Annotated in this window: 37 protein-coding genes and 1 pseudogene; 20 read left to right on the top strand and 18 right to left on the bottom strand. The window is 70.2% G+C overall.

Annotation, left to right across the window (positions count from 1 at the left end):
- The 4 genes and pseudogenes from AB0M95_RS34970 to holA all read left to right on the top strand — a co-directional run.
- Window positions 1-227: pseudogene (locus tag AB0M95_RS34970) on the top strand (hypothetical protein); the annotation flags it as partial.
- A gap of 172 nt (window positions 228-399) precedes the next feature.
- Entirely contained in the window at window positions 400-1,251 is an 852-nt protein-coding gene (locus AB0M95_RS34965; protein ID WP_363774163.1) for a permease-like cell division protein FtsX, read from the top strand.
- Between the two features lie 248 nt (window positions 1,252-1,499).
- Window positions 1,500-1,658 carry a hypothetical protein gene (locus AB0M95_RS34960; protein WP_358517584.1) on the top strand — a complete coding sequence of 53 codons (159 nt, stop codon included), beginning with the start codon at window positions 1,500-1,502 and terminating at the stop codon, window positions 1,656-1,658.
- Window positions 1,659-2,234: 576 nt separating this feature from the next.
- Entirely contained in the window at window positions 2,235-3,203 is a 969-nt protein-coding gene (gene holA / locus AB0M95_RS34955) for a DNA polymerase III subunit delta (protein ID WP_363774160.1), read from the top strand.
- A 68-nt stretch (window positions 3,204-3,271) separates the two neighbouring features.
- Here holA and AB0M95_RS34950 read toward each other — a convergent pair whose 3' ends face one another.
- The 7 genes from AB0M95_RS34950 to AB0M95_RS34920 form a co-directional block, all read right to left on the bottom strand.
- Window positions 3,272-4,204, bottom strand: a complete 933-nt coding sequence (locus AB0M95_RS34950; protein ID WP_363774157.1) for an ABC transporter ATP-binding protein — start codon at window positions 4,202-4,204, stop codon at window positions 3,272-3,274.
- Entirely contained in the window at window positions 4,201-5,148 is a 948-nt protein-coding gene (locus AB0M95_RS34945; protein ID WP_363774154.1) for an ABC transporter ATP-binding protein, read from the bottom strand. Before AB0M95_RS34945 ends, AB0M95_RS34950 begins: the two co-directional genes overlap by 4 nt.
- Window positions 5,149-5,167: 19 nt before the next feature.
- Window positions 5,168-7,894 carry an FtsX-like permease family protein gene (locus AB0M95_RS34940; protein ID WP_363774151.1) on the bottom strand — a complete coding sequence of 909 codons (2,727 nt, stop codon included), beginning with the start codon at window positions 7,892-7,894 and terminating at the stop codon, window positions 5,168-5,170.
- The gene (locus tag AB0M95_RS34935) at window positions 7,891-11,217 is read right to left on the bottom strand and encodes an FtsX-like permease family protein (protein WP_363774148.1); all 3,327 of its coding nucleotides are present in this window, start codon (window positions 11,215-11,217) and stop codon (window positions 7,891-7,893) included. The genes AB0M95_RS34940 and AB0M95_RS34935 overlap by 4 nt, the downstream gene beginning before the upstream one ends.
- A 693-nt stretch (window positions 11,218-11,910) precedes the next feature.
- A complete protein-coding gene (locus tag AB0M95_RS34930; RefSeq protein WP_363774146.1) occupies window positions 11,911-12,282 on the bottom strand; it encodes a DUF6247 family protein in 372 nt (123 codons plus the stop codon).
- Between the two features lie 151 nt (window positions 12,283-12,433).
- The gene (locus AB0M95_RS34925; RefSeq protein WP_363774143.1) at window positions 12,434-12,841 is read right to left on the bottom strand and encodes a hypothetical protein; all 408 of its coding nucleotides are present in this window, start codon (window positions 12,839-12,841) and stop codon (window positions 12,434-12,436) included.
- A gap of 240 nt (window positions 12,842-13,081) precedes the next feature.
- Entirely contained in the window at window positions 13,082-13,597 is a 516-nt protein-coding gene (locus tag AB0M95_RS34920) for a hypothetical protein (RefSeq protein ID WP_363774140.1), read from the bottom strand.
- Window positions 13,598-13,723: 126 nt separating this feature from the next.
- On the opposite strand from AB0M95_RS34920, the gene AB0M95_RS34915 reads away from it, so the two are divergent.
- Genes AB0M95_RS34915 through AB0M95_RS34905 form a run of 3 tightly spaced genes read left to right on the top strand, consistent with a single transcriptional unit; the run spans window position 13,724 to window position 14,954 of the window.
- A complete protein-coding gene (locus tag AB0M95_RS34915) occupies window positions 13,724-14,563 on the top strand; it encodes a helix-turn-helix transcriptional regulator (RefSeq protein ID WP_363774137.1) in 840 nt (279 codons plus the stop codon).
- Complete coding sequence (locus tag AB0M95_RS34910) at window positions 14,551-14,754, top strand: DUF397 domain-containing protein (RefSeq protein WP_363774134.1); 204 nt, start codon at window positions 14,551-14,553, stop codon at window positions 14,752-14,754. The genes AB0M95_RS34915 and AB0M95_RS34910 overlap by 13 nt, the downstream gene beginning before the upstream one ends.
- A 14-nt stretch (window positions 14,755-14,768) precedes the next feature.
- Entirely contained in the window at window positions 14,769-14,954 is a 186-nt protein-coding gene (locus AB0M95_RS34905) for a DUF397 domain-containing protein (protein WP_363774131.1), read from the top strand.
- A 67-nt stretch (window positions 14,955-15,021) separates the two neighbouring features.
- Here the strand turns inward: AB0M95_RS34905 and AB0M95_RS34900 are convergent, their stop codons facing one another.
- The 4 genes from AB0M95_RS34900 to AB0M95_RS34885 all read right to left on the bottom strand — a co-directional run bounded on the left by AB0M95_RS34900 (window position 15,022) and on the right by AB0M95_RS34885 (window position 19,651).
- Window positions 15,022-16,305: an MFS transporter gene (locus AB0M95_RS34900; RefSeq protein ID WP_363774128.1), complete on the bottom strand. Its 1,284-nt coding sequence runs from the start codon at window positions 16,303-16,305 to the stop codon at window positions 15,022-15,024.
- On the bottom strand, window positions 16,302-17,108 hold the full coding sequence (locus AB0M95_RS34895) for a transporter substrate-binding domain-containing protein (protein ID WP_363774125.1): 807 nt from the start codon (window positions 17,106-17,108) through the stop codon (window positions 16,302-16,304). The genes AB0M95_RS34900 and AB0M95_RS34895 overlap by 4 nt, the downstream gene beginning before the upstream one ends.
- Window positions 17,109-17,120: 12 nt before the next feature.
- Complete coding sequence (locus tag AB0M95_RS34890) at window positions 17,121-18,524, bottom strand: hypothetical protein (protein ID WP_363774122.1); 1,404 nt, start codon at window positions 18,522-18,524, stop codon at window positions 17,121-17,123.
- An 896-nt stretch (window positions 18,525-19,420) separates the two neighbouring features.
- Window positions 19,421-19,651 carry a sigma factor-like helix-turn-helix DNA-binding protein gene (locus tag AB0M95_RS34885; protein ID WP_363774119.1) on the bottom strand — a complete coding sequence of 77 codons (231 nt, stop codon included), beginning with the start codon at window positions 19,649-19,651 and terminating at the stop codon, window positions 19,421-19,423.
- Between the two features lie 210 nt (window positions 19,652-19,861).
- On the opposite strand from AB0M95_RS34885, the gene AB0M95_RS34880 reads away from it, so the two are divergent.
- Window positions 19,862-20,413 (top strand): hypothetical protein, encoded by a 552-nt coding sequence (locus AB0M95_RS34880; protein WP_363774116.1) that lies wholly within the window; start codon window positions 19,862-19,864, stop codon window positions 20,411-20,413.
- 171 nt (window positions 20,414-20,584) lie between these two features.
- Here AB0M95_RS34880 and AB0M95_RS34875 read toward each other — a convergent pair whose 3' ends face one another.
- Window positions 20,585-21,118 (bottom strand): 3'-5' exonuclease, encoded by a 534-nt coding sequence (locus tag AB0M95_RS34875; RefSeq protein ID WP_363774113.1) that lies wholly within the window; start codon window positions 21,116-21,118, stop codon window positions 20,585-20,587.
- Window positions 21,119-21,283: 165 nt separating this feature from the next.
- On the opposite strand from AB0M95_RS34875, the gene AB0M95_RS34870 reads away from it, so the two are divergent.
- From AB0M95_RS34870 to AB0M95_RS34860, 3 genes are all read left to right on the top strand, one after another.
- Complete coding sequence (locus AB0M95_RS34870; RefSeq protein ID WP_363774110.1) at window positions 21,284-21,952, top strand: endonuclease V; 669 nt, start codon at window positions 21,284-21,286, stop codon at window positions 21,950-21,952.
- Window positions 21,953-22,314: 362 nt separating this feature from the next.
- Window positions 22,315-23,784 (top strand): serine hydroxymethyltransferase, encoded by a 1,470-nt coding sequence (locus tag AB0M95_RS34865; protein ID WP_363774107.1) that lies wholly within the window; start codon window positions 22,315-22,317, stop codon window positions 23,782-23,784.
- Window positions 23,781-27,683 carry an amino acid adenylation domain-containing protein gene (locus AB0M95_RS34860; RefSeq protein WP_363774105.1) on the top strand — a complete coding sequence of 1,301 codons (3,903 nt, stop codon included), beginning with the start codon at window positions 23,781-23,783 and terminating at the stop codon, window positions 27,681-27,683. The genes AB0M95_RS34865 and AB0M95_RS34860 overlap by 4 nt, the downstream gene beginning before the upstream one ends.
- Window positions 27,684-27,854: 171 nt before the next feature.
- On the opposite strand, the gene rpsT is transcribed toward AB0M95_RS34860, so the two are convergent.
- Window positions 27,855-28,127, bottom strand: coding sequence for a 30S ribosomal protein S20 (gene rpsT / locus AB0M95_RS34855; protein WP_358517657.1), 273 nt, complete (start codon window positions 28,125-28,127; stop codon window positions 27,855-27,857).
- A 371-nt stretch (window positions 28,128-28,498) separates the two neighbouring features.
- On the opposite strand from rpsT, the gene lepA reads away from it, so the two are divergent.
- Complete coding sequence (gene lepA, locus AB0M95_RS34850) at window positions 28,499-30,328, top strand: translation elongation factor 4 (protein ID WP_363774101.1); 1,830 nt, start codon at window positions 28,499-28,501, stop codon at window positions 30,326-30,328.
- A gap of 68 nt (window positions 30,329-30,396) precedes the next feature.
- Window positions 30,397-31,614 (top strand): radical SAM family heme chaperone HemW, encoded by a 1,218-nt coding sequence (hemW, locus tag AB0M95_RS34845; protein ID WP_363774098.1) that lies wholly within the window; start codon window positions 30,397-30,399, stop codon window positions 31,612-31,614.
- Between the two features lie 77 nt (window positions 31,615-31,691).
- Here the strand turns inward: hemW and AB0M95_RS34840 are convergent, their stop codons facing one another.
- The 3 genes from AB0M95_RS34840 to AB0M95_RS34830 are packed head-to-tail and all read right to left on the bottom strand — an operon-like array spanning window position 31,692 to window position 33,802.
- Window positions 31,692-32,003: a DUF4870 domain-containing protein gene (locus tag AB0M95_RS34840; RefSeq protein WP_363774095.1), complete on the bottom strand. Its 312-nt coding sequence runs from the start codon at window positions 32,001-32,003 to the stop codon at window positions 31,692-31,694.
- A complete protein-coding gene (locus tag AB0M95_RS34835; protein ID WP_363774092.1) occupies window positions 32,000-32,821 on the bottom strand; it encodes a DUF3097 domain-containing protein in 822 nt (273 codons plus the stop codon). The genes AB0M95_RS34840 and AB0M95_RS34835 overlap by 4 nt, the downstream gene beginning before the upstream one ends.
- A 21-nt stretch (window positions 32,822-32,842) precedes the next feature.
- Window positions 32,843-33,802 carry a hypothetical protein gene (locus tag AB0M95_RS34830; RefSeq protein ID WP_363774089.1) on the bottom strand — a complete coding sequence of 320 codons (960 nt, stop codon included), beginning with the start codon at window positions 33,800-33,802 and terminating at the stop codon, window positions 32,843-32,845.
- Between the two features lie 184 nt (window positions 33,803-33,986).
- On the opposite strand from AB0M95_RS34830, the gene hrcA reads away from it, so the two are divergent.
- The 3 genes from hrcA to AB0M95_RS34815 all read left to right on the top strand — a co-directional run bounded on the left by hrcA (window position 33,987) and on the right by AB0M95_RS34815 (window position 36,971).
- The gene (gene hrcA, locus AB0M95_RS34825; RefSeq protein WP_363774086.1) at window positions 33,987-34,997 is read left to right on the top strand and encodes a heat-inducible transcriptional repressor HrcA; all 1,011 of its coding nucleotides are present in this window, start codon (window positions 33,987-33,989) and stop codon (window positions 34,995-34,997) included.
- Window positions 34,998-36,137 (top strand): molecular chaperone DnaJ, encoded by a 1,140-nt coding sequence (gene dnaJ, locus AB0M95_RS34820; protein WP_363774083.1) that lies wholly within the window; start codon window positions 34,998-35,000, stop codon window positions 36,135-36,137.
- Between the two features lie 87 nt (window positions 36,138-36,224).
- Complete coding sequence (locus AB0M95_RS34815; protein WP_363774080.1) at window positions 36,225-36,971, top strand: 16S rRNA (uracil(1498)-N(3))-methyltransferase; 747 nt, start codon at window positions 36,225-36,227, stop codon at window positions 36,969-36,971.
- Window positions 36,972-37,124: 153 nt separating this feature from the next.
- Here the strand turns inward: AB0M95_RS34815 and AB0M95_RS34810 are convergent, their stop codons facing one another.
- On the bottom strand, window positions 37,125-37,871 hold the full coding sequence (locus tag AB0M95_RS34810; protein WP_363774077.1) for a hypothetical protein: 747 nt from the start codon (window positions 37,869-37,871) through the stop codon (window positions 37,125-37,127).
- Window positions 37,868-38,347: a SigE family RNA polymerase sigma factor gene (locus tag AB0M95_RS34805; RefSeq protein WP_358518039.1), complete on the bottom strand. Its 480-nt coding sequence runs from the start codon at window positions 38,345-38,347 to the stop codon at window positions 37,868-37,870. Before AB0M95_RS34805 ends, AB0M95_RS34810 begins: the two co-directional genes overlap by 4 nt.
- Window positions 38,348-38,620: 273 nt before the next feature.
- Between AB0M95_RS34805 and AB0M95_RS34800 the strand changes: the two genes are divergently transcribed.
- The 4 genes from AB0M95_RS34800 (at window position 38,621) to AB0M95_RS34785 (ending at window position 42,047) form a co-directional block, all read left to right on the top strand.
- Entirely contained in the window at window positions 38,621-38,965 is a 345-nt protein-coding gene (locus AB0M95_RS34800) for a histidine triad nucleotide-binding protein (protein WP_358517675.1), read from the top strand.
- 320 nt (window positions 38,966-39,285) lie between these two features.
- Window positions 39,286-40,242 (top strand): PhoH family protein, encoded by a 957-nt coding sequence (locus tag AB0M95_RS34795; RefSeq protein ID WP_363774166.1) that lies wholly within the window; start codon window positions 39,286-39,288, stop codon window positions 40,240-40,242.
- A gap of 6 nt (window positions 40,243-40,248) precedes the next feature.
- The gene (gene ybeY / locus AB0M95_RS34790) at window positions 40,249-40,728 is read left to right on the top strand and encodes an rRNA maturation RNase YbeY (RefSeq protein WP_358517676.1); all 480 of its coding nucleotides are present in this window, start codon (window positions 40,249-40,251) and stop codon (window positions 40,726-40,728) included.
- Window positions 40,725-42,047 carry a hemolysin family protein gene (locus AB0M95_RS34785; protein ID WP_363774073.1) on the top strand — a complete coding sequence of 441 codons (1,323 nt, stop codon included), beginning with the start codon at window positions 40,725-40,727 and terminating at the stop codon, window positions 42,045-42,047. The genes ybeY and AB0M95_RS34785 overlap by 4 nt, the downstream gene beginning before the upstream one ends.
- Window positions 42,048-42,385 lie beyond the last annotated feature (338 nt).

Genomic DNA, 42,385 nt, shown 5'->3' with positions numbered 1-42,385 from the left:
TCGGCGACCCGCCCTCCCCGGCGGCGGAGGAGCTGTCCGCACAGATCCGCAGGGCGTGGACGGCGTTCGCCGCTCACGGCGACCCGGGCTGGCCTGCGTACGACGCCGACCACCGCCTCGCACAGCTCTTCGACACGCCGTCGATGGTCACCGCCTACCCGGAAGAGACCTCGCGGCTGCTGTGGCAGGACCACACCTTCCGGGCGCTCCCGCTGCTCGCGCGGTAGCGGCGCACGGCGGACAGCACTACGTCGGCGAGCCTTTCGGCCGCGTCGATCCGTCGCGTGCCGTTTCTGCACCTACCAGGTGGAGTTGCGCGCGACCGAGCGGCGTGGCCCACTGTCACGCCGGTCCTTGGCGAGTTTGACCTTGCGCTGTTCGCCGGGGCACAGTTTGCGCGTGTCCCACGAAGAAGTCCTGGAGCAGCCCGGTGCGCGCTGGAGTCCCTGGGTCGTGGTGGTCATCGTGGTGGTGCTGCTCGGCGCGCTCGGTGTGGGGGTGTGGGTGCTGCGCCGCCCGCCAGCCGGGCCTCTGCCGCCGCCCGACGGTCCTTGGCCGAGGACGGGGGAGGCGATCGTGTTCCTGTGTCAGAGAGACAGCACGCCGGGAAACTGCGGCGACGGTGAGGTCACGGCCGCGCAGCGGCTGACCATCGAACGTGCCCTCCGGGGCCAGCCCGAGGTGTCCGGCCTGCGGTTGAAGTCCCGCGCGGAGGCGCTCAGGGACTTCAAGGCGAACCAGAACCTGAGCGCCGCGCTCCGCAGTGCGGTCCGCGAATCCGATATGCCGGAATCATTCGTGGCGGGCCTGGCCTCGATGGGAGATTTCCGGCGAAAAGCGGAGGCGCTGCCGGGAGTCTGGAGCGTCTTCCTGCACGGGACGAGCTTCTGGGCCGGCAAGACCGATGTGGTCATCCGGCTTTGTCCGCCGGATCCTCAGGAACCGGAGTCTTCGGATAGGGACTCGCGGTGCAGAGGGCGCGGCGCGGCGAGCGCGGACGAGAAGGCCGCCGTCCACCAGGTTGTCCGGGCGCTGGACGGTATCGGCGCGATCTACCTGGAGGATCGCGGGCACGCCATCAAGGACGCCTTCTGGGTGGCGTTCGCCACGCCACCGGACGGCAGGAAGCCTGTCGGGTACATCCCGGAGAGCTTCCATCTGGTTCTCGACGCTCCCGACGCCGACGCGCGTGTCAGGCGCGTGGTCGGCGAGCTCCCCGGTGTGAACACCGTCGACAAGGAGCTCTCCTGACAGGAGGCCGCGGACGGTGTCGGCGCGATCTACCTGGAGGATCGCGGGCACGCCATCAAGGACGCCTATTGGGTGGCGTTGGCCACGTCGCCGGATGCCATGACGAAACCTAAATACTCATTAACCCCGTTTCGCACAGCAGTCACAGGAGGTTACTGGAAGTCAGATTGCAAGTAACCGGCAATCCAACTGCAGGTATGCTCTGGGAGTCTAGAGCCACGAGAACGAAACAGGAGGTGAAACCCACTATGACGACCAACCCGCGGCGCCACGACTGCCCTCGCTGCGGGGCGACCCTCGACGACGGCCCCGTCCTCTTCCGCTGCGCCGAGTGCTGCCGTTCCGTCTACGCCGCCGACCTGGACACCGAGTTCCACGCCCGGCGCCCCGTCACCGCCACGCGCTGACGCCGATCGACACCTCTTGCGCCGCCCTGAACACCTAGACGGTTCGGGCAGAGACGCCGCTCACCGGTCAGACGGTTCGGACGGACGCACCGCTCACCGATTGGACGGTTCGAGCGGACATCACCCATCGCTCACCGAACGCGAGCCGCCGCCCATGGCAAAGCGGGCGCGCCCATCGCCGCTGAGCGGACGTACAGCACCTTGTCGTCCGGCCGACGCGCACCGCCACGGATCCGCAGGTACCCAGCACCCGGCACTGAGCGGGCACGCGCCCTCAGTCGAGCGGCCGGCGCACGCCTTCCGTCGCCCAGCGGCCGTACGTCCTCGTCGCTCGGCGAGTGCCACGGTCCACCGCCGGCAGGGGTCCATCACGTCCTGCTCCGCAGCCAACGCGTCGTCGCCCCCGCAGGCGGACCTGTTCGATCCGCCCGCTGAGCGTCCGCGAAAAGTCCACCGCTTTGTGTGTTGTCGGTCAGTGTGGTCCGAGGGCTCGCGAGCAGGGTGGGGTTGGGGGAGCGCGGCGGGGCCTTCGGGGTGGGTTGTCGTTTGGGGGCGCAGGCGTGGCATGCTGCTCGCATGGCGACCGACCCAGCCCCTGTGACGCTTGTGATCGGTGATGAGGAACTGCTGGCCGATCGCGCGGTGAGTGAGGTGATCGCGGCGGCGCGCGCGTCCGATCCGGAGACCAGCGTGCACGACCTGTTCGGCGCCAAAGTGGAGCCGGGCGAGCTGACCCGTCTGACGTCGCCGTCGCTGTTCGGTGATCGCGCGGTCGTGGTGTTCCGCTCCGCGCAGGATCTCGGCAAGGACGTCGTGGCCGAGCTGGTCGCCTATACCAAGACGCCGTCGGAGGACGCCGTCGTGGTCCTGGTGCACCCCGGCGGGGTCAAGGGGAAGGCGCTGGTGGACGGCGTCAAGAAGGCCGGGGCCGCGGTCGTGACGGTCGCCAAGCTGACCAAGATGGGCGAGCGCCTGGACTTCATCAAGCGCGAGATGCGGGCCCATGGGCGATCGATCGGCGGGGACGCCGCGCAGGCTCTGCTGGACGCCGTGGGCAACGATCTTCGTGAACTTGCCGCGGCGTGCGGCCAGCTCGCGTTCGACACCCCGGGCAAGGCGGTCGACGAGGCCGCGGTCGCCCGCTACTACCGGGGGCGCGCGGAGGTCAACGGTTTCGCGGTCGCCGACAGCGCGGTGGAGGGGCGGCTCGCCGAGGCGCTGGAGCAGCTGCGATGGGCACTGTCGACGGGCGTCGCGCCCGTGCTGATCGTCAGCGCGCTCGCGGGCGGCGTCCGGTCGCTGGCCAAGGTCGGCAGCGCGCCCCGCGGCCTGCGCGGCGGCCGTCTGGCGAGCCATGTCGGCATGCCCCCGTGGAAGGTCGACCGCGTGTCGCGCCAGCTCAACGGCTGGGGGCCCGAGGGCATCGCCCGTGCCATGCAGGCCGTCGCGGTGGCCGACGAGCAGGTCAAGGGCGGCGGCACCGACCCCGCGTACGCCTTGGAGCGCACGGTCCAACTGATCGTCGCGAACCGCACCGGCCGCTGAGCCCCGTTTTAGGCGAGGTGGGCCGCTGGGGTCTTTGTGGGGCCGGGTGTTCGGGTGACCGAAAGAGGTTATGCGGCCGTCGGGGTTGGCTGCGTGGTCGTGGTGGTCAGGGTGCCGTCGTGGAGTTCTAGGACGGTGTCGGCCAGGGAGATCAGGTTGGGGTCGTGGGTGGCGACCAGCGCGGTGACGCCTTCGCTGCGGACGACCGCGCGGATCAGTTCCATGATCTGCCGTCCGGTGCCCGAGTCGAGCTGCCCGGTCGGTTCGTCGGCGATCAGCAGCCGGGGCCGGTTGGCGAGGGCCCGGGCCACCGCGACGCGCTGCTGCTGACCTCCCGACAGCTCGTAAGGGCGCTGATTGACGTGCTTCTCCAGCCCGACCATGGCCAGGAGCATGTGGATGCGCTCCTCGCGCTCGCCTGCGGGGGTACGGGTGAGTCGCATGGGAACGCCGACGTTCTCGGCCGCCGAGAGCACGGGGATGAGGCCGAACGACTGGAAGATGAACCCGATGACGTCCCGCCGCAGCTCCAGCAGCCCGGCCTCCGCCAGTTCGGTCACCACGTGGCCGTCCACGAGCACCCGCCCGGCATCCGGACGGTCCAGGCCGCCGATCTGGTTGAGCAGGGTGGTCTTGCCGGACCCCGAGCGTCCCCTGATCGCGACCAGTTGCCCGGGGTAGGCCTCGAAGGAGACGTCGCGCAGGGCCACGACCTCCTTGGGCCCGGTGCGGTACACCTTCCGAAGCCCTTCGACCACGACCAGCGGCTGGCCCGTGAAGGCGGCGCCGGTGGTGGCTACCGGCTCGCCGGTGAAGGCGACCGCATCCGCCTCCCTGGCGCCGGGCCGGTCCGGCACGTGACGCTCGTCGCGTCCCTCCGAACGCGCCCGGGAGTCGCGCTCGTACGACGCGGAGCGGGGACCGTCCTCATGCCGCGTGTCGCGGGGTTCATGCGTGTCGCGCGCGTCCAGGGGGGCTTTGCCGGTTTCGTGGTTGTTCACTCCGTGTCCTCCGACGAGCGTGGCTTGTCTGGCCATACGCCGATATGGTCGCGCTCCAGCTCCAGCCGGACGCGCCGTTCCATGTTGAGCGCGCTGGTGAAGTCCCGGGGAAGCTGCAGGCGGCCCACGCGGTCGAGGACGGCGTACTCTTCGGCGATGATCCCGCCGTCGGTGCCCTCGCGGCGCAGCGTCTCGCTGCTCGTACGCCCGTCGCGGATCCCGATCGTCCGGTCCACCTGCTCCGACACCAGCGGGTCGTGCGTGACGACCACGGCCGTGACGCCGAGCTCGCGGTTGGCGCGGCGCAGCGCGGCGAAGACCTGCTCGGAGTTCTCGCTGTCCAGCTCACCGGTCGGCTCGTCGGCGAGGACGACCTCCGGGGAGTTGGCGAGCGCGACGGCGATGGCGACGCGCTGCTGCTCACCGCCGGACATCTGGTCGGGCCTGCGGTCGGCGCAGTAGGCCACGCCGAGCAGCTCCAGCAGTTCGTCGGCGCCGGCCGCCTTGTCGCGGTTGCCGGCGAGCTTGACGGGCAGCCGGACGTTCTCGCGGGCGGTGAGGTACGGCAGCAGGTTGCGCGCGGTCTGCTGCCAGATGAACCCGACGACCTCCCGCCGGTAGCGCAGCCGGTCTTTGGCGGTCATGGACAGCAGGTCGGTGCCGGCCACGCGGGCGAGCCCGGCGGTCGGCACGTCCAGCCCCGACAGCACGTTGAGCAGCGTGGATTTGCCCGACCCCGAGGCGCCGACGATGGCGATCAGCTCGCCCTTGTCGATCAGCAGGTCGAGCCCCTGGAGGGCGACGACCTCGACGCCCTCGGTCTTGTAGATGCGAACGAGGTTGTCGCACAGGATGTGCGCGTGCTCGCCGAAGACGGGCTGGCCCTTGCCGGCGCGCGCCTCCAGTTCCGAGAGCGTCGGTGTGTTCACTGTCGGCGTGTTCACGTGGTCACCCACTCGTTCACTAGTCACCCACTCGCAGGATCGAGCCGAGGGATCGGCGGCGGCCGGACACGGCATGGACGAACGCGCCGGCCAGGGCCACGGCGGCGAGGCCGGCGGCCAGCAGGATCGGCGTGGTCGGGTCGAGGTGGTACTCGCCGATGGCGATGTCACCGGCGTACGCGCGCAGGTCGATGCCGGGGCCGAGGGCCGAGGGGAGGGCGAGGCCGAGGACGAGCCCGGCGCACGCGGTGATCAGGATCAGGGGGGCGATCTCCAGGACGGTCAGGTTGGCGGCCTGGCGTTCGGACAGGCCGAGCGTGCGCAGGTAGGACAGCGCCCGGGTGCGCTCGGTGGCGCCGACGACCAGCGCGATGACCACGGTGAGCAGCGCGTACACGGCCATCGCGATCGTGACGACCAGGAAGCTGGTCTTGATCGTGCCGGTCAGCGGGGTCTTGGTGACGTGGTCCAGGGCCCGTTCGAACGTCTCGACGAAGATCTCCGGGACGTTCCCCGTCGCGTTGAGCAGCGCGGTCGCGTCGATCCCGCCGCCTGGTTCGTCCGCGCCGAGCAGCAGCATGTTCGTATAGGTACGCGCCCCGGCCCGCTTCGAGGCGTCGTACGGGACGATGATCACGTTGCGCTCGGCGAAGCTGATGCCGGGCAGCCCTCCGGTGATCACTCCCTTCTTGACGATCTTCATCCGGACGTGCCAGCCGATCTCGAACGTGCTCAGGTTGGCGAGGTCGGGGGAGACCAGCGCGGGGATGGGCGCCCCGGCCCCGCCCGCGCCGTCGTCGTCCAGGTGGGGCACGGTGAGCGGGCTGTCCGTGACGATCTCGCGGTAGGCGTCGAGGTCCACGGCGACGACGGTCGCGGTCCGCCCGCCGAACCCGATCTGCGCCATGCCCTTGTCGGCCGGCACCACGGCCCGCACGCCCGGGGTGCGGCGCACCTGCTCGATCACCTTGGCGGGCAGCTCGGCCGCGCTCTCGACCCGGGCGTCCGCGCCCGAGGACCGCCAGGCGGCGAGCCGCTGCGTGGTGTCCAGCGTCCCGCCGACCACGGCCCCGTACACCGACACGGCGAGCGCGGGCAGCAGGATCACGACGGGCAGCGCGGTCACCGACCGGGCGCGGGCCGCCAGGGTGAGCCCGACGAACGGGACGGCGGGCCGCGCCCGGGCCGCCAGCCACACCACCGCGCGCAGCGGGTACGGGTAGCAGCGCAACGTCAGGAGCGCCGCGGCGAGGGTGAGCGCGGCGGGTACCAGCATCAGGAACGGGTCGGCCCCGAGCGCGTTCAGCTCGGTGGTCAGGCCGCGGGTGCGCAGCAGGTAGGCCCCCACCAGCGCGAGGACCACGATCAGCAGTTCGAGCATCGTCCTGCGCGGCGACCGGCGGCGGGCGACGATGTCCTCGCGGCGCTCCCGCAGCGGCGTGCGGTGGGCGAGGGCGACGCGGACCGCCGCGAACCCGACGGCGAAGGAGCCGATGAGCAGCGGGCCGAGGTGGACGATCGGCGTCACCGGGCCCGGCAGCAGGTACGACAGCCCGTAGCCGGCGATGATCGCCGGGAAGGTGGCGAGCGCGACCGTCCCCGCCGCCGTCCGCATGACCTGCCCGAGCGAGGCGCCGCGGGCCCGCATGAGGGACAGGGAGGTGCCCATGCGCTCGGTCAGCAATTGGACGGACAGCGCCATGACCCCGGCCGCGACGACCAGCAGCCCGCCCATGACGAGGAACATCAGCGTCTGCGCGGTGGCGAGCCGCCGGAGGTAGTCGCGCAGCAGCTCGCGCAGCCCGGTGTCGAGCTGGAACGGCGCGAACCCGGCGACCTGCGCGTAGCTGTTGATGGACCGGCCGACCAGGCCGCGGATGGCCTGCTCGTACTCGTCCGCGCCCGTGATCAGCTCCGGCGCGTTGCGGGCGTTGAGGGCGGAGGGGGACAGGCCGATGATCCAGTTGTACCGCAGGTCGCGGTCGCTGCTGCTGAGCCGTTCCACCGAGCTGATGTCGACGAGCGCGGTGATGTGGTGTTCCTCGACGTCCGACCCGGCCACGCGTCGTACGGTGACCTGCACCGCGTCGAGGTTGTGGTCCCAGTACCGGTCGGTCGGCACCACCGGCTCGAACAGCGCCGTGACGCGGGCGAGCGAGGGATGGCTGTTGCCCAGGATCAGCGTGGTGCCCACGGGGATGCGCATCATCGTGGACGCGCGCTTGGCCAGGGCGATGTCGAACCGCGGGACGTCGACCAGGTCGGGGTGGCCGGGGACGGACGCGATCGTCTGCGGCGGGCCGGGCGGCGTGCCCTCGACGTACCGGATGCGACGGTCGGCGCCGGACACCCAGCCCAGGTCGACGAACTGCAGCGGAATCGGGTCGGACCCGATGCGACCGGCGACCGGCGTCCCGACCGTCTTCGCCGAGTAGTGGCTGTCGTTGCCGGGGCTCGTGTCGAGGACGGGCGCGAGCGACGGGGGGATGATCGCGCGCCACTGCGCGTCCCTGCCGCGGAAGTCGCTCTCGCGCGCGAGGTCCTGGCTGTGCATGCGCGGCATCAGTCGGATGGCGAGGTCGGTCTGGTTCGCGGAGGCGTCGTCGACGACGAGGTGCAGCGCGTCGTCGTAGGCCAGCTCGAACCCGCGCGGCAGACCCGCGACGAGGAGCGCGGTGCCCAGGGACAGCAGCGCCAGCACGGCCGCCGCGCCCCGGTAGACCCTGAGCGGGAGCAGTGGGCTCATCGATCCTCCCCGATGCGTAGGGCGCGGCCGAGGCCCTGGCGGCGCAGCGACCGGGCGAGGCCGGCGACGATCCCGAACAGGACGGCGCCGAGCGCGACCAGCATCGCCAGCGTCGCCGGCCAGGGGATGTCGAGCAGAACGCCCGGGGTGACCGCCGCCGCCTGGCCGGTCAGCACGATGTGCGGGACGACCAGCGCCGCGACGCCGGCGGCCAGCAGCGTGCCGCCGACCAGCGACAACCCGATGAGGAACGCCTGCTCGACGGCCAGCAGGCCGAAGATCTGCCGGAAGCTCAGGCCGAGCGCCCGCAGGATGGCGAACTCGGAGATCCGCTCCCGCGCCGCCACGGCCGCGTTCACCAGGAAGCCGAGCGCGGCGAAGATCAGCGCGGCGACGAAGCCCAGGATCAGCGCGCCCTGGAGCCCGCTGGCGAGCGGATCGTCCCGGAACCGCCTGGTCAGTGAGTCCAGGTCCACGATGGTCTGGTCCCACTCCGGGTGGCGGGAGAGCCGGCTCACGGCCGCCGACGGGTCGCCGTCGCGGGCCGACATCCACCACTCGCCGGGGGTGCGGGGCTCGCGCGCCGAGGCGAGGTCGCGGGCGAGCAGACTGGGCAGGTCGGCGAGGACGGCCGGCGCGCCGGGCGCGGTTCCGGGCATGGCCTGGATGATCGCGGCGACGGCCACCGTGACGGGCTGCCCGTCCAGCGTCAGCACCCCGGTCTTGCCCGCGGCCAGTTTCTCTTTGGCGGCGATGTCGGCGGTGACCACCACCGGCAGCGGCTTGAGGACGGACGCGGCGTGCGCGGGGGACGGTTCGTCCGTGGCGGTGACCGGCTGGAACAGGTCACGGTTGGCGACCCCCGCCGGCGCCGCGACCAGGGCCATGAACTTCTGGTCCACCGCGGGGGCCTGGGCCGGGGGTTTCGGCACCGTCAGCGTGAAGAGCGTGGCGCCGCCCGTGGTGACCTGTTCGCCCGTGGCGTCCTCGCCGCGCACGGTGTGGCCCCACTGGACGCCGCCGGGCATCGCCACCCGCGCGCCGGTGTCGGTGACCGGCGGCGCGACGGCGAGCGTGAAGCCGTCCTGGACGGCCAGCGGCACGCGCAGCACGAAGCCCCGGATCGCCAGCGGGTGGCTCAGCTTGCCGGACCGGCCCGCGAGCGCGCTCAGGTCCGCGGTGACCGGGTGCGGGCGCCCGTCCGGGACGAGCGGCGCCAGCGTCACCTGGCGCTGAGCGCCGAGCGCGTCCGACACGACCATGCCGAGGTGGAACTCGTCCCCCGGCTGGAGGGTCGTGCCGCCGCCGAGGCTCAGCGTCGCGTCCATGGTCAGCTTCGCCGGGGTGCCGGGCAGCGGGACGGCGCGCACGTCCGGGCGGCTGGCCGCCACCCGACCCGCCAGCGTGGCCAGCGGATCGGTGGTCAGATCAGGACGGAGCATGAGCAGCGTGGACAGTTTGCTCGCGTCGGCGGCCAGCAGTGTGCCCGTGCCGCCCGAGAACGTCGCCGAGCCGCGGTACACGGGGCTGATCGCGGTGATCCCCGGCAGGGCGGCGTACGTCGCGCCCCGGCCGAGCGGGCCCAGTTCGCCGGACTCCACCGGCCCGGACACCCGCAGGTCGGCCGCCGCCTGGTGGCGGGCCTGGTCGAGCTGGGACGCGCGCCACGTCGCCGCCGTGGCCATCGAGACCACGCCGATGGCCACCGCCATCGTGAGCAGCAGGGCGGGCCCGGAGTAGCGCATCGGACGGCGGCTGACCTGCCAGGCTCCGAGCGCGGGGGCGAGGCCGGGCCTGCGCGAGGTGAACCGTTCGGCGATGCGCGAGACGCGCGGCACCAGCCGCAGGCCGAGCATGCCGCCGCACAGCAGTGCCAGCGCCGGGCCGGTGACGATGAGCGGATCGATGCCGAGGTCGCCGCCCGCAGTGGCGGTCACCGGGGCGCCGTAGTGCTGGAGCTGCCAGATCGCCAGCGCCGCCACCACCAGCAGCCCGACGTCGCCGCCCGCCCGTTGCAGTAGGCCCTGCTTCTCGCCCCGGCCGCGCGCCGACTGTTCTTCGACGTACGTCCTGCGCCCGCCGCGCAGCGCCGGGAGCGCCAGCAGCACGGCGCAGGCCAGCGCCACCGCACCGGACACGGCGAAGGTCGTGAGGCCGGGCTCGGGCGCGATGCGGACCCCGGCGGCCTGGATCCAGGGCAGCGCGTTGATCAGCGACAGCAGGGGAGGGGCCAGGAACGGCGCGACCAGCGCGCACGGCACGGCCACCAGCAGCGCCTCGGCCGCCGTCAGCAACGCCAGCCGCAGGCTGCCCGCGCCGCGCGAGCGCAGCAGCGCGACCTCCATGCGGCGGTGGTCGGCCAGCAGGCGCGCGGTGAGGATCAGCGCGTACGCGGCGAGCAGCAGCAGTTGCAGCACCGGGACCAGCATGGTCGACCGGGCGACCAGCGCCGCCTGGTCGAGCTGGGTCAGCATGTCCGGCAGGCGGCTGAACGTGCCGCAGGACGGGCAGTCGCGCTTCAGATCGTCCCCGAGGGCGGCCACCGACGCGGCGAACGGGCGCAGGCCCTCCTGCCGCAGGTCGCGAAGATCGGGGACGGACGTCCAGCTCACCGTGACGCTCGACGACGCGAAGCGGGCGAGGAACGTCTCCTTCGGCACCATCAGCGGGCCGTAGGTCGTGTAGTCGCCGCGCTCCACGCCCCGGCGCAGCAGCTCTTCGCCCTCCCAGCGGTCGGCGTACGGGTCGTCGAGCTGGAAGACCCCGGTGAGGACGGCCTGGACGGGCTTGTGGTCGAGGCGCCCGATCATGGTGAACGGCCGGTCCGTGGTGAGGCCCATCGTCTGCGCGACGGCCTGGGACGCGGCGAACTCCACCGTCCCTGTCGTCGCCGCCTGGGGCCACCGGCCGGTGACGAGATGCGCCTGGCCGTCCAGCCCCTCGTAGGCGCCGAAGCGGGTCAGCTCGGGATGGCCCAGCCGCTCCTGCCCGGGCAGCGCGTAGGAGTCCGAACGGGCGCTCAGCGTCACCGTGTTCGGCACGACCTGGCCGCCGCTCTTCCCGAGCGCGTCGAGCCTGGTCAGGACCGCCTTCTCGATGCCGCCGAAGGTGTCCTTCTGGACGGGGACGGTGATCTTCGTGGCGGTGGTCGAGGTGGGCGCGGTCTCCATCGCCCGCCGCACGCCGACGTCCGCGACCGAGGACGCGTACATCGTGAGCGCGACGAGCGTGGTGGTCGCGAGGAGGATGGACCCGAGCGCGGCGAGCAGCAGAAGCGGCTCATTGAACGCGCGCCGCAGCACCAGAGGTGTCCGCCCCCGCATGGATCGCCTCCCCGCCGCCGCATTCCCGTTTCGGCCACCTTAGTTATCGGCACCGACAAAAGAAGGGCCCGGGAATCACGGTGATACAGCCGATACGCAGCGGAAACTGCCGTGTGATATCGAAATCGTGACATTTCAGCTATGTGTGAACCGGCGTTACGGGTTGTCACGAGCGGTTAGTGGTCCCCCGCCGCGCCGCACTACCGCGAGTGGCGTGCGCGACGGCAGTCCTCCGTCACCCCCGGCCTGGTCACCGGCCTTCTCTCAGGGGACCATCGGCCGTCCGATAACGGGCGCGGTTGCCGCCCGCGCCCTTCCGATACGCGAGGGGCCAGGCCCAGTGGCGGCCGTGGCGGGTGGCGACGCGTAGGAGAGAAGCCGGTGCAACACGAATATCGCCTGTCGCCGAACCATTTCGCCGGAAACCGGGTGACGGCGGTCAGCTGTACCACGCCACCTGAATGATTTCCACCTGACGCCGGTACTCCACGATCAGATATGTGACCATCCCCGCTCCAGCATCGCCGAAGGTACGTGTGCGCATGGGAGCATCGGGGCGTTCACGCACGAAAGGGTGGCCGTTCCACGGGGGACCTGAAGAAACACCGTTACTTCATGGAACGCCACGAGCGCCTCCGCTGGGAGAGCCGCGATCTGGTCTTCTACCTGCTTGCCATGGCCGACCGTGTACATTTACCGGTTCAGCCTCACGCCGAGTTCGGCCGCGCGCTCGGCGATGACCTCCTGCAATGGCCTACCCGGTATGTACTCGCCGCACTCGATCTGGTCCTGGAGACGGGCCGCCTGCTCCAAGAGGTCTTCATACTCCCCACTCGCCTTCATTCTGGCCATATGCCACCAGTGGGCGAGTAGCTCGTTGACAGGACCAAGGTCCAGCTCTTCGGTGGCCTTGGCCATGGCCTGCCTGAAGTCCTTGTCGAAGTAGGTCCGATCAGCATGGGGCAGGCACGCGCGGATGTTGCGCGGGCTTCGATCCCTGTCCAGGGACTTCACAATCTGCTCGGGCGTCCGCGTGACGGAGGATTCGTAGTGCTCGGCGTTCATCTGTCACCTCCTTGGTCGGCGGTCAGCCTTCGGCTGCCGGGGGTAGGGCAGAGGTACATCATCACCCGAGCTTAGCGGTCTGGCATGCGCCTATCCGAGCGCACGCGGCTCCTACGGGGACGGGCGTCGGCGATCGGGGTGGGACGCCACATCATCCGGACTCGAGAGAGGTGGCGTCGTAGGCGTTGGGGCCGGCCTGCTGACTCGGCTCGGATTCTCCCCGAGTCAGCAGGCCGAGCCAGTGGATCACCTCGGAGATCTGGCCGATCGGGAACTGGAAGATCGGGCGGTCGTCGGACGGGGTGACCAGGAAGGCCGTGCCCCAGAACCTGACCCGCACGGTGACCTTGGCCCGGCCCTTCCCGTCCGCGTCGTACACGATCAGCTCGGTGGGGGAGTACGCGCGGCTGGGCGGGATGGTCTGGGTGCCGATGGCCAGCCGCATCCGCTTGTAGATGCGGCTGCGGACGCCGTCGCCCGCCAGGTGACGGTGCAGGACGGCGAGCAGCTTGGCGTCCTCGTCGGCGCGCTTCTCCGAGACGGCGTCATGGGTGTTCATCGATGTCGGCCCATTCTTGGTCGGTGAGAGGGGATAGTCCGAGCGCCTCGGCCGTTTCACTGAGTTCCCGGCGGCCGATCCCTTTGGCGCGCATCGCGCGTGCGGCTCGTCTCCACGCCTGCTCGAATTCCGCGGACGGGTGTGCTTCGGGAGACGCGGCTCGGTCGCGAATGGCGGGTTCCCGGGACGGACGGCGTACGGTCCGGCGGAAAGGCGTGGAAGGCGTGGTGCAAAGGCGCATCACGCGGGTCCGGCGACGCCCTGATTCCAGGGAACGGTCGCGCTCGGGGGAACGGCCGTGCTCGGGTGAGCGAACGCGTTCGGGGGAACGGAGCTGCTCAGTCGTGGCGGAAACTGCCAGCCGTCCCGGACCGTGGAAAGCAGGTGGATGATCGCCGCCGAGAGCGGGTGGTCGTGGAAGGTCTCGGCGAATCGGCAGGCCACCCGACGTGCCACGGACACCGGATCCAGCACCAGGCCCCAGGCGTAGAGCTTGCGTCCAGGGGAGGAGTACCGCCCGGACCACCACCAGTACCCGAGTTCGCCGTCCGTCCATACGATCAGGTCGGCCCACACCGATATCAGCGCGACGCCCTTCCCCGCATTGATGTCCGTGGAGATATGAAAGAAGGCCAGCTTCCGCTGAAGCGTTTCCGCCGCTTCAAAAGCGATATCGACGCTTTCGGTGGGATGTCCGGATTTTCGGGCTTGCGTGATGGTCTTGGATGCGATTACCTGTGGCATGCGGGACACCATTTCCTTGCCGGTTCTTGATTCGCCTCTCCAAGAGTGCTCCCAGGCCCTACTGTCCGTAAGCGAAAAGCGACGACGTCGGCATCATGGCGAGGTTGCCGCAGATTGTTTTCCGTTGCATTCCGTTGCGTGGAGGAGCAGGTGGCGCGACCGCAGATGACCAACCCCGAGAGCTCGCCGGCCGCCCGTTTCGGCTACGAGCTGCGCAGACTCCGCATGGAGGTGCGCATGACCCAGTCCCAGCTCGGCCGCAAACTCGGCTACACGGGAGCCGCGATGGGCGCGATAGAAAGGGGGCTACGGCTACCGCAGCAACGAGAACTCGTAGAACAATGCGACGAGGCCCTCGGCGTCAACGGCACCCTGATCCAGGTCTGGGAACAGTGCCGCATGGACGGTAACCAGCGCTGGTTCTACCCATGGCTGGAGGTGGAGCAGCAAGCAGTGACCCTGCGCGCATGGCAGCCGACACTCGTGCTGGGCCTCCTTCAGACGGAAGACTACGCGCGGGCGGTGTTTCGCGGAGAGCCGGGAAGCACGAACGACCAGATCGATAAGAGCGTCGCGGCTCGACTTGAGCGACAAACTCTCCTCGAAGGCGAGAGCCCACCTATGCTGTGGGCCGTACTGGACGAGGGGGTTCTGCAGCGACCTGTCGGTGGTCCAACCGTCATGCGAGGGCAATTGGCGCACCTCCTGGATCTGGCTGAACGTCCGCGTATCACGATCCAGATAGTTCCGGTAACGGCAGCCTGCACCGCAGGATTGGGAGGAGGCTTCTTCCTCGCGCAACTACGTGACGGTCGCGAGGTCGCCTATCTCGAATCCGCCGGTAGAGGTCAAGTGGTCGCTCAGACCAAGGAAGTACGAGGAATCCAAGCCCGGTACGAAGCCGTTCGAGCCAGCGCACTTCCACGCGAGGGCTCGCTAAAAATGATCAAGGAGGGGATGGAAAGATGGACGACCTGACGAAGGTCAAGTGGATCAAGTCCTCATACTCGACCGGTAATGGCGGTGAGTGTGTGGAACTGGCCGTGCTGCATGACGATGGCATGGCGATCCGCGACAGCAAGCGCCCGCACGGCGCCGTGCTGCGCGTCCCCGCTACCGAGTGGGTGGCGTTCCGCACCAGCCTCAAGTCCGGTGATCTGGGCGCCTGAGAGCACATGCGGAGATGAACGAACTGACCAGCGTCCAATGGGTCAAGTCCTCATACAGCGGATCCACTGGTGATTGCCTGGAGGTTGCCGCTTTGTCTGACAGCGGCATGGCGGTTCGGGACAGCAAGCGCCCACATGGCCTGGCGCTACGTCTCCGCTACCGAATGGGCCGCATTCCGCGACAGCCTCAAGTCCGGTGAGCTGAGCGCCTGAGCTTGGAAGACGAGTGGGACCCGCGCCCCCGGTTCGGGTCCCGCCGTACGCGGCTCACTGTCGTCGTGGAGCCAGTTCGGCGGTCCAGGCGACCGGCTTGGGGGCTATCGCCAACCCCAGGGCAGTGATCGCGAGCGAGGCCAGCAGGTAGAGGGAGATGGCGGTGGTGGTGCTGAACCGGTCGAGCAGGACGATGGCGATGATCGGGGCCAGCGCCCCTCCGGCCACCCCGGCGGGCTGGTAGCCGAGGGACGAGCCGCTGTAGCGGAGCCGGGTCGAGAAGAGTTCCGCGATGAACGCGGCCTGCGGACCGTACATCGCCGCGTGCGCGACCAACGCGACGCCGACGGCGAGCATGATCACGGGAAAAGTTCCGCCGTCGAGCAGCGGGAAGAAGGCGAAGGCCCAGACCGACGCGCCGATCACGCCCGCCAGGTACACGCGACGGCGCCCGATCCGGTCGGAGAGCGCGCCGAAGAACGGAATGAGCAGGATCTGGGCGGCGGAGGCGATGAAGACCGCGTTCAGACCGGTGTCCCGGGACACGCCGACCTTGTCGACGAGGTAGGTGAGCACGTACAGGGTGAAGACGTAGAAGGCGACGTCCACTCCGATCCGGGCGCAGAACGTGGCCACCAGGGCACGCGGATGGGTACGGACCACTTCCGCGAGCGGCAGGCGTGACCGGGTGGAGACCTGGGTGAAGAGCGGCGATTCGGCGATGTTGGCCTGGATCCAGAGCCCGGCGAGTGCGAGCAGGCTGGAAAGAAGGAAGGGGAGCCGCCAGCCCCAGGTCAGGAAGGCGTCGTCGGGTAGCACCACGTTGACCAGCCCGAGCGTTCCGGCGGCCAGCAGGTTGCCCGCGGGCACGCCGACCTGCGGCCAACTGGCGTACAGCCCGCGCCGGGCGGGATGGCCGTGCTCCACCGACAGGAGCACCGCACCGCTCCACTGGCCGCCGAGGCTGAGCCCCTGCACGAAGCGCAGAAAGACCAGCAGGACCGGTGCCGCGACGCCGATGGTGGCGTAGGTCGGGAGCAGACCGATGAGAAAGGTGGCCAGCCCCATCACGAGCAGCGTGACCGCGAGGACGTTTCTGCGGCCCACCCGGTCGCCGAAGTGCCCGAACAGCACACCGCCGATCGGCCGGGCGAGGAACCCGACCCCGTAGGTCGCGAAGGCCAGCAGAGTGCCGGTCAGCGGGTCGGCCTCGGGAAAGAACAGCCTCCCGAAGACGAGCGCCGCCGCGGTGCCGTAGAGGAAGAAGTCGTACCACTCCAGCGAAGTGCCGATCAGGCAGGCGAGGATGACTTCACGCGACCGGGTGCCCGCCATCATTCACAGCCTTCGAATCGGGGGACGTGGACAGAGGTGAGGTCCAGGCCGGTGCCGCCGAACCACTTGGTCATGAGCTTGGCCGCCGTGCCGTCCTGGTACAGGTCGGTGATCGCGCGGTTGAGCACCTCGCAGCCCTCCACGTCTCCCTTCCTGATGCCGACGCCGGTGCGCTGCTCGTTGAACCGCGCGTTGACGAGCCGCAGGCCGGCCTTTTCGCGTTTGGCCAGCCCGGCGAGGATCACGTCGTTGGTGGTGATCGCGTCAACGGCGCCTTCCTTGAGCAGGGTGAGGCACTGGTCGTAGTCCTTGGCGGGGACGAGCCTGGCGGCGACCCCGCGCTCCTCGACCACGCGCTCGGCCGCGTTCGACCCTTCAACCGCGCAGATGGCTCGCCCCGCGAGGTCTCGTACGTTGCCGATGCCCTTCTGATCGGACCGCACCATGATGTCCTGGTAGGAGACGTGATACGGCCCGGCGAAGGAGATCCGTTTCTTCCGTTCCTGAGTGATGCTGAAGGTGGCGAGGACCAGGTCGGCCCGCCCGTCCAGCAGGACCGCCTCGCGGTCGGCGGCGAGGACGGCGACGAACTTCACGCCCGCGCCGAGTCGTCCGGCCAGGTAGGTGGCGACGTCGACGTCGAATCCCTCGAAGGATCCGTCCGGCCGCCGCAGGCCGAGTCCGGGCAGGTCGGGCCGTACTCCGACCACCACGGTCTTCTTTCCGACGATCGAGTCGGGTGCGGACCCGCCGCACGCCCCCACGAGCAGGACGGCCAGCGCGATCGCCACCGGCAAGGCACGCATGGACTTCCCTTCTCAGCGGTACTCGCCGAGTCTCGGCAGGATCCCGGCCACGACCAGGACGGCGATGGAGACCATCGCTGCGGGCAGGAGGAACCACAGATCGGCGAGGGCGTCCTCGCCGTCGGTGACGGCCCTCTCGAAGACGGCGCGGTGCCGCTCGGACAGGTCGAGGAGCTTGGCGTCGTAGGCGTCGAACTTCTCGCTCAGCGGTCCCAGCCGCACGGCGACGGCCTCGGCTCGTCGTCCTCCCGTCCCGAGGAGTCGCAGGTCGGCGTCGGCGCGCTGGAAGCCGTCGTAGTCGGTGAGCGTGACACTCACGAGCTCGCCGTCCTGCTTGGCGAGCGCGGCGCCGAGGAATCCGGGGAAGCCCTGCCGTCGCGGAGACACGTCGAGCGCCGCCGACACCTGATCGTGGTAGGTCTTCACGTTGCCGGCCTCGACGTAGAGCACCGACTGGGCCGCGTCCAGGTAGGTGTGCTCGTAGGTGTCGGCGCGCTGCGGATCGAGCAGATAGCGGGTCTGGTCGCCGTGCATTCCGTTGCTGATCGCCCGGGCCCTGGCCAGTGAGAGCACCGAGTCGAAGCCGTCCCGCTTCGCGGTCAGCAGCGTGCCGGCCTCACGATCGAGGACGGTGAACCCGGTGTAGACGTACATCGCGGCTATGGCCGAGGCGACGAGCAGTGCCGGGGCGATCACCCGGCGGAACCGCCGTGCCAGGAAGACCTGGAGCCATACCAGGCAGCCCAGCGCGAGCACGCCTGCCCCCACCACGACGAGGCGCCCGGCGCTCAGGGACGAGCGCGTCTCGTCGTGGACGCGCCGCACGATCGTGCCGCTCTCCAAGGTCAGGTTGTACGCCTGCGGCAGCAGTTCCTCCCGCATGAGGTCGGTGGCTTCGCGGTAGGTGTCCAGGACCTGCCGCGGAGGTGGCCCGGGGGCGTGCCGCGCCTGCTCGTCCAGCAGCAGGGCCTGGCCGGCCAGCCGCTCGTAGCGGCCCAGCCCGTCGAACACAGCCTGGATCGTCCGCCTCTTCCTGGGGTCGTTCCCCGCCAGCGCCGAGGCCTGCATCAGCGTGCGGCCCGCCTCGTTACGGCGCCGCTCGTACTGCTGGAGTGCCTCGGCGCGCCGCTGGCCGTGCGCTTTGCCCATCAGCAGCACGAGAGCGATCTGTCCGTCCATATCGCTCAGCGCGAAGTACAGCCCGGCGGTGGCCACTACCTGGGGTCCCGCGTCGTGCCCGATGACCCGCAGACCCGTTCTGGCGATCTGTGTGGTGCCCGCGAGCGTCACGAACAGCAGGGCGAGCGCGATCACGGTGATGCCGGAGATGAGGCGGATGCGTCGGGGGACGGTGCTGCCCGGCCAAGTCTTTCCGGCACGGGTGCGCGCCCGCACCACGGCGGAGGTGATCGTCAAGCTGCTTCGGCCTCCCTTGCGGGGTTTGCCGGATGGGACCCGGTCTCCCTGGACCGGCCATGTCATCTTTTATGGGCCTACCTTAGACGGTGTCAAGGATCTTCGCCCGGACGTCGCCCGTATCGGGGCTCTATGTCCAGAAATGGCCGCATCGGACCCCACCGTCACCACCCTGATCACGCCGCCTGGGCCGCATATTCTACGCATTGAGAGGCCGAAATGCGGGCCTGAATAGTGATGGGGGCCGCTCCCAGGACAACGGAGAAATAACGCGAACCCCCACTCTCACGAAGAACGACCTGAAGTCCCAGGGCCGTATCAATTCCAAGGGTCTTATTCAAAAGGTCTACGTGTAGGTTCTGAAGAAATATAGACCGACTATGGCTGCGAGCATGCTCTCGTATTTCGGCAAGGGGCAGCGGAATCGGCATTATGTCACCCGCGCGGTTCGGTGTGTTGGTCCCCTGTTAAGCCGGAACGGGCCTTTGAATAAGCCCTCAAGCTCGAAAATCTACTGAGCGGCATTCCGGCGCTCGCGATGGCATCCGCCGATCTCGCCCGGCAAGGCTCGATGAACCGGCCGGGGAATCCCAGGTGAATCCGGATCCGGGATGTGCGGCATAGGGGAACAGTCCGTCGCCTTCGGGGGCAGCGTGGTCCTTGTCGTCATGGTCGCCGAGTGCTCCGATCCCATCCGCAAACCGAAACCCGCCCAGACGCCGCGACGACGAGAAACGTGAGGCTGAAACCAGCCGTGGCCGCCATCTGTGTACGTCGGCGCCTCCGGACCATCGTGGAGATTCGCCCCATGGACTCCGGGGGCGTGGTCACCTGGTCCGCGAGCTGACGCAGTCGCCCGCGCAGCCGCGAAATCTCGTCGTCATCCATCCGATTCCTCACTCGAGTACGTCGGTAATGAGTGATCTCAGCCGGCCGAGTGCCTTGTGACTCTGGCTCTTCACCGTTCCGATGCTGCAACCGAGAATGGTGGCGCTGTCGCTCTCCGAGAGATCGAGGTGGTAACGCAATACGATCACCGCGCGCTGCCGGGGAGGCAGTGTGGCGAGGTCACGCTTGAGATCGTCGGCGACGAGTGCCCGGTCGTAGGGGTCATTGGCCGCGGCCACGTCGTGCCAGGAATGCGTACACGGGGTGTGAACCATGACCGTGCTGGGCGACCGAAATTAGAGCACGAGGAAATCCCTTTTGTGCCATGATCCTGGCGTGGCCGTGGAGGTTCGACCGCGAAACAAATTGTTTACAAGCGGTAGTGCTATTTCTATGCTGATGGAGTTGATGCCCAGACCAGGCGCCCGTCTCTACAGGAGAGGCAGCCCGTGCGTATCGTTCATCACAGCCGTCGTCTCAGGGCCGTACTACTCGCCGCAGGCTTCGCGCTCTGCCTCATCGTCTCCACGCTGGTGGCGAGTCCCGCGTTGGCCGAGCCGGCCATGCGGGCCGCCGTCGATCCCCTGTGCTACGCGGGTGGATTCAGTCAACCGCCAGGCCTCGGGCGGCCGTACGCCCTGACCTGGTGGCGCGTGGGAAGTGTTCCTTCGGGTCGGCACACGTACAACTACTGGATGGTGGAGGAGAATCGCCCGATCGGGCTGGTCTATCTGGAGAGTCGGGCGGCCATGTGCCTCGGCGACTCGCTGGTCTCCACCACTGGGCTCACCCCGTCCCAGGGGTCCGGCCCGGCTTGCAACAGCGACACCTACTACCCCGATTCCGGGATCAGAGAGGTGTTCGCCGGTGAGCGCGCTTCGTACTACACGAGTTCGCTGCCGCTCAGGCACACATACCGATACTGGCAGCGGCAGAGGTGGGTGGACTGGGTCGTCCCCGCGCAATGGAACATCCTTTCCAGCAGCGTGGTGTGGTGTTAGCCGCCCGAACACGCGTCGACTAATGCTGGTAAACCGGCAGGCTACCTGTGCCCTCGGCGGCCGGGTGGGATTCCACACCCGTGATATTCGGGGTACTCCGGAATCAGTGGGGACGTGGTGCCGTCGTCTGCTATGGCGACGGCCAGCGGCCGGCGTGAATGAGGCGCAGTATCAGGGCCGCGATGTTCCAGGCGTCGTCGGTGCCTGAATGGTGGCGGCCGTCCAGGGGAGGTCGCTCATGGTCAGGGCGCGGGTCATTCCGACGCCTCGGGGCAGGCCGTTGGCCTCGGCGAACACCTTCTTCGCGTTGGTGTGGTCCGGATGGAACGGATAGGGCGTTCCCTCGGCCGCGCATTGGCGTTCGAACTGCCTGCGGTCGTAGTCGCCCCAGCTCGCCCACGGGCGCGTCTGGGAGTCGTGGACGTCCATGAGGGCGTGGCAGGCGTCGGCGAAGGGGATGCCGGCGTCCACGGTCTCCTGGGTGTGGCCGGTCAGCTCCGTGCAGAACCGGCTGACCTTCGAGCGGGCCGGGCGGACGATGACGTTGTGCTTCGTCACCTGCCGCCGGAGCGTGAGGTCGACGACGCACAGCCCGATCTCGATGATCTCCGAGACCTGGCCGCGCGGCGGCTTGCCCTTCCAGCACGTCGCCTCGACGTCCACGACGTTGAGGTAACGCCGCTCGAGTTCACCGTTCGAAAGCATGATCCGACCTCAGGTCACGAAGATCTACCTCCGCGAGGCTAGGGGCCGCCTCTCGGGGAGTTCAACGCGATTTCCGCTCCGTCCAGGGGCGCGTGCGTCCTGAGCCTGGCCTGCGGTGGTGTCCTGAGTCCGGCTCATGGGCGGGAGGGTCGTTATGCTCCACGGGTGCGAGTGCGGCGGCTTCATGACTGGCCCGCGACGGTTCCGGAGGCCCGGGCCTTGCAGGAGGAGTTGCGGGGGCTGGTGGATCTCTCCGGGCCGGGGCCGGAGGAGCCGGAGCTCGTGGCGGGGGTGGACGTCGGGTACTCGCCCGAGGACGACCGGCTCGTCGCGGCCGTGGTGGTGCTGCGGGCCGGGACGCTGGAGGGTGTGGAGGAGGTCGCCGTCTCCGGGCGGGTGCGGTTCCCGTACGTACCGGGGCTTTTCGCGTTCCGGGAGCTTCCCACGCTCGTGGAGGCCCTGGAGCGGCTCACAGTGACTCCGGACCTGCTCGTCTGCGACGGATACGGGCTCGCGCACCCGTACAGGTTCGGGCTCGCCTGCCATCTCGGGGTGCTGACCGATCTGCCGACGATCGGTGTCGGGAAGACGGCGTTCGTCGGCGCCTGCGAGCCGCCCGGGCCCGAGCGGGGCGCGTGGTCCGCCATTACCGACGGCGGCGAAACAATAGGAAGAGCCCTGAGAACGCGGCGGGACACCAAGCCGGTCTACGTCTCCCAGGGGCATCGAATCAGCCTTTCCAATGCCTGCCGTCAAGTCCTGGAACTGGCTCCTCGCTACCGAATCCCTGAGCCGATCCGGCAGGCCGACAGGCTCTCCCGCCGCGATATTTGAGAGGCGGGCGACGGGGGTCGGCCGTACAGAGTCGCGGCGAACCCGTGGCGACCGCCCGGAGCCCTGTCGCCCTCTGGCCCGGCGAGTGCCCCGTGCCGGGGTCAGGGAAAACCGCACGTCAGACGGCTGTCTGTGGCCGGGGTCACGCTTCGGGAGCGTGGCCGCGCGGTGGCGCGCCCGCGCCGGGAACCAAAGGCGACCGGCGTATTCCAGAAAACAACGCATTCTGTCCGCCCATTCTCGTATCCGCCGCGTAGTCTTTTCTCATGGCCGTGGGCCGAAAGTCATTTCGTTTCCACCGCCGACGCTGCCAATGCAAGAAACGATTAATTGTCAGTGCGAGGAATGATGAGGTGCAGGAGATGGCCGGTCAGTTGAACACCGCCGCCGTGGAAACGGCGCGTACACGTGCCGTTTCCGCCGCCGCGGTGGACGGGGGGGACGCGCCGGACGTGTTACCCGGGTCGGTGAGCGAGCAGGCGGAACTGCTGCGGATCGGCATGGACTCCTTGCGCCACGAAGACCCCGCGCTCGCCGTGCTGCTGGACGCCGAGGTGGGCCAGCAGGCGACCACCCTCGCCATGATCGCCTCGGCGAGCGTCGCGGACCTGTCGGTCCTGGCCGCCGGAGGGGCGGTGCTGTCGAACCTGACCGTCGAGGGATATCCGGGCGCGCGTTACCACCCTGGTTCCTCCCAGTTCGACCAGGTCGAGACGCTGGCGATCGAGCGGGCCAAGGAGCTGTTCGGCGCGCGGTACGCCAACGTGCAGCCGCACTCCTGCTCGTCGGCCAACCTCGCCGTCCTCGCCGCGCTGCTCCCGCCGGGCGGCACGCTGCTCGCCCTCGACCTCGACTCCGGAGGCCACCTCACCCACGGCTCCCGCGCCTCGGTGACCGGACGACACTACAACGCCGTCCACTACGGCCTGGACGACTCCGGGCGCGTCGACTACGACCAGGTCACGGAGCTGGCCCGCCGGCACCGGCCGACCGTCCTGATCGCGGGGGCCAGTGCCTACCCGCGCACGCTGGACTACGCGCGGTTCCGCGAGATCGCCGACTCCGTCGGGGCGTACCTGCTCGCGGACATCTCGCACATCGCGGGGCTGGTGGTCACTGGGGAGCACCCGAGCCCGATCGACGTCGCCCACGTCACGACGACGAGCACGTACAAGCAGCTCGCGGGCCCGCGTGGCGGCCTGATCCTCAGCGGCCGGGACGCCGACTCCCCGGGACCCGACGGCCGCACGCCGCTGGCCCGGCTCCTGCAGCGGGCGGTCTTCCCGCAGTCGCAGGGCACGCCCAGCCCGGCGACGATCGCCGCCATGGCCCGGGCCTTCGCCCTCGCCTCCGGCCCCGAGTTCCGGCGGACGGCGCGGCTGATCGTCCAGGACGCCCAGGCGCTCGCCGCCGAGCTGTCCAGGCTCGGCTACCGGGTCCTGACCGGCGGCACCGACAACCACATGGTCGTGATCGACGTCGCGGAGCGCGGGCTGACCGGGGTGATCGCCGAGCGCGCCCTGGAGGAGTGCGGCATCCTCGCCAACCGCAACCGCATCCCCGGCGACGTCAAGCCGCCGCTGGTCACGAGCGGCCTGCGGCTCGGCACCAACATCCTCGCCCAGCGCGGCATGGGCCCGGACGAGATGCGCGAATGCGCCCGCCTGCTGCACGCCGTGCTGACGGCGACCATCGCCCTGTCCGACAGCGCGTACCGCATCGACCCCGCGCGGGCCGCCGAGGTGGGCGCGGAGGTCAGGAGGCTGTGCGTCCGATACCCGCTGCCCTTCGACGGCCGCGCCGATGTCTACACCCCAGGAGCCGTCCAATGAGCCTTGACTTCCAGCATGATCTTCAGCAGGGCATCCAACGGGATTTCCAGCCGGACACGGCCTCCTCGGACTGGCCGCCCGTGCTGGTGCCGGCGGACCGGCCGCGCCGCCCGGGGGCGCGGTCGCGCCGCACGGCCGTGGAGCACGCAGACCTCGGCGTACGGACGCCCTCCGGTGAGGCCGTCCCCGGGGACGTGCTGGTCTCCGGGTTCGCGGCCCTCCTGTACCGCTACACGGGCCAGGACCGGGTGAGCCTGGACCGCGCCGGCGCCGATCGGGTGCGTGGCGCCGAGCGCCTGCGGTTCCGGGTCTCCGGTGAGTCCACGCTCAGGGACCTGGCGGACAGCGGCGAGACCGTCCCCGCCCCCGAAGCCGTCCCGGACCCTGAGGCCGCCCCGGACGCCGAGGCCGTCGCGCACGTCGAGGCCGTGCCGGACCTCGCGGGTGCCCCCGGTCTCGTGGCCGTCCGTTTCGCGCTCGCCGCGGAGCCGTCCGCCCACGAGTCCGCCGGCGAGTCCCCGTACGAACTGCAGCTCGTCGTACGTCCCGGCGCGGACGGCGCCGCCGCCCTGGAGCTGCACTACGACACCGCCCTCTTCGACCAGGCCACGGCCGCGCGGCTGCTCGGCCACTACCGGACGCTCGTCCAGGACGCCACCGCGTCCCCGGACCGCCCCGTCGCGCGGCTGCGGCTGCTGACCGACGCCGAGTTGCGGCGCACGCTCGTGGAGTGGAACGCCACGCGGACCGAGCTGCCGTACGACGTCTGCCTGCACGAGGCGTTCGAGGCCCGGGCGGCGGAGGCTCCGAACGCCGTCGCGGTCGTGAACGGCGCGGAGCGGTGGACGTACGCGCGGGTCAACGCCGCCGCCAACCGCCTGGCGCACCACCTGCGCGCGCTCGGCGTCGGCCCGGACGTGCGGGTCGGCCTGTGCCTGGACCGCTCGCCCGGCCTGCTGGTCGCGGTGCTCGGCATCCTGAAGGCGGGCGGCGCGTACGTGCCGATCGACCCCGACTACCCGGCGCTGCGCATCGCCACCATGGTCTCCGGGACGTCGTGCGCCCTGATGATCAGCCGCGAGGCCCTGACCGCGAACCTCCCCGGCGCAGGCGAGGGCGCGCCGCTGGTGCTGCTCGACCGGGACGCCGAGCTGCTGGCCGCGCTGCCCGAGCACGACCCGGAGCCCGTCGTCGGGCCGGAGAACCTCTGCTACATCATCCACACGTCCGGATCCACCGGCGAGCCCAAGCCGATCGCGCTGCGCCATCGCGGCGTGATGAACAACATCGCCGACCTCAACACCCGCTTCGAGGTAGGCCCCGGGGACTCGGTGCTGGCCCTGTCCTCGCCGAGCTTCGACATGTCCGTGTATGAGTTCGTCGGCCTCACCACCGCCGGCGGCACGATCGTGATCCCGGACCCGGCACGGACCAAGGACCCCGCGCACTGGGCCGAACTGCTCGCCTCCGAGAACGTCACGATCTGGAACTCCGCCCCGGCCCTGCTGGGCCTGCTGGCCGACCAGATGGAGCAGACCGGCGCCCCGCCGCTGCCGTCCCTGCGCCTGGCGCTGCTCGGCGGCGACTGGGTGCCCGTGCCGCTGTTCGACCGGGTTCGCGCCTTCGCGCCCGCGTTGCGCTTCATCGTGATGGGCGGGGCCACCGAGGCGTCCATCCACTCGACGATCTACGAGGTGGAGGCGGCCGACCCGGACTGGACGAGCATCCCGTACGGGCGGCCGATGGCCAACCAGCGCACGTACATCCTCGACGACGCCTTGCAGCCGGTGCCGCCGGGAGTGCCCGGAGAGCTGTACCTGGCCGGGATCGGTCTCGCCCGCGGGTACCTGGACCAGCCGGAGCGCACCGCCGAGCGGTTCACCGAGTGGTCGTACGGCGAGGTGACCGGCGAGCGTCTCTACCGCACCGGCGACCTGGCGAGGTTCGGCGCGGACGGGCTCATCGAGCTGCTCGGCCGGGTGGACTTCCAGGTCAAGATCAACGGGCTGCGCGTGGAGCTCGGCGAGATCGAGGCCGTCCTGCGCTCCCACCCGTGGGTACGGCAGACCGCGGTGGCCGCTCGCGAGGGACGGCTGGTCGCCTACATCGTGCCCGAGGACGAGGCCCCGAGCGCGGACGAACTACGCGAACTCGTAGCGGAACGCCTGCCGGACTACATGGTCCCCACGGCGTTCGTGACGATGGAGCGCCTGCCGCTCACGCCCAACGGCAAGCTGGACCGCAAGGGACTGCCCGAGCCCGAGGTCACCGGCGCCGCGTACCGGGAGCCGCGCACGCCCGAGGAGAAGACCCTGGCCGGCGTGTACGCGGAGGTCCTCGGCCTGGACCGGGTCGGCCTCGACGACGACTTCGTCGCGATGGGCGGCGACAGCATCCGCTCCATCCAGGTCGTGACGCGCGCCCGGGCCCTCGGCGTCGAGGTCAGCGCCCGGCAGGTCCTCCAGGCCCGGACCGTCGCCGAACTCGCCCTCGCCGCGACCGGCGCGGAGCCCACCGCCGTCGAGGACACCTCGCAGCCGCTCATCGCGGTCAGCGAGGATGACATGGAGTACTGGAGCCAGGACCACCCGCACATCTCGGACGTGTGGCCACTGACCCCGCTGCAGACCGGCATGCTGTTCGAGTCGACGCTGAACGACACCGGCCACGACGCCTACCTGCTCCAGTCGATCTACCACCTCTCCAGCCCGGTCGACGCGACCAGGTTGCGGGCGGCGGGGCAGGCCCTGCTGGAGCGGCACCCCAACCTGCGCGCGGCCTTCGTCGCCGACGAGATGGGCGACACCGTGCAGATCATCGTGGACGGGGTGGAACTGCCCTGGCGAGAGATCGACCTCGGCCACCTGGGGGAGGGCGAGCGGGACGAGGCGTTCCGGCGGTTCCTCGCCGAGGACCAGACCGTGCGCTTCGACCCGGAGACCCCGCCGCTGCTGCGCATGACCCTGGTCACGTTCGACCCCGGGTGCGCGGAGCTGGTCCTCACCATCCACCACGTGCTCATCGACGGTTGGTCGGAGCAGGTGGTGGGACGTGACCTGCTCCGCCTCTACGCCGCCGCCGGCGACGCCTCCGCGCTGCCACCGGCTCGCGGGTACCGGGACTTCCTCGCGTGGCTGTCACGCCAGGACCGCCAGGCGAGCGCCCAGGTCTGGGCGGGCGAACTCGCGGGCGTGGACGGGCCCACGATCCTGGTCCCGGCGGAGGCGTCCCCCGGCGGGAGCGAGGGCATCGGGGAGGTCTTCCTGGCGCTGTCACCGGAGGAGTCCAAGCTCCTGGCCGGGTGCTGCGCCGAGCTGGGCGTCACGGCCAACACCGTGGTGCAGGGGGCGTGGGCCGTCCTGCTCTCGGCGCTCACCGGCCGCGAGGATGTCGTGTTCGGCGCCGTCGTCTCCGGCAGGCCGGGCGCGCTGGCGGGCGTGGAGTCCATGGTCGGGCTGTTCATCAACACCATCCCGGTACGGGTGCGCCTCGCCCCGGACGGGACGGTCGCCGGGCTGCTGACCGCGCTGCGGGACCGGCAGACGGCGCTCCTCGACCATCACCACCACAGCCTGAGCGAGATCTACCAGGCCGCCCGCGTCGAGACGCTGTTCGACACCCTGGTGGCCTTCCAGTCCTACCTGTGGAACCGCGACACCGAGGCGACCGCGGCGGCCGGGATCGAGCTCACCGGCCCCGAATCGGTCGGCGGCAACAGCTACCCGGTCACCCTGGTCGTCGAGGCGGACCGGGTGATCCTCCAGTACCAGCGGCACCTGCTCGACCAGCCCACGGCCGAGCACATCGCCGCCGGCTTCCACGCGGTCCTGGGCCGGATGATCTCCGGCCCTGGCGCAAGCGTCGGCGCAGTAGCCGATCACGCAAGAGGGAAGGCGTAGGAATCGTGGTCCTGTGAGCCGTCACGGCGCCCCGGGGCGCCGGGCGGCTCACCCAAGGTGGCGCGGGCCGACTCCGTGGCCCGTGTCATATCCTCCGCTGCAGCCGGCCGAGGCTGGCCGGGCATGGCAAAACGCCGCGTCCTTGGAGGGCGCGGCGTTTGTGCGGTTGGACTACTTGGCGGTAGCGAGAGCGGCGGCGCGCTTGGCGATGGCCGACTTGCGGTTGGCCGCCTGGTTCTTGTGGATGACGCCCTTGCTGACGGCCTTGTCGAGCTGGCGCGAGGCGGCGCGCATGAGCGCGGTGGCCTCTTCCACGTTGCCCTGGTCGGCGGCCTCGCGGAACTTACGGACCGCCGTCTTCAGGGTCGACTTGACGGCCTTGTTGCGCAGCCGGGCCTTCTCGTTCTGCCGGTTGCGCTTGATCTGGGACTTGATGTTCGCCACGAAGAAGCCTCGGTGAATGTCGGTCGGATGGTGGGCGCGCGGGCAGAGAGGGCGCGCCACACGCAGAGGAACAGGCTACCAACATGCCGAGTGCACCCTCAAATCAACGACCTGAAGGACCACGGCACACGCCTGCGCCATTATCTTAACCCCAGCGACGAGCTTGTCGCTCTTGATGGCCGGTAAACTGGGGAGGAAGCGCGGTCCGTACGAGCACGCCGTCGGGGCGAGGTCGCCCACGTGGTGTGCGTCCGCGCTGCTCTGCTGTCCGGGGTGACGCTCCCAGGGTGAACCACCTGGGCGTGTCGCGACGGACATCGGCTGGCCCGCCAGCCGCCTGATCATCGTCAACCCTGCCGAAACGGACACCGGTGCGCACCCAGCCTGGCCAGACCGACCCCGCGTTGATCCGCAACTTCTGCATCATCGCGCACATCGACCACGGCAAGTCCACGCTTGCCGATCGGATGTTGCAGCTCACCGGTGTGGTCGACGCCCGGCAGATGCGCGCGCAGTACCTCGACCGCATGGACATCGAGCGTGAGCGCGGCATCACCATCAAGTCCCAGGCCGTGCGGCTGCCCTGGGACGGCCATGTCCTCAACATGATCGACACGCCCGGCCACGTCGACTTCACCTACGAGGTCTCCCGGTCGCTGGAGGCGTGCGAGGGGGCCGTCCTGCTGGTGGACGCGGCGCAGGGCATCGAGGCGCAGACCCTGGCGAACCTGTACCTCGCCATGAACGCCGACCTGACCGTCATCCCGGTGCTCAACAAGATCGACCTGCCCGCCGCCCAGCCGGACAAGTACGCCGAGGAGCTCGCCCACCTGATCGGCTGCGAGCCCTCCGACGTGCTGCGCGTGTCGGGCAAGACCGGTGAGGGCGTCGGCGCTCTGCTCGACCAGGTCGTCCAGCAGATCCCGGCCCCCGTGGGCAACGCCGACGCCCCCGCGCGGGCGCTGATCTTCGACTCGGTCTACGACACCTACCGCGGCGTGGTCACCTACGTCCGCGTGGTGGACGGGCAGCTCTCCAAGCGCGAGCGCACGATCATGATGTCCACCGGCGCCGCGCACGAGACGCTGGAGATCGGCGTCATCTCGCCCGAGCCGGTGCCGTCCCTCTCGCTCGGCGTCGGCGAGGTTGGTTACCTGATCACCGGCGTGAAGGACGTCCGCCAGGCCCGCGTCGGCGACACCGTCACCTCCGTCGTGCGCCCCGCCGACGAGGCCCTCGGCGGCTACGAGCACCCCAAGCCGATGGTGTACTCCGGCCTGTATCCCATCGACGGCGACGACTACACCGAGCTGCGCGAGGCCCTGGACAAGCTGCGCCTCAACGACGCGGCCCTCGTGTACGAGCCGGAGACCTCGGCGGCGCTCGGCTTCGGCTTCCGCTGTGGCTTCCTCGGCCTGCTGCACATGGAGATCGTCCGCGAGCGGCTGGAGCGCGAGTTCAACCTGTCGCTCATCTCCACCGCGCCCAACGTCATCTACCGGGTCGTCATGGAGGACGGCAAGGAGCTCATCGTCACCAACCCCTCTGAGTTCCCGGCCGGCAAGATCGCCGAGATCCACGAGCCGGTGGTGAAGGCGACGCTGCTGTCCCCGTCCGACCACATCGGCGCGATCATGGAGTTGTGCCAGGGCCGGCGCGGTTCCCTGCTCGGCATGGACTACCTCTCGGAGGACCGGGTCGAGATCCGCTACACCCTGCCCCTCGCCGAGATCATCTTCGACTTCTTCGACCAGCTCAAGTCGCGCACCCGCGGGTACGCCTCGCTGGACTACGAGCCCTCGGGCGAGCAGGAGGCCGACCTGGTCAAGGTCGACATCCTGCTCCAGGGCGAGGCCGTGGACGCGTTCAGCGCGATCGTCCACCGCGAGAAGGCGTACGCCTACGGCGTCGAGATGGCCAAGAAGCTCAAGGAGCTGATTCCGCGGCAGCAGTTCGAGGTGCCGATCCAGGCGGCCATCGGCGCGCGGGTCATCGCCCGCGAGAACATCCGCGCCATGCGCAAGGACGTCCTCGCCAAATGCTACGGCGGTGACATCAGCCGTAAGCGCAAGCTGCTGGAGAAGCAGAAGGAAGGCAAGAAGCGCATGAAGATGGTGGGACGGGTGGAGGTCCCGCAGGAAGCCTTCGTCGCCGCCCTGTCCACCGAGAACTCCAGCGCCGACAAGCCCGCCAAGAAGTAGCCGTTCCTACGGCCGCTCTCTCCGTTCGCGGGGCGTGAGGACCGTCATCGGTACTAGAAACTGGACATATGCCATCCGTAGTTCTTGACGGCGATCCCGTTCCCGCTTCAGGGGAACTGCCCGCGAGCGCTCTTGAGGGGCTCGGGGCGCGGGCGTTCGGGTTCTACGTGCATGTGCCGTTCTGTGCCACGCGGTGTGGGTACTGCGACTTCAACACCTACACCGCCGCCGAGCTCGGCCCCGGCGCCTCGCGTGCCGACTACGCGCGTACGGCGATCGAGGAGGTACGGCTGGCGCGCCGCGTGCTCGGGGACGTCGAACTGCCCGTCCAGACCGTCTTCTTCGGCGGGGGCACGCCCACCCTGCTGGCGGCCGGCGACCTGGTGGGCGTCCTGCGCGCCGTGGACTCCGAGTTCGGGCTGGCCCCGGGCGCCGAGGTCACCACCGAGGCCAACCCCGAGTCCGTCGACCCGGCCTCCCTCGAACGGCTGCGCGCCGGGGGTTTCACCCGCGTCAGCTTCGGCATGCAAAGCGCCAGCGAGCACGTCCTGGCCGTCCTGGACCGCCGCCACACCCCCGGCCGCCCCGCCGAGGCCGTACGAGAGGCCCGCGCGGCCGGGTTCGGCCACGTCAACCTGGACCTGATCTACAGCACGCCGGGGGAGACCGACGACGACTGGCGTGCCTCGCTGGCGGCGGCGATCGACGCGGGCCCCGACCACGTGTCGGCCTACTCGCTCATCGTCGAGGACGGCACCCGCCTGGCCGCGCGGATCCGCAGGGGCGAGCTTCCCATGCCGGACGACGACGTGGCCGCCGACCGCTATCTCATCGCCGACGCCATGCTGGCCGAGGCCGGGTTCTCCTGGTACGAGGTCTCGAACTGGGCGGCCTCCGAGGACGCCCGATGCCGCCACAACCTGCTGTACTGGACCGGCGGCGACTGGTGGGGCATCGGGCCCGGCGCGCACGGCCACGTCGGCGGCACCCGCTGGTGGAACGTCAAGCACCCCGCCGCGTACGCCGCGCGCCTGGCCGAGGGCGCCTCGCCCGCCCACGCGCGCGAGGTGCTGACCGCGGAGGACCGGCACGTCGAGTGGCTGATGCTGGAGTTGCGGCTCGACACGGGCTTCCCGCTGGCAGAGATCCGCCCGGAGGCCCGCCCGGCCGTGGCCCGCGCCCTGGCCGACGGTCTGCTCGACCCCGGCCCGTTCCGGGCGGGCCGGGCCGTGCTCACCCTCAAGGGGCGCCTGCTGGCCGACGCGCTGATCCGCGACCTGACCTGACCAGCGCTGACCCCTGACGTGACCGACGCCGATCCGCGACCTGACCTGGTCACGGGCCGGACGGGCCTGGCCGGGGGTCAGCTGACGAAACGGATGTTCAGGGCGTAGCGGAAGTTGGACCCACGGTTGGCGGCGACCGCGCCCACGATCGTCATGATGAGCGAGCCGATCCACAGCAGCGGCATCAGCAGGAACCCGATCATCACGATGACCAGCACCGCGCACACGACGTAAGCGATGATCAGCGTGAGCTGGAAGTTCAGCTGGCCGTATTGACCGGACTGCTGCGGCCCCTGTCCCTGCCTTTGGTCGCCGGAAGAGCCCGGAGACCCTGGAGACCCCGGAGCGCCGGGAGCGCCGTAGGGACGGTCGTACGGAGACTCGGTCATGGGAGCTCCTCGGTGGTCACGAAGTCGATGAGTTCCTCGACGCGCCCGAGGAGCTCGGGTTCGAGGTCGGTGTAACTGTGAACGGAGCCGAGGATGCGCCGCCACGCCTCCGACGGCTCCACGCGCCAGCCGAGGGCGTCGATCACGCCCTCCTTCCACGGGACGCCGCGCGGCACCGACGGCCAGGCCGGGATGCCCACGGCCGACGGCTTCACCGCCTGCCAGACGTCCACGAAGGGGTGCCCGACGACGAGCACGTTCGGCGAGGTCACCTGTGCGGCGATGCGGCTCTCTTTGGACCCGGCCACCAGGTGGTCGACCAGCACGCCGAGCCGCCGGCCCGGGCCGGGCCCGAACTCGTCCACGATCGCGGGCAGGTCGTCGACGCCCTCCAGGTACTCGACGACGACCCCTTCCACGCGCAGGTCGTGGCCCCAGATCTTCTCGACGAGGGCCGCGTCGTGGACGCCCTCGACGTAGATGCGGCTCTCTTTGGCGACCCGCGCCCTCAGCCCGGCGACGGCGATCGACCCGGACGCGCTGCGCGTGGGGCCCTTCGCGGCGGCGGGGGCCGGGCGCACCAGCGTGATCGTCTTGCCCTCCAGCAGGAAGGCGGCAGGGGCGAGCGGGAACACCCGGCGCCGCCCGAAGCGGTCCTCCAGCGTCACGGCCTCCTTGTCACAGGCCACCACCGCGCCGCAGAAACCCTCGTCGGCGTCCTCGACCACGAGCCCGGGGTCGGCGGGGATCTGAGGGATCTTCCCGCGCAGGGGCCTGCGCCAGTCTCCGGCGAGCACGTCGCGTCCGTAGTCCCGCATACCTGGGCACGCTAGCAAAGTTCACGCGCCGTACGGCGTCCCCTGCGACCACGCGCCGCCGGGGGAGGCCGCCGCGAGACGCCTGCGCGCCCCTCGCCGCCGCACGATCACCACGATCGTGACGACGAACGCGAGCAGGAAGCCCGCGGTCGGGATGAGGAAGGCCGCCGCCGCGCCCCCGGCGACCGTGCCGACGGCCGCGGTGAGGGTCTTGCCGACGCCGAAGACGACCTGGCCGCCCTCCGACCGGCAGCTGATCTCGTAAGTTCCCGGCGCAGGGACGGCGATGTCGAACATGCCCTCCCACGTGCGCCCGTTGACGGTGACGGTCTGGTGGAGGCTCACGTTGGTGAGCTTCACCGGGTTCCCGGCGGAGTCCTGGGCGAGGCAGGTCACGTTGGCCGGCCCGGACGAGGAGGCGTACAGGATGGGCTTGTCGGCCGGGTCGAGCGGGGCGGAGACCTTGCCGCCGCTCGGGAAGACGTGCGTCGGCGCGGCCTGGTCGATGGTCTTGGTCACCGTGCCGAAGCCGATGACGATGCCCGCGACGAGGCTCGCGATCGCGACCAGCCAGGCGGCCAGGATCCAGCGGCGGCGCGGGCGGATGTCCGCGGCCGGGGGCCTGTACGCCGGACCGCCCGGCGGTGTGCCCTGGCGGGGACCGCCCGGGTACGGACCGTACCCGGGACCGTGTGGTGGCGCGCCGAGGCCGGGACCGCCGGGCGGAGGGCCGTACGCGGGTCCGCCGGGGGGAGGTCCGTACCCGGGGCCGTTCTGCGGCGGGCCGCCGTACCCGGGTCCGCCGTACCCGGGTCCGCCGTGCCTGGGTGTGCCGTGCCCGGGTGCGCCCGGAGGGGGGCTTCCCGGTGGCGGGCCGTACCCGCCGGGCGGAGGGCCAGGGGGTGGCCCCGGTCGCTCTGGGGTGCCCTGGCGTGGGATCCAGGGGTTCGGCTCGTTCGGACGGGGGTCGTTCTGGCTCATGATCCCAGTGTGGACGAAGGTGCTTGTCATCAGATAGCAAGTGGCTTGTCGCTGACCGGGTGAGGTCGTGCCTCCGAGTTATCGCACGCCGACGACATGAGCCGTACACTTGGCACTCAGGAACACAGAGTGCCAGCCGACCCCCCTTCGCGGGGGCACACTCGCGAGGCAGGAGGTGAGCACGTTGCTCGATGACCGTAAGCTGGCCGTCCTGCGCGCCGTTGTCGAGGACTACGTGTCCACCAACGAGCCGGTCGGGTCGAAGGCGTTGGCCGAGCGCCACAATCTGGGCGTCTCCCCGGCCACCGTCCGCAACGACATGGCCGTGCTCGAAGAGCAGGGGTACATCACGCAGCCGCACACCAGCGCGGGCCGCGTGCCGACCGACAAGGGCTACCGGCTGTTCGTCGACCGGCTGTCCCAGATCAAACCGCTGTCGGCCGCCGAGCGGCGGGCGATCGAGACGTTCCTCGCGGGCGCCGTCGACCTGGACGACGTCGTGACCCGCACGGTGCGCCTGCTGGCCCAGCTCACGCGCCAGGTCGCCGTGGTGCAATATCCCTCGCTCACGCGCTCGACGGTCCGCCACGTCGAGCTGGTGCCGCTCGCCGAGCGGCGCATCATGCTGGTCCTGATCACCAATACCGGCCGGGTGGAGCAGAGGGTCGTCGAGCTTCCCGAGATCGTGGCCGACGACCAGGTCGCACACCTGCGGGCGCTTCTCAACGCCTCGCTGGACGGGTGCGGGCTCGGCCGCGTGCCGGAGACGATCGCCGATCTTCCTGATCGCCTTCCCGAGGAAGACCGACCGGTGGCGGCCACTATCCTGTCGGTGTTGCTGGAGACTCTGGTCGACCGCCACGACGAGAAGGTCATCTTCGCCGGGGCCGCCAACCTCGCGGGCGACTTCAGTGTCGGCCTGCGTGAGGTGCTGGAGGCCCTGGAGGAGCAGGTCGTGCTCATGCGCCTGCTCGGCGAGGCGGGGGACCACTCCGCGCTGATGGTGCGCATCGGCTCGGAGAACCCGTACTCAGGTCTTCACGGCACCTCGATCGTCGCCGCCGGTTACGGTTCGGGCGACAACGAACTGGCTCGGCTCGGAGTGCTGGGCCCGACGCGAATGGACTACCCCGTGACAATGGGAGCGGTGCGCGCGGTGGCGCGCTATGTCGGCCAGATCCTGGCGGGGTCCTAGGTGGCCCGCGACTATTACGGCATCCTCGGGGTCCGCCGTGACGCCAGCCAGGACGAGATCAAGAAGGCCTATCGCCGGCTCGCCCGCGAGCTGCACCCGGACATAAACCCCGACCCTGAGACGCAGGAGCGGTTCAAAGAGATCAACCAGGCGTACGAGGTCCTGTCGGACCCGAACAAGCGCCAGATGTTCGATCTCGGGGCCGATCCGATCGGCGCGGGCGCGGGCGCCGGGGCCGGGGCCGCCGGGTTCGGCGCGGGCTTCCCGTTCAGCGACATCATGGACGCGTTCTTCGGTGGCGCGGGCGGCTCGCGGGGCCCCCGGTCCCGGGCCAGGCGCGGGCGCAACGCGACGATCCGCGTCGAGCTCGACCTCGCCGAGTCCGCGTTCGGCACCACGCGCGAGCTGGTGGTCGACACCGCCGTGCTGTGCACCGTCTGCCAGGGCTCGGGCGCCGCGCCGGGCACCCACCCGGACACCTGCGACATGTGCCACGGCCGCGGCGAGGTCTCGCAGGTCACGCGGTCGTTCCTCGGCCAGGTCATGACCGCCCGGCCGTGCCCGCAGTGCGGCGGCTTCGGCTCGATCATCCAGCACCCCTGCCAGGAGTGCTCCGGCGACGGGCGCGTGCGCACCCGCCGTACGATCAAGGTCCGCATCCCGGCCGGCGTCGAGGACGGCACGCACATCCAGCTCGCCGGCGAGGGCGAGGTCGGCCCCGGCGGAGGCCCTCCGGGCGATCTTTTCCTGGAGATCGTCGAGCGCCCCCACGAGATCTTCGAGCGCCACGGCGACGACCTGCACTGCACGGTGGAGATCCCGATGACGGCGGCGGCCCTCGGCACCATCCTCACGGTCGAGACGCTGGACGGCGCCGAAGAGATCGACGTGCGGCCCGGTACGCAGTCCGGGCAGGTCATCCCCCTGTACAGCCGGGGCGTCCAGCGGCTCAACGAGACCGGCAGGGGAGACCTGCTGATCCATGTGAACGTCGAGACCCCCACCCGCCTCGACCCCGCGCAGGAGGAACTGCTCCGCGAGCTGTCCAAGCTGCGCGGCGAGGAACGTCCCCCGGGCAAGTTCGCCCCGGGGCAGCAGGGCTTCTTCTCCCGGCTGAGGGACGCGTTCAACGGCCGCTGACAGTCGCTGACAACGGGCGGCCTCCGCCACGCGCGGAGGCCGCGCGAGCGGTTCGCCAAGGCCGGGGCGCCTGGCTAAGGTTTGCGGGTGAGCGTCCCTGTCTTCCTCTCCGACGATCTCTCCGGTGACCTCTCGGGCGATGTCGAGCAGATCACGCTGGCCGGCCCCGAGGGGCGGCACGCCGCGGCCGTGCGCCGGTTGCGCGCCGGGGAGCGCGTCGACCTCACCGACGGCAGGGGAGCGGTGGCCGAGTGCGTCGTGCGCGACGTCACCGGCAAAGATTCGCTGAGGCTGGACGTGCTGGCGCGGCGTGTCGTCCCGTCGCCCGAGCCCCGCCTGGTCGTCGTGCAGGGCCTGCCCAAGGGCGACCGTGGCGAGCTGGCGGTCGAGATGATGACCGAGGCCGGGGTGGACGTGATCGTGCCCTGGGCCGCCGCGCGCTGCGTGACGCAGTGGAAGGGCGAGCGCGCGGGCAAGGCGCTGGCCCGATGGAGGTCCACGGCCAGGGAGGCCGGCAAGCAGGCCAGGCGCTTCCACCTGCCGGAGGTCACCGAGCAGGCCACCACCGCCGACGTCGCGCGGCTGCTCAAAGTGGCCGCGGCCGCGGCCGTGCTGCACGAGGAGGCCGCCCTGCCCCTGGCGGGCCTCGATCTGCCGGCGACCGGGGACATCGTGACGGTCGTCGGCCCCGAGGGCGGTATCACCGACGAGGAGGTCGGCCTGTTCCGGGACGCGGGCGCCACCCCGGCGCTGCTCGGCCCGACCGTTCTGCGCACCTCGACGGCGGGAGTGGCCGCCGCCGCGGTCCTGCTGTCCCGCACCGGCCGCTGGTAGGCCGCGCCCGTCTGGACATTCCGGCTCGGCAAGAGCCCCAGAACGCCCCAGAAGATCGGGGGAAGCCTCCGGAAAGCGGCGATAACCCCCGGAAAGCCCCGCGCCTCCATGTGAGCCCCGGGAGGGCCGTGCAGAGGCGCGCGGGGTTTCTGCTCAGCTCGCCGCGCCCTGGGTGGGCGGCGTCTCGCTGGAGGAGCCCTCCGTGGTCGACTGCGGTGTGGCGGTCGGCGGAGCGGCGGTCGTCGTCGGAGTCGGCGTGCACTGCTGGCAGCCGTCCGAGGGCGTGGTGGCCGTCGGCGTGGGTTGCGGCTTGGGAGGCGTGGGGGACGGCGTGGGCGTGGGCGTGGGCTTCTGCGACGGCTTCGGCTTGGTGGTCTCGTCCGGCACGGAACCGGTCGGGGACGCCGACGGATCGCAGGGGTCGCCGAGCTCCGCCGCCACCGGCTGGGAGGGGCTCGAGACCGGCGACGCGCAGTCGTGGCCAGGGGTCGGCATCGGCGTCTGCTTCCCCGTGGGCGGCAGCGTCGCCGAGGTCGTCGTCCCCGGTACGGCGCCCTGCGAGCCGCCGGGGGACGTCCGGGCCGGCAGCCCCGGCCGCCGGGTGCTCGAGTCGTCGGGCGGCGCGGTGGGGTTGTCCACCTGAACGACGGAATGCTGCTCAGGGGTGAACTGCGCGCGCAGGTTGGGCACGACCATCACCACGGTGGCGGCCACCAGGACCGCGCCGAGCGCGGACGCTCCGGCCCGCCACCAAAAGACACCTCGCAGGCCTCGCATGCCGCCTTGCTCGATGCGGGTGCGAATGATCTCCAGTCCTTCTGCGGACGGGACGACAGACTCCGCCTCCGCGCGCAAGACACGGCGCAGGAACTCGCCGGACTCGTCGGGGGCCTCGGTCATGACAATTGCTCCAGTACAGTGCGTAGTGCGGCCATTCCGCGGGCTGTGTGGCTTTTCACCGCACCCTTGCTGATGCCCATGGCATGAGCGATCTCCGCCTCCGAGAGGTCGCCGTAGTAACGCAGCACTAAGGCTTCACGCTGCCTGGTCGGCAGCCCGCGCAGTGCCTCGATCACGGCGGTCCGCTCGAGCGCGCCGATGGCGCCGTTCTCCGCGCTCGGCGCGTCGGGCATGCCCTTGGGGGCGTACTTCTCCACGACGGCACGATGGCGCAGGACGGAGCGCGATCGGTTGACGACCGACTGGCGCAGGTAGGCGAGTGCCTTGTCGGGGTCGCGCAGGCGACGCCACGCCCCATGAAGGGCGACGAAGGCGTCCTGCACGACTTCCTCCGCGGTCGCGGTATCGCGTACCAACAGCACGGCGAGACGCACGAGCGACCGATAGTGGGCGCTGTAAAGCGCCGTAACGGCCATGTCGGCGTCCCACCCGACGGGCACCGCCCCCAGCGACCTTTCGGCCACGAGGGTCTCGGTGGTCACATCAGTTGGACGCACGGCCTTCCCAGAGGGTTTACTCTCTGCCGGTTCTTTAGGGGGCATGACCCAGGTTTGTCCTCGCCGGTGGCCTCGCCGACACTGAACGCTGTCTGCCGCTGAAGTGTCGCACACCAACCCTAGCCGGGAGGATCTTTTGACGGGGCCACCTCGGTATTACCGATTGGCAACAGAGGTGACTACCATTCCGGCGTGACAGACTGCCTGTTCTGCAAGATCGTGAGCGGGGACATCCCGGCCACGATCGTCTACCAGACCGACCGCACGGTGGCCTTCAGGGACGTGAACCCGCAGGCCCCGACCCATGTGCTCGTGATCCCCAAAGGTCACTACGAGAACGCGGCGGCCCTCGCGGCGGCGGACGACGGGCTCGCCGACGAGGTCCTGCAGGCGGCCCACGCGGTCGCGGTCCAGGAGGGCGTCGCCGAGGACGGCTACCGCCTGGTCTTCAACACCGGCCCCCAGGCCGGCCAGACGGTCTTCCATGTGCACGGGCACGTGCTGGGAGGCCGGTCCATGCACTGGCCTCCGGGCTGATCGGCGCAGGTCGGGCGGGGCGCGCACCGGTCCTGCGGGAAGGGCGCGTCCCGGATAGCATGGGTGTCGTCAGCGGCGCGGTCGGGCCGGGTACGAGACGGCATCACGGGCATCCGGGCGCGGCGGGGACACATTTTCGACTTCGACCCGCGACACAAGTACATCCAGACCGGGAGGCGAGCAGGCCGTAAGGGCCGCCCATGTCCGAGTCACACGAAAACCGCAGCGCCATCCGTAACGGCGCACAGACCAGCGAACCGCCGCGAACCAAAGGCCCGTCCCGTACGCAGGCCAAAGTGGTGATCCCGGACGAGCACTCCATGGTGACCATCCTCGGCTCGCGCGACGAGCTGCTGCGGGTCATCGAAGGCGCCTTCCGCGCGGACGTCCACGTCCGCGGCAACGAGATCACCATCAGCGGCAGCCCCGAAGAGAGCGGCCTCGTCGTGCGGCTCTTCGAAGAGATGGTCGAGCTCGTCCGGTCGGGAGCCCAGCTCACCACCGACGCGGTCGAGCGCAGCATCGCCATGCTGCGCATGAGCTCGGGCCGTCCCGCCGACGTGCTCTCCCTCGACATCCTGTCCTCGCGCGGGCGCACGATCCGCCCGAAGACGGTGAACCAGAAGCGCTATGTCGACGCGATCGACAAGCACACGATCGTCTTCGGCATCGGCCCCGCGGGCACCGGCAAGACCTACCTGGCGATGGCCAAGGCCGTGAAGGCCCTGCAGGCCAAGGAGGTCAACCGCATCATCCTGACCCGGCCGGCGGTCGAGGCGGGCGAGCGGCTCGGCTTCCTGCCCGGCACGCTGTACGAGAAGATCGACCCCTACCTGCGCCCGCTCTATGACGCCCTGCACGACATGCTCGACCCGGACTCGATCCCGCGCCTGATGGCAGCGGGGACGATCGAGGTGGCCCCGCTGGCCTACATGCGCGGCCGCACGCTGAACGACGCCTTCATCATCCTGGACGAGGCGCAGAACACCTCGCCCGAGCAGATGAAGATGTTCCTCACGCGCCTGGGCTTCGGAGCGAAGATCGTCGTCACCGGCGACGTCACGCAGATCGACCTTCCGGGCGGGACGCAAAGCGGTCTTAAGGTCGTCCAGGATATCCTGGAAGGCATTCCGGACATTCATTTCAGCAGGCTGACGAGCGCGGACGTCGTCCGGCACAAGCTGGTGAGCGACATCATCGACGCCTACAGCCGTCACGATCTCGCGAACGCCGAGCCGCACGCCATCAAGGGCGGCAAACGCCCACGGGAGAGATAGAACACGATGAGTATCGAGGTGGCCAACGAGTCGGGCGTCGAGGTCGACGAGTCCTCGCTCGCCAAGCTGGCCGGTCATGTGCTCGGGCGCATGGGCATCCACCCCCTGGCCGAGCTTTCCATCCTCATCGTGGACGAGGCGGCGATGTCCCAGCTCCACGAGAAGTGGATGGGCGAGCCCGGCCCGACGGACGTGCTCGCCTTCCCGATGGACGAGCTGCGGCCGAGCCCCGGCGGCTCCCGCCAGGAGGGCGACGCCCAGCTCGACCCCGCGCTCCTCGGCGACGTGGTGCTGTGCCCGCAGGTCGCGGCCAGGCAGGCCACGGAGGCCGGCCACAGCACCCGCGAGGAGCTCGAGCTCCTCTGCACCCACGGCATCCTGCACCTCCTCGGCTACGACCACGCCGAGCCGGAGGAGCACGCGGAGATGTTCGGTCTCCAAGGCGAGTTGCTCGAAGCGTGGCGGGGGGTGCGGCGGGAGCCGTGAGTTCCCCCAGCGGGTGGCTACTGTCGGCCGCCCTTCTGATCTTCATCGGTGGCCTGATGGCCAGCGCGGAGACGGCCTTGGCGCGCATCTCGCGGGTGCGCGCCGAGGAGTTCGCGCGCAAGGGCCGGCGCGGCGCGCAGCGCCTGCAGGCGATCGTCGCCGACCCGCCCCGCTACCTCAACCTCCTTCTCCTGCTCAGGCTGAGCTGCGAGCTGATCGCCACGGTGATCGCCACGCTGCTGTTCATCGACTGGCTCGGCGACAAGGGCCAGGCCTACGCGGTGGCGGCCGGCGTCATGATCGTGATCAGCTACGTCATCGTCGGCGTCTCGCCGCGCACCCTCGGCCGCCAGCACGCCGAGCCCATCGCGCTGGCCAGCGCCCCCATCGTGTACGGCCTGACGCGCATCTTCGGGCCGCTTCCCAAGCTGCTGATCCTGCTGGGCAACGCCCTGACTCCTGGCAGGGGCTTCCGCGACGGCCCGTTCACCTCCGAGGCCGAGCTGCGCGACCTGGTGGACCTGGCCGAGGAGCGCCGGGTCATCGAGCCCGACGAGCGGCAGATGATCCACTCGGTGTTCGAGCTGGGCGACACGCTGGTCCGCGAGGTGATGGTCCCGCGCACCGACATGGTGTTCATCGAGCGGGGCAAGACCCTGTCGCAGGCGCTGTCGCTGGCCCTGCGCAGCGGCTTCTCCCGCATCCCGGTGGTCGGCGAGAACGAGGACGACGTGGTGGGCATCGCCTACCTCAAGGACATCGTGCGCCGCGTCCACGAGGCCAACGGCGCCGGCGACACCGAGAGGGAGAAGGTCGGCTCGCTCATGCGCCCGGCCACGTACGTGCCGGAGAGCAAGCCGATCGACGAGCTGATGCGCGAGATGCAGGCGCGGCAGATCCACCTCGCGATCGTCATCGACGAGTACGGCGGCACGGCAGGGCTGGTCACGATCGAGGACGTCCTGGAGGAGATCGTCGGCGAGATCGCCGACGAGTACGACCAGGAGGCGCCGCGCGTGGAATGGCTCGACGACGGCGGCGCCCGGGTGACCGCCCGGCTCTCCGTCGATGAGCTGGGCGAGCTGTTCGACGTCGAGCTGGACGTCGAGGACGTCGACACGGTCGGCGGCCTGCTGGCGCACGCCCTCGGCCGCGTCCCCATCGCCGGCTCCCGGGCCACCGTGGACGGGCTCAGCCTGACCGCCGAGACCACCGCCGGCCGCCGCAACCGCATCAGCACGGTCGTCGTCCACCGCGTCCCCTCGAAGGAAGAACTCGCGGAGGCCTCCGAGAACGTCTCCGAGACCTCCAGCACCTAGCCCCCGCCCTTCGCGATCACCACGACACCCGCCGCGTTCGCACGGCGGGTGTCGTTGTTGTGCGCCCAGCATGGCCGATCGCTTGGGGTGAAAGTCCCCTGGAGGAAATGGGCGCTGCCCAGCATCCACTGGGATGACCTTGGCCTGAAGGGTCTCTACTCGACCTGGTACAGACTCAGATTCACGGCCTGACGAACCGCCGGATACGGGCCCGCATGTCCGGTGGTGTGAGGGGAGGGTCGGGTGAGGTGCCCCAGAGATTCCGGACATACCGCCCGATAGGGTGGTAACAGTCCGAAGGAGATGGGAACGTGCCGAAAGGTTCCAGGCGCAGGTTC

This window comes from Sphaerisporangium sp. NPDC051017 (assembly GCF_040683095.1).
GTDB lineage: Bacteria > Actinomycetota > Actinomycetes > Streptosporangiales > Streptosporangiaceae > Sphaerisporangium.
This window is presented reverse-complemented; position numbering and strand designations above follow the sequence as displayed.

Coding starts and splice junctions, on each gene's coding strand:
- AB0M95_RS34860 (WP_363774105.1), top strand. CDS start 23,781: ATGAGCCTTGACTTCCAGCATGATCTTCAGCAGGGCATCCAACGGGAT.
- AB0M95_RS34930 (WP_363774146.1), bottom strand. CDS start 12,282: ATGAACGCCGAGCACTACGAATCCTCCGTCACGCGGACGCCCGAGCAG.
- hemW (WP_363774098.1), top strand. CDS start 30,397: ATGCCATCCGTAGTTCTTGACGGCGATCCCGTTCCCGCTTCAGGGGAA.
- ybeY (WP_358517676.1), top strand. CDS start 40,249: ATGAGTATCGAGGTGGCCAACGAGTCGGGCGTCGAGGTCGACGAGTCC.
- AB0M95_RS34865 (WP_363774107.1), top strand. CDS start 22,315: ATGGCCGGTCAGTTGAACACCGCCGCCGTGGAAACGGCGCGTACACGT.
- AB0M95_RS34925 (WP_363774143.1), bottom strand. CDS start 12,841: ATGAACACCCATGACGCCGTCTCGGAGAAGCGCGCCGACGAGGACGCC.
- AB0M95_RS34895 (WP_363774125.1), bottom strand. CDS start 17,108: ATGCGTGCCTTGCCGGTGGCGATCGCGCTGGCCGTCCTGCTCGTGGGG.
- AB0M95_RS34835 (WP_363774092.1), bottom strand. CDS start 32,821: ATGCGGGACTACGGACGCGACGTGCTCGCCGGAGACTGGCGCAGGCCC.
- AB0M95_RS34795 (WP_363774166.1), top strand. CDS start 39,286: ATGGTGACCATCCTCGGCTCGCGCGACGAGCTGCTGCGGGTCATCGAA.
- AB0M95_RS34910 (WP_363774134.1), top strand. CDS start 14,551: ATGGACGACCTGACGAAGGTCAAGTGGATCAAGTCCTCATACTCGACC.
- AB0M95_RS34960 (WP_358517584.1), top strand. CDS start 1,500: ATGACGACCAACCCGCGGCGCCACGACTGCCCTCGCTGCGGGGCGACC.
- AB0M95_RS34920 (WP_363774140.1), bottom strand. CDS start 13,597: ATGGTGTCCCGCATGCCACAGGTAATCGCATCCAAGACCATCACGCAA.
- AB0M95_RS34905 (WP_363774131.1), top strand. CDS start 14,769: ATGAACGAACTGACCAGCGTCCAATGGGTCAAGTCCTCATACAGCGGA.
- AB0M95_RS34810 (WP_363774077.1), bottom strand. CDS start 37,871: ATGACCGAGGCCCCCGACGAGTCCGGCGAGTTCCTGCGCCGTGTCTTG.
- AB0M95_RS34830 (WP_363774089.1), bottom strand. CDS start 33,802: ATGAGCCAGAACGACCCCCGTCCGAACGAGCCGAACCCCTGGATCCCA.
- AB0M95_RS34940 (WP_363774151.1), bottom strand. CDS start 7,894: ATGAGCCCACTGCTCCCGCTCAGGGTCTACCGGGGCGCGGCGGCCGTG.
- AB0M95_RS34900 (WP_363774128.1), bottom strand. CDS start 16,305: ATGATGGCGGGCACCCGGTCGCGTGAAGTCATCCTCGCCTGCCTGATC.
- AB0M95_RS34935 (WP_363774148.1), bottom strand. CDS start 11,217: ATGCGGGGGCGGACACCTCTGGTGCTGCGGCGCGCGTTCAATGAGCCG.
- holA (WP_363774160.1), top strand. CDS start 2,235: ATGGCGACCGACCCAGCCCCTGTGACGCTTGTGATCGGTGATGAGGAA.
- AB0M95_RS34840 (WP_363774095.1), bottom strand. CDS start 32,003: ATGACCGAGTCTCCGTACGACCGTCCCTACGGCGCTCCCGGCGCTCCG.
- AB0M95_RS34875 (WP_363774113.1), bottom strand. CDS start 21,118: ATGCTTTCGAACGGTGAACTCGAGCGGCGTTACCTCAACGTCGTGGAC.
- AB0M95_RS34805 (WP_358518039.1), bottom strand. CDS start 38,347: ATGGCCGTTACGGCGCTTTACAGCGCCCACTATCGGTCGCTCGTGCGT.